Source organism: Marinovum sp. PR37 (assembly GCF_028807375.1).
In the GTDB taxonomy this organism is placed as follows: domain Bacteria; phylum Pseudomonadota; class Alphaproteobacteria; order Rhodobacterales; family Rhodobacteraceae; genus Marinovum; species Marinovum algicola.
This window is the reverse complement of record NZ_JARAML010000004.1, coordinates 167,148-223,284: the sequence shown is the minus strand read 5'-3', so window position 1 is coordinate 223,284 and position 56,137 is coordinate 167,148. Positions and strand designations below refer to the sequence as shown.

The 56,137-nt window shown below is 66.9% G+C and carries 52 protein-coding genes (1 of these 52 running past the window's edge); 31 read left to right on the top strand and 21 right to left on the bottom strand.

Features of this window, described 5'->3' with window-relative positions:
• The 3 genes from PVW49_RS05580 to murD form a co-directional block, all read left to right on the top strand.
• A protein-coding gene (locus PVW49_RS05580) for a UDP-N-acetylmuramoyl-tripeptide--D-alanyl-D-alanine ligase (RefSeq protein ID WP_274590090.1) crosses the window boundary here: on the top strand, window positions 1-1,228 show its 3' portion. It extends 182 nt beyond the left edge of the window; 1,228 of the gene's 1,410 nt are visible here — the last part of the coding sequence; the start codon falls outside the window, past its left edge; it ends in the stop codon at window positions 1,226-1,228.
• Window positions 1,229-1,249: 21 nt separating this feature from the next.
• Window positions 1,250-2,332 carry a phospho-N-acetylmuramoyl-pentapeptide-transferase gene (mraY, locus tag PVW49_RS05575; RefSeq protein WP_048530619.1) on the top strand — a complete coding sequence of 361 codons (1,083 nt, stop codon included), beginning with the start codon at window positions 1,250-1,252 and terminating at the stop codon, window positions 2,330-2,332.
• A 100-nt stretch (window positions 2,333-2,432) separates the two neighbouring features.
• Entirely contained in the window at window positions 2,433-3,839 is a 1,407-nt protein-coding gene (gene murD, locus PVW49_RS05570; RefSeq protein ID WP_274590089.1) for a UDP-N-acetylmuramoyl-L-alanine--D-glutamate ligase, read from the top strand.
• Between the two features lie 186 nt (window positions 3,840-4,025).
• Here the strand turns inward: murD and PVW49_RS05565 are convergent, their stop codons facing one another.
• Complete coding sequence (locus PVW49_RS05565; protein WP_274590088.1) at window positions 4,026-4,718, bottom strand: hypothetical protein; 693 nt, start codon at window positions 4,716-4,718, stop codon at window positions 4,026-4,028.
• Window positions 4,719-4,793: 75 nt separating this feature from the next.
• Complete coding sequence (locus PVW49_RS05560) at window positions 4,794-5,972, bottom strand: NAD(P)/FAD-dependent oxidoreductase (RefSeq protein ID WP_074835329.1); 1,179 nt, start codon at window positions 5,970-5,972, stop codon at window positions 4,794-4,796.
• 169 nt (window positions 5,973-6,141) lie between these two features.
• Between PVW49_RS05560 and PVW49_RS05555 the strand changes: the two genes are divergently transcribed.
• From PVW49_RS05555 to recN, 13 genes are all read left to right on the top strand, one after another.
• Window positions 6,142-7,308 (top strand): peptidoglycan glycosyltransferase FtsW, encoded by a 1,167-nt coding sequence (locus tag PVW49_RS05555; protein WP_048530623.1) that lies wholly within the window; start codon window positions 6,142-6,144, stop codon window positions 7,306-7,308.
• Between the two features lie 31 nt (window positions 7,309-7,339).
• On the top strand, window positions 7,340-8,461 hold the full coding sequence (locus tag PVW49_RS05550; protein WP_274590087.1) for a UDP-N-acetylglucosamine--N-acetylmuramyl-(pentapeptide) pyrophosphoryl-undecaprenol N-acetylglucosamine transferase: 1,122 nt from the start codon (window positions 7,340-7,342) through the stop codon (window positions 8,459-8,461).
• A complete protein-coding gene (gene murC, locus PVW49_RS05545; RefSeq protein ID WP_274590086.1) occupies window positions 8,458-9,861 on the top strand; it encodes a UDP-N-acetylmuramate--L-alanine ligase in 1,404 nt (467 codons plus the stop codon). Before PVW49_RS05550 ends, murC begins: the two co-directional genes overlap by 4 nt.
• Window positions 9,858-10,115, top strand: a complete 258-nt coding sequence (locus PVW49_RS05540; protein WP_074835325.1) for a DUF2484 family protein — start codon at window positions 9,858-9,860, stop codon at window positions 10,113-10,115. Before murC ends, PVW49_RS05540 begins: the two co-directional genes overlap by 4 nt.
• A gap of 81 nt (window positions 10,116-10,196) precedes the next feature.
• Window positions 10,197-10,481: a hypothetical protein gene (locus PVW49_RS05535; protein ID WP_048530633.1), complete on the top strand. Its 285-nt coding sequence runs from the start codon at window positions 10,197-10,199 to the stop codon at window positions 10,479-10,481.
• 60 nt (window positions 10,482-10,541) lie between these two features.
• Window positions 10,542-11,471, top strand: a complete 930-nt coding sequence (murB, locus tag PVW49_RS05530; RefSeq protein ID WP_274590085.1) for a UDP-N-acetylmuramate dehydrogenase — start codon at window positions 10,542-10,544, stop codon at window positions 11,469-11,471.
• 157 nt (window positions 11,472-11,628) lie between these two features.
• Entirely contained in the window at window positions 11,629-12,558 is a 930-nt protein-coding gene (locus PVW49_RS05525; RefSeq protein ID WP_074835321.1) for a D-alanine--D-alanine ligase, read from the top strand.
• Complete coding sequence (locus PVW49_RS05520) at window positions 12,546-13,514, top strand: cell division protein FtsQ/DivIB (protein ID WP_083415957.1); 969 nt, start codon at window positions 12,546-12,548, stop codon at window positions 13,512-13,514. Before PVW49_RS05525 ends, PVW49_RS05520 begins: the two co-directional genes overlap by 13 nt.
• On the top strand, window positions 13,511-14,842 hold the full coding sequence (gene ftsA / locus PVW49_RS05515) for a cell division protein FtsA (protein WP_048530635.1): 1,332 nt from the start codon (window positions 13,511-13,513) through the stop codon (window positions 14,840-14,842). The genes PVW49_RS05520 and ftsA overlap by 4 nt, the downstream gene beginning before the upstream one ends.
• Window positions 14,843-15,105: 263 nt before the next feature.
• Window positions 15,106-16,716, top strand: a complete 1,611-nt coding sequence (ftsZ, locus tag PVW49_RS05510; RefSeq protein ID WP_274590084.1) for a cell division protein FtsZ — start codon at window positions 15,106-15,108, stop codon at window positions 16,714-16,716.
• A gap of 450 nt (window positions 16,717-17,166) precedes the next feature.
• Window positions 17,167-18,087 (top strand): UDP-3-O-acyl-N-acetylglucosamine deacetylase, encoded by a 921-nt coding sequence (gene lpxC, locus PVW49_RS05505; RefSeq protein ID WP_048530640.1) that lies wholly within the window; start codon window positions 17,167-17,169, stop codon window positions 18,085-18,087.
• Between the two features lie 171 nt (window positions 18,088-18,258).
• On the top strand, window positions 18,259-19,140 hold the full coding sequence (locus PVW49_RS05500; RefSeq protein WP_074835318.1) for an outer membrane protein assembly factor BamD: 882 nt from the start codon (window positions 18,259-18,261) through the stop codon (window positions 19,138-19,140).
• Between the two features lie 39 nt (window positions 19,141-19,179).
• The gene (gene recN, locus PVW49_RS05495) at window positions 19,180-20,829 is read left to right on the top strand and encodes a DNA repair protein RecN (protein WP_274562701.1); all 1,650 of its coding nucleotides are present in this window, start codon (window positions 19,180-19,182) and stop codon (window positions 20,827-20,829) included.
• Window positions 20,830-20,854: 25 nt separating this feature from the next.
• Here recN and PVW49_RS05490 read toward each other — a convergent pair whose 3' ends face one another.
• Complete coding sequence (locus PVW49_RS05490) at window positions 20,855-22,246, bottom strand: FAD-binding oxidoreductase (RefSeq protein ID WP_274590083.1); 1,392 nt, start codon at window positions 22,244-22,246, stop codon at window positions 20,855-20,857.
• A 75-nt stretch (window positions 22,247-22,321) separates the two neighbouring features.
• Between PVW49_RS05490 and PVW49_RS05485 the strand changes: the two genes are divergently transcribed.
• Window positions 22,322-24,010, top strand: coding sequence for a chloride channel protein (locus PVW49_RS05485; RefSeq protein ID WP_371398784.1), 1,689 nt, complete (start codon window positions 22,322-22,324; stop codon window positions 24,008-24,010).
• Window positions 24,011-24,017: 7 nt separating this feature from the next.
• On the opposite strand, the gene PVW49_RS05480 is transcribed toward PVW49_RS05485, so the two are convergent.
• The 6 genes from PVW49_RS05480 to cobS all read right to left on the bottom strand — a co-directional run bounded on the left by PVW49_RS05480 (window position 24,018) and on the right by cobS (window position 30,340).
• Window positions 24,018-24,356 (bottom strand): DUF427 domain-containing protein, encoded by a 339-nt coding sequence (locus tag PVW49_RS05480; protein WP_048530650.1) that lies wholly within the window; start codon window positions 24,354-24,356, stop codon window positions 24,018-24,020.
• A gap of 70 nt (window positions 24,357-24,426) precedes the next feature.
• Window positions 24,427-26,205: an aminopeptidase P family protein gene (locus PVW49_RS05475; RefSeq protein ID WP_274590082.1), complete on the bottom strand. Its 1,779-nt coding sequence runs from the start codon at window positions 26,203-26,205 to the stop codon at window positions 24,427-24,429.
• Window positions 26,206-26,311: 106 nt separating this feature from the next.
• Window positions 26,312-28,186: a cobaltochelatase subunit CobT gene (gene cobT / locus PVW49_RS05470; RefSeq protein WP_074835310.1), complete on the bottom strand. Its 1,875-nt coding sequence runs from the start codon at window positions 28,184-28,186 to the stop codon at window positions 26,312-26,314.
• A 101-nt stretch (window positions 28,187-28,287) separates the two neighbouring features.
• The gene (locus tag PVW49_RS05465; RefSeq protein ID WP_048530655.1) at window positions 28,288-28,689 is read right to left on the bottom strand and encodes a hypothetical protein; all 402 of its coding nucleotides are present in this window, start codon (window positions 28,687-28,689) and stop codon (window positions 28,288-28,290) included.
• 108 nt (window positions 28,690-28,797) lie between these two features.
• On the bottom strand, window positions 28,798-29,184 hold the full coding sequence (locus PVW49_RS05460) for a hypothetical protein (protein ID WP_274590081.1): 387 nt from the start codon (window positions 29,182-29,184) through the stop codon (window positions 28,798-28,800).
• Window positions 29,185-29,353: 169 nt separating this feature from the next.
• Window positions 29,354-30,340 (bottom strand): cobaltochelatase subunit CobS, encoded by a 987-nt coding sequence (gene cobS / locus PVW49_RS05455; protein WP_048530658.1) that lies wholly within the window; start codon window positions 30,338-30,340, stop codon window positions 29,354-29,356.
• A gap of 171 nt (window positions 30,341-30,511) precedes the next feature.
• On the opposite strand from cobS, the gene PVW49_RS05450 reads away from it, so the two are divergent.
• From PVW49_RS05450 to msrB, 3 genes are all read left to right on the top strand, one after another.
• Window positions 30,512-31,066, top strand: a complete 555-nt coding sequence (locus tag PVW49_RS05450; RefSeq protein WP_048530659.1) for a sigma-70 family RNA polymerase sigma factor — start codon at window positions 30,512-30,514, stop codon at window positions 31,064-31,066.
• Complete coding sequence (locus PVW49_RS05445) at window positions 31,063-31,743, top strand: anti-sigma factor (protein ID WP_074835304.1); 681 nt, start codon at window positions 31,063-31,065, stop codon at window positions 31,741-31,743. The genes PVW49_RS05450 and PVW49_RS05445 overlap by 4 nt, the downstream gene beginning before the upstream one ends.
• Before the next feature lie 132 nt (window positions 31,744-31,875).
• A complete protein-coding gene (gene msrB, locus PVW49_RS05440) occupies window positions 31,876-32,349 on the top strand; it encodes a peptide-methionine (R)-S-oxide reductase MsrB (RefSeq protein ID WP_048530660.1) in 474 nt (157 codons plus the stop codon).
• A gap of 111 nt (window positions 32,350-32,460) precedes the next feature.
• Here the strand turns inward: msrB and PVW49_RS05435 are convergent, their stop codons facing one another.
• On the bottom strand, window positions 32,461-33,093 hold the full coding sequence (locus PVW49_RS05435) for a DnaJ domain-containing protein (protein ID WP_048530661.1): 633 nt from the start codon (window positions 33,091-33,093) through the stop codon (window positions 32,461-32,463).
• A 75-nt stretch (window positions 33,094-33,168) separates the two neighbouring features.
• Here PVW49_RS05435 and PVW49_RS05430 point away from each other — a divergent pair, with 75 nt between their 5' ends.
• Complete coding sequence (locus PVW49_RS05430) at window positions 33,169-33,429, top strand: BolA family protein (protein WP_074835302.1); 261 nt, start codon at window positions 33,169-33,171, stop codon at window positions 33,427-33,429.
• Between the two features lie 54 nt (window positions 33,430-33,483).
• On the opposite strand, the gene PVW49_RS05425 is transcribed toward PVW49_RS05430, so the two are convergent.
• The 4 genes from PVW49_RS05425 to PVW49_RS05410 all read right to left on the bottom strand — a co-directional run bounded on the left by PVW49_RS05425 (window position 33,484) and on the right by PVW49_RS05410 (window position 37,304).
• Entirely contained in the window at window positions 33,484-33,933 is a 450-nt protein-coding gene (locus PVW49_RS05425; protein ID WP_274590080.1) for a DUF4177 domain-containing protein, read from the bottom strand.
• Between the two features lie 154 nt (window positions 33,934-34,087).
• A complete protein-coding gene (locus PVW49_RS05420) occupies window positions 34,088-34,210 on the bottom strand; it encodes a hypothetical protein (protein WP_274590079.1) in 123 nt (40 codons plus the stop codon).
• Between the two features lie 183 nt (window positions 34,211-34,393).
• Complete coding sequence (gatB, locus tag PVW49_RS05415; protein WP_074835299.1) at window positions 34,394-35,905, bottom strand: Asp-tRNA(Asn)/Glu-tRNA(Gln) amidotransferase subunit GatB; 1,512 nt, start codon at window positions 35,903-35,905, stop codon at window positions 34,394-34,396.
• Between the two features lie 112 nt (window positions 35,906-36,017).
• Window positions 36,018-37,304, bottom strand: a complete 1,287-nt coding sequence (locus PVW49_RS05410; RefSeq protein WP_274590078.1) for a hypothetical protein — start codon at window positions 37,302-37,304, stop codon at window positions 36,018-36,020.
• 160 nt (window positions 37,305-37,464) lie between these two features.
• Here PVW49_RS05410 and PVW49_RS05405 point away from each other — a divergent pair, with 160 nt between their 5' ends.
• Complete coding sequence (locus PVW49_RS05405; protein WP_053083338.1) at window positions 37,465-38,187, top strand: hypothetical protein; 723 nt, start codon at window positions 37,465-37,467, stop codon at window positions 38,185-38,187.
• A gap of 7 nt (window positions 38,188-38,194) precedes the next feature.
• Here the strand turns inward: PVW49_RS05405 and PVW49_RS05400 are convergent, their stop codons facing one another.
• The 3 genes from PVW49_RS05400 to PVW49_RS05390 all read right to left on the bottom strand — a co-directional run bounded on the left by PVW49_RS05400 (window position 38,195) and on the right by PVW49_RS05390 (window position 42,200).
• Complete coding sequence (locus tag PVW49_RS05400) at window positions 38,195-38,956, bottom strand: HpcH/HpaI aldolase family protein (protein WP_274590077.1); 762 nt, start codon at window positions 38,954-38,956, stop codon at window positions 38,195-38,197.
• A 30-nt stretch (window positions 38,957-38,986) separates the two neighbouring features.
• Window positions 38,987-39,760, bottom strand: a complete 774-nt coding sequence (locus tag PVW49_RS05395) for a gamma-glutamyl-gamma-aminobutyrate hydrolase family protein (RefSeq protein WP_048530669.1) — start codon at window positions 39,758-39,760, stop codon at window positions 38,987-38,989.
• A gap of 295 nt (window positions 39,761-40,055) precedes the next feature.
• Complete coding sequence (locus PVW49_RS05390) at window positions 40,056-42,200, bottom strand: malate synthase G (protein ID WP_274590076.1); 2,145 nt, start codon at window positions 42,198-42,200, stop codon at window positions 40,056-40,058.
• Window positions 42,201-42,438: 238 nt separating this feature from the next.
• Here PVW49_RS05390 and PVW49_RS05385 point away from each other — a divergent pair, with 238 nt between their 5' ends.
• Window positions 42,439-42,912, top strand: a complete 474-nt coding sequence (locus PVW49_RS05385; protein WP_274590075.1) for an SRPBCC family protein — start codon at window positions 42,439-42,441, stop codon at window positions 42,910-42,912.
• Here PVW49_RS05385 and purD read toward each other — a convergent pair.
• Window positions 42,909-44,171, bottom strand: a complete 1,263-nt coding sequence (gene purD, locus PVW49_RS05380) for a phosphoribosylamine--glycine ligase (protein WP_274590074.1) — start codon at window positions 44,169-44,171, stop codon at window positions 42,909-42,911. The two genes, PVW49_RS05385 and purD, sit on opposite strands and share 4 nt — an antisense overlap.
• A gap of 71 nt (window positions 44,172-44,242) precedes the next feature.
• Between purD and xseA the strand changes: the two genes are divergently transcribed.
• The 4 genes from xseA to PVW49_RS05360 all read left to right on the top strand — a co-directional run bounded on the left by xseA (window position 44,243) and on the right by PVW49_RS05360 (window position 48,173).
• Window positions 44,243-45,784 (top strand): exodeoxyribonuclease VII large subunit, encoded by a 1,542-nt coding sequence (xseA, locus tag PVW49_RS05375; RefSeq protein WP_274590073.1) that lies wholly within the window; start codon window positions 44,243-44,245, stop codon window positions 45,782-45,784.
• 58 nt (window positions 45,785-45,842) lie between these two features.
• The gene (locus tag PVW49_RS05370; RefSeq protein ID WP_274590072.1) at window positions 45,843-46,271 is read left to right on the top strand and encodes a VOC family protein; all 429 of its coding nucleotides are present in this window, start codon (window positions 45,843-45,845) and stop codon (window positions 46,269-46,271) included.
• Window positions 46,272-46,587: 316 nt separating this feature from the next.
• Complete coding sequence (locus PVW49_RS05365; RefSeq protein WP_274590097.1) at window positions 46,588-47,208, top strand: hypothetical protein; 621 nt, start codon at window positions 46,588-46,590, stop codon at window positions 47,206-47,208.
• A 254-nt stretch (window positions 47,209-47,462) separates the two neighbouring features.
• A complete protein-coding gene (locus tag PVW49_RS05360) occupies window positions 47,463-48,173 on the top strand; it encodes an alpha/beta fold hydrolase (RefSeq protein WP_048530676.1) in 711 nt (236 codons plus the stop codon).
• A gap of 120 nt (window positions 48,174-48,293) precedes the next feature.
• Here PVW49_RS05360 and PVW49_RS05355 read toward each other — a convergent pair whose 3' ends face one another.
• From PVW49_RS05355 to PVW49_RS05345, 3 genes are all read right to left on the bottom strand, one after another.
• Window positions 48,294-50,114, bottom strand: coding sequence for a M3 family oligoendopeptidase (locus tag PVW49_RS05355; protein WP_274590071.1), 1,821 nt, complete (start codon window positions 50,112-50,114; stop codon window positions 48,294-48,296).
• A 65-nt stretch (window positions 50,115-50,179) separates the two neighbouring features.
• Window positions 50,180-51,151, bottom strand: coding sequence for an alpha/beta fold hydrolase (locus PVW49_RS05350; protein WP_274590070.1), 972 nt, complete (start codon window positions 51,149-51,151; stop codon window positions 50,180-50,182).
• Window positions 51,151-51,438: an SCP2 sterol-binding domain-containing protein gene (locus PVW49_RS05345; RefSeq protein ID WP_048530679.1), complete on the bottom strand. Its 288-nt coding sequence runs from the start codon at window positions 51,436-51,438 to the stop codon at window positions 51,151-51,153. The genes PVW49_RS05350 and PVW49_RS05345 overlap by 1 nt, the downstream gene beginning before the upstream one ends.
• A 169-nt stretch (window positions 51,439-51,607) precedes the next feature.
• Between PVW49_RS05345 and PVW49_RS05340 the strand changes: the two genes are divergently transcribed.
• The 4 genes from PVW49_RS05340 to fdxA are packed head-to-tail and all read left to right on the top strand — an operon-like array spanning window position 51,608 to window position 55,872.
• A complete protein-coding gene (locus PVW49_RS05340; RefSeq protein WP_244526428.1) occupies window positions 51,608-52,063 on the top strand; it encodes a tetratricopeptide repeat protein in 456 nt (151 codons plus the stop codon).
• Window positions 52,064-52,092: 29 nt separating this feature from the next.
• Complete coding sequence (locus PVW49_RS05335; RefSeq protein ID WP_274590069.1) at window positions 52,093-55,098, top strand: helicase-related protein; 3,006 nt, start codon at window positions 52,093-52,095, stop codon at window positions 55,096-55,098.
• A gap of 3 nt (window positions 55,099-55,101) precedes the next feature.
• Complete coding sequence (locus PVW49_RS05330) at window positions 55,102-55,482, top strand: RNA-binding S4 domain-containing protein (protein ID WP_274562757.1); 381 nt, start codon at window positions 55,102-55,104, stop codon at window positions 55,480-55,482.
• 51 nt (window positions 55,483-55,533) lie between these two features.
• Window positions 55,534-55,872, top strand: a complete 339-nt coding sequence (fdxA, locus tag PVW49_RS05325) for a ferredoxin FdxA (protein ID WP_048530683.1) — start codon at window positions 55,534-55,536, stop codon at window positions 55,870-55,872.
• Window positions 55,873-56,137: the final 265 nt, after the last annotated feature.

Here is a 56,137-nt window from a genome sequence, read left to right as displayed (position 1 = left end):
AGCCGCGGTTGTCACCCATGTGCCGGAGGGGGTGAGCGAAGCTGCGCCGCTGCTCATCGTCGAGGCCATCATGCCGGCGCTCGAAGCGCTCGGCCGCGCCGGCCGCGACCGGACAGAGGCGCAGGTCGTCGCCGTAACCGGCTCGGTCGGCAAGACCTCGACCAAGGAAATGCTGCGCCAGACGCTCGCGGCCTTCGGCCCCACCCATGCCTCGGTGGCCAGCTACAACAACCATTGGGGCGTGCCGCTGACCCTGGCCCGGATGCCGCGCGACAGCGCCTTCTCGGTGATCGAGATCGGCATGAACCACCCCGGCGAAATCGCCCCACTGGCGGGCATCGCGCGGCCGCATGTGGCGATGATCACCACCGTCGCACCGGCGCATCTCGAGGCCTTTGGTGCCATCGAGGGCATCGCCGAGGAAAAGGCCAGCATCCTGGCGGGCCTCGTCGCGGGCGGCACCGCGGTGTTCAACGCCGAGATCGAGACCGCCGCGATCTTGCGCGCGGCCGCGCGTGCGACCGGCGCGCGCTACATCGGCTTTGGCGAAACGCCGCGCGCGCAGTATCGGCTGGCGCATGTCGAGATGGCGCATGGCGTCACCGTCGCCCGGGCCCGGGTGCGCCACGAGGATCTGCATTTCAAGATCGCCGCCACGGGGCGGCATTTCGCGATGAACGGGCTGGGCGTGCTCGCCGTAGGAGATGCGCTGGGCCTCGACCCGGCGCTGGCCGCCGCCGCCCTGTCCCGCTGGGCGCCGGTCACCGGCCGGGGCGCGCGCCAGACCATCGCCCTCGATCCCGTCGATCCTTCCAGGGCGCTGGAAGTGATCGACGACAGCTACAATGCCAACCCGGCCTCGATGGAGGCCGCCCTGGCGGTGCTGGCCGCGACACCGGCCGGCGAACGCGGCCGCCGCATCGCCTGTCTCGGCGATATGGCCGAATTGGGCGACACCGCGCCCGAACTGCATGCGGCGCTGGCCGGTCTGCCGGCGATGGACGAGATCGACCGGGTGTTCTGCGTCGGCCCGCTGAGCAAAAACCTCTGGCAGGCGCTGCCGGTCGAGAAACGCGGCAAGTGGCAACCGACGGTCGCCGATATCCTGTCCGACGTCCGCCGGGATCTGCGCGCGGGCGATGTCTTGCTCGTCAAGGGATCGAAAGCCACCGGCCTGTCGGCGCTGGTTGACGCGATCCGCAAAATGGGCCATGGCGCCCCACAATAAGTGGTAGGGAAGGGGCATGAGATGCTCTACTGGTTGACAGCTTTGTCCGATGGCGGGGATTTTTTCAATCTTTTCCGCTACATCACCTTTCGGGCAGGCGGGGCCTTCATGACGGCGCTGATCTTCGGCTTCATCTTCGGCAAGCCGCTGATCAACGTGCTGCGGCGCAGCCAGGGCAAGGGCCAGCCGATCCGCGACGACGGCCCAGAAGGTCATGTCGCCAAGGCCGGCACGCCGACCATGGGCGGGCTGCTGATCCTCAGCGCGCTGCTGACCGCAACGCTGCTCTGGGCGCGGCTCGACAATCCTTACGTGCTGATGGTGCTCTTCGTGACCCTGGCCTTCGGCCTGATCGGCTTTGCCGATGATTACGCCAAGGTCTCGAAACAGAACACCAAGGGGGTGCCGGGCCGGGTGCGGCTGTTGCTCGGCTTCGTGATCGCCGGCATCGCCGCCTATTGGGCGGCGATCTATCACCCCGACGAGCTGCAATTCCGTCTCGCGCTGCCAGTGCTCAAGGACACGCTGCTCAACCTCGGCTGGCTGTTCCTGCCCTTTGCCATGTTCGTCATCGTCGGCGCCGCCAATGCGGTGAACCTGACCGACGGGCTCGACGGGCTGGCGATCATGCCGGTGATGATCGCCGCCGGCACCCTCGGCGTCATTGCCTATGCGGTGGGCCGGGTCGACTTCACCGAATATCTTGACGTGCACTACGTGCCCGGCACCGGCGAGATCCTGATCTTCACCGCCGGGCTCTTCGGCGGCGGCCTGGGCTTCCTGTGGTACAATGCCCCGCCGGCGGCGGTCTTCATGGGTGACACCGGCAGCCTCGCGCTCGGCGGCGCGCTCGGGGCCATCGCGGTGGCCACCAAACACGAGATCGTGCTCGGCGTGGTCGGCGGGCTCTTCGTGGTCGAGGCGCTCTCGGTCATCATCCAGGTGCTCTATTTCAAGCGCACCGGCAAACGGGTCTTCCTGATGGCGCCGATCCATCACCATTACGAAAAGAAGGGCTGGGCTGAACCGACCATCGTGATCCGCTTCTGGATCATCTCGCTGATCCTCGCGATCATCGGCCTGGCCACGCTCAAGGTGCGCTGACGGCGCCCCTCGGCGCGTCTCGTCCCTTCCTCTTGCTGCAAATACCGCAGGGGTCCGGGGGCTGGCCCCCGGTCCGCCCGATGTCGAAGGAACCACCGCAATGATCCCAGTACCCGGTTTCGAAAACGCCCGCGTCGCAATTCTCGGCCTCGGCCGCTCCGGCCTCTCCGCCGCCCGCGCCCTGCGCCAGGGCGGCGCGATCCCGGTCTGCTGGGATGACAACCCGGAGGCCCGCGACCGGGCCGCGGACCAGGGCTTCGAGGTCGTCGACCTGAGGGAAGGAGGCGCCTTCGACGACATCGCAAGGTTGATCGTCTCGCCGGGCATCCCGCATCTCTACCCGGCGCCCAACCCGGTGGTGGTGGCAGCGCAGGCGGCCGGTGTGCCGGTCGACAATGACATCGGGTTGTTCTTTCGCGCGCTGGCCCATGCCGGCTGGGAGGCGCATGACACCCTGCCGCGGGTGGTGGCGGTGACCGGCTCGAACGGCAAATCCACCACATCGGCGCTGATCCACCACGTTCTCGAGGCCTCGGGCCGCGCCGCGCAGCTGGCCGGCAATATCGGCCGTGGCGTGCTCGATATCGATCCGCCGGGGGATGGCGGCGTGGTGGTGCTGGAGCTGTCGAGCTATCAGACCGAGCTCGCAAGGGCGTTGACACCGGATGTCGCGGTCTTCACCAATCTCAGTCCCGACCATCTCGACCGGCACGGCGGCATGGGCGGATATTTCGCCGCCAAGCGCCGGCTCTTTGCCGAGGGCGGGCCGGATCGCGCGGTGGTGGGGGTGGACGAACCCGAGGGACGGTTCCTCGCCGGTCAGCTCAGCGAGGGGCCGGGCGATGACCGGGTGATCCGGGTCTCGGTGGCCGGCAAGCTTGGCGGTCCGGGCTGGCATGTCTTTGCCCGCAAGGGGTTTCTCTCGGAATATCGCAAGGGGCGCCAGGCCGGGTCGATCGACCTGCGCGAGATCAAGGGGCTGCCGGGGGCGCACAACCATCAGAACGCCTGCGCCGCCTATGCGGTCTGCCGCACATTGGGGCTGGCGCCGCGGGTGATCGAACAGGCCTTTCACAGTTTCGCCGGCCTGCCGCACCGGTCGCAGCTGATCGCCGAGGCCGGCGGCGTGGCCTATGTCAACGACAGCAAGGCCACCAATGTCGACAGCGCGGCCAAGGCGCTCAGCGCCTTCCGCAACATCCGCTGGATCTGCGGCGGCTTGCAGAAGGACGGCGGGCTCGAGGGGCTGGCGCCGGGGCTGGCCAATGTGGCCAAGGCCTATGTCATCGGCCGCGAGGCGGCGGGCTTTGCCCTCGGGTTGCCCGGGATCGACGCCGAGGTCTGCACCGAGATGTCGACCGCGGTGGAACGCGCCATGGCCGAGGCGCAGCCCGGCGAGACGGTGCTCCTGGCGCCGGCGGCGGCGAGTTTCGACCAATACGACAATTTCGAGCAGCGCGGGGTGGATTTCACCCAGAACGTGCTGGCGCGGTTGCCGCAGGCATAGGGTGCAGGGGGCGCTGCCCGGCCGTTGATTGCAGCGTCTACCGGCGGGGTTTCGAACCTAAGGGGCGCGGTCTCAGAGACGGCACCGTGTAGGTTCGAAGGGGGCAGGGGGCGCTGCCCCCGTCGCCTTGCGGCGACTCCCCCGCGGTACTTTCGGCAAAAGGAAAGCTGCGGGAAGATCCCCGGCTCAATCGTGGATCGACTGCCGCAGCCGGTCGAGATGGCCGTGCCGCAGGGCGTCGATATGGATCACGCCGGGCTGCACCGGGATTTCCGGCAGGTCGAGGATGCGGGCGATGGCGTAGCGGTGTTCGCCGCCGCCGCGGCGCAGGGCGCGGCCGTTGCGATCGATATGGACGAAGATGCCGCCGTGCTCGCGGCGGAAATATCCCGGCACTTCCGAGCGCGGCCGCAACCGGCCGCTGCGGCTGACCTCTTCGTACAGCCGGTCGATGCCGGCGTAGCGCCGCTTGAGGTCCTCGAGCGTGCGGCAGCCGTCGGATTCGCCGCGTTTGGCGATGTTTTGCAGGTGGCGCTCGTAGACGCCGGTGTCTTCCCAGGGTTTGCCCTCGAGGAAATGCAGCCGGCAGGCGATGTGTTTGAAGGAGTCTTCCAGCGGTTTGATCGACAGGTCCCAATCGCCGCCGCGGACCAGCCCGCTGTGGCGGCGGCGGAACTCGGGCGCGCCCTTGCCGGGGTCGGGGGCATAGGCGGCATGCACGTCTTGCAGCGGCACGAAGAGCGCCGCGTCCGAGAGCGGCGCCTGGTCGCGGAAGCGCAGGCGGTTGAGGATGTCGCGGACGAATTTCTGCGGCACCTTGGCTTCGAGCGCGCGAAGGAAATTGCCGGGCTTCAGGGGCGGATATTCGATAGGGGCCATCCGGCGCTCCGTTCAGGGTGGCGGCTGTGTAACGGATATGTGGCGGCGGTGTAAATATTCCAGCCCCGCGCGGGGTCAGCCCTGAGCCGCGATCGCCGTGCCCGCCGCATGGCCCGAGGCCCAGGCCCATTGGAAATTGTAGCCGCCGAGCCAGCCGGTCACATCCACCGCCTCGCCGATGGCATAGAGGCCCGGCAGGGCCTTGGCCTGCATGTCGCGCGAATTGAGCCCGTCTGTGTCGATGCCGCCCAGGGTGACCTCGGCGGTGCGATAGCCTTCGGAGCCGGTGGGCCTTTGGCGCCAGTCCGCGAGCGTGGCGCAGAGCGCGCGCAGGCGGCTGTCGGATTGATCGGCGAGGTTGCCGGCGAGGCCCAGCGGGGCGGCGAGGTGATCGACCAGCCGCGCCGGCAGGTGGCGCGCCAGGGCGGTGGTGAGGTTGACCCGGCCGGCCGCTTGCCGGGCGGCGCGCAGATCCTCGTAGAGCCCGGGCGGGGCGAGGCGCAGGGAAATCTCGTCGCCTTCGCGCCAGAAGGAGGAGGCTTGCAGGATCGCCGGCCCGGAGAGGCCGCGGTGGGTAAAGAGCAGCGCCTCGTCGAATCCGGTGCCATTGGCGGTGGCCGTGACCGGCAGCGAGACACCGGAGAGCGGCGCGAAGCGCTGGTCGGAGAAGGTCAGCGGCACCAGGGCGGGGCGGGTCTCGGTCACCGCTAGCCCGAATTGCCGGGCGAGGTCATAGGCCAGCCCGGTGGCGCCCATCTTGGGGATCGACTTGCCGCCGCTGGCCAGCACCAGGTTGCGGGCGGTGACCGCTGTGCGCTGCCCGTCCCGCTCGAGCACGACCGAGAAGCGGCTGCCGTCGTGGCGGACCCCGATGACGCTGGTGCCGAGCCAGAGCTCGGCCCCGGCGGCGCGCATCTCGGCCAGCAGCATCTCGACGATCTGGGTAGATTTGCCGTCGCAGAACAGCTGGCCCAGGGTCTTTTCATGCCAGGCGATGCCGTGGCGGTCGACCAGCTCGATGAAATCCCACTGGCTGTAGCGTTTCAGCGCGGATTTGCAGAAATGCGGGTTCTGCGACAGAAAGTTCTCGGGCCCGGTGTGCAGATTGGTGAAATTGCAGCGGCCGCCGCCGGAGATGCGGATCTTTTCGCCCGGCGCGCGGGCGTGATCGATGAGCAGCGTGCCGGGGCCGGCCCGGGCCGCGCACATCAGCCCGGCGGCGCCGGCGCCAAGTATGAGGGTGGTGACATCCATCCGCCAGCGGTGCCCCGAAACGCCGGCAAGCGCAAGGGCCGGCGCCGCGGCGTCACCCTGGGGGCTGGCGGGCGGGCCTTTTTCCTAGCCTTGTCCAAGGGTTTGCGGTAAACTTCGGCGCAGACCCCGATCAACGGGGCGTCCGAGGCAGATTGAGTGGCAGATTCCCATGACTGAGATGGTCTATGGCGCGGCTCCCGTGAGGGACGTCGAGCCTGTGCTCCCCAAGTGGTGGCGCACGATCGACAAGATGTCGATGTCCTTTATCCTGATCCTGTTCACCATCGGCATCCTGCTGGGCCTCGCGGCCTCGCCGCCGCTGGCGGCCAAGAACGGCTTCGAGCCGTTTCACTACGTCACCCGGCAGGCGGTGTTCGGCGGCGCGGCGCTGATGGCGATGCTGCTGACCTCGATGATGACGCCGGTCCTGGTGCGCCGGCTGGCGGTGGTGGGCTTTGCGCTGGCCTTTGTCGCGCTGGCCCTGCTGCCGGTGTTCGGCACCGATTTCGGCAAGGGGGCGGTGCGCTGGTACAGCCTGGGCTTTGCGGCGGTGCAGCCGTCGGAATTCCTCAAGCCCGGGTTCGTGGTTGCCGCCGCCTGGATGCTGGCCGCCAATCAGGAGATCAACGGCCCGCCGGGGCGGCTCTGGTCCTTCGGGCTCTGCCTGACCATCGTGCTGATGCTGGCGCTGCAACCCGACTTCGGCCAGGCCTGCCTGGTGCTGTTCGGCTGGGGGGTGATGTATTTCGTCGCCGGCGCGCCAATGCTCTTGCTGGTGGGCATCGCGCTCCTGGTGGTGCTGGCCGGCACCGTGGCCTATTCGAATTCCGAACATTTCGCCCGCCGTATCGACGGTTTCCTGACCGCCGATGTCGATCCGAACACCCAGCTGGGCTATGCCACAAATGCGATCCGCGAAGGCGGGTTTGTCGGCGTCGGCGTCGGCGAGGGCCAGGTCAAATGGTCGCTGCCCGACGCGCATACCGATTTCATCATCGCCGTGGCGGCCGAGGAATACGGGCTCGTCCTTGTGCTGGCGATCATCACACTCTATGCGGGTATCGTGCTTTCGTCGCTGCTGCGGTTGATGCGCGAGCGCGATCCCTTTATCCGGCTGGCCGGCACGGGGCTTGCCTGCATGTTCGGAGTTCAGGCCATGATCAACATGGGTGTCGCGGTGCGGCTTCTCCCGGCCAAGGGCATGACCCTGCCGTTTGTCAGCTACGGCGGCTCGTCGCTGATTGCCACCGGCATTGCGGTGGGCATGTTGCTGTCGTTCACCCGGACCCGGCCGCAGGGCGAAATCGGTGACATCCTGCGGAGCCGCGTCAGGTGAGCTTCGCCGCATGGCATAGGGGTTCGGAGTGATGGAGCGGCAGAGGCTACTCGTGATCGCGGCCGGCGGCACTGGCGGGCATATGTTCCCGGCGCAGTCGCTGGCGGAAGAGATGCTGTCTCGCGGCTGGCGGGTCAAGCTCTCGACCGATGCGCGCGGGGCACGTTATACCCAAGGCTTTCCCCATACGGTCGAGATCGATCAGATCAGCTCGGCCACCTTTGCCCGGGGCGGTCCTGCGGCCAAGGCGCTGGCGCCGCTGCGTATTCTGGGCGGGGTCTGTTCCGCCGTATTCGGCATGCTGCGCGACCGGCCCGACGTGGTGGTGGGCTTTGGCGGCTATCCGTCGATCCCGGCGCTCTCGGCGGCTTTCCTGCTGCGCCGGCCGCGGATGATCCACGAGCAGAACGGCATCCTCGGCAAGGTCAACACGCTGTTTGCCAAGCGCGTCGATGCCATGGCCTGCGGCACCTGGCCCACCGACCTGCCCGAGGGCGTCGAGGGCCATCACAGCGGAAACCCGGTGCGCGCCGCCATCCTCGAGCGCGCGGGGGCGAGCTATATCGCGCCCGGCGACTATCCGATGTCGATCCTGGTGATGGGCGGAAGCCAGGGCGCGCGCATCCTGTCGGACGTGGTGCCGCCGGCGATTGCCGGCCTGCCGATGAACGTGCTGGAAAACGTCCGCGTCAGCCATCAGGCGCGCGGCGAAGACCATGAGCGCGTTGCGAAATTCTACGAAGACCACAATATCGACGCCGATGTGCAGCCGTTCTTTCAGGACGTGTCGCGGCGGATGTCGGAGGCGCAGCTGGTGATCAGCCGCGCCGGCGCCTCGTCGATCGCCGATCTCACGGTGATCGGCCGGCCGGCGATTCTGGTGCCCTATGCCCATGCCACCGGCGACCACCAGAGCGCCAATGCGCGCGGCATGGCCGAGGCCGGCGCGGCGGTGGTGGTGTCCGAGGGCGAGCTGCACGTCGAGCCGCTGACCGCCACCATCCATGACATTCTGCGCCAGCCGGAAGAGGCCCGCCGCATGGCGATGGCCGCCCTGGCGCTTGGCAAACCCGATGCGGCCCGCGAATTGGCCGCGATGGTCGAGACGCTGGCCGGCGGCCAGAGTCCACAGCCCGGAAAGGACCCCGTATGAACGCTGCCGCCGCCACCAAACTGCCTACCGATGTCGGGCCGATCCATTTTGTCGGCATCGGCGGCATCGGCATGTCGGGCATCGCCGAAGTATTGCTCAATCTGGGCTACCGGGTGCAGGGCAGCGACCTCAAAGGCTCGAAGATCACCGAACGGCTCGCGGGCCTCGGCGCGCGCATCTTCATGGGGCAGGCGGCCGAGAACCTGGCCGAAGCCGAGGTCGTGGTGATCTCAACCGCGATCAAGCCGGGCAACCCCGAGCTCGACGAGGCCCGCGCCCAGGGCCTGCCGGTGGTGCGCCGGGCCGAGATGCTGGCCGAGCTGATGCGGCTCAGGTCGAACATCGCCATTGCCGGCACCCACGGCAAGACCACCACCACCACGATGATGGCCGAGCTGATGGTCGCCGGCGGTTTCGATCCGACGGTGGTCAACGGCGGAATCATTCATGCCTATGGCTCGAACGCGCGGATGGGGCAGGGCGAATGGATGGTGGTCGAGGCCGACGAAAGCGACGGCACCTTCAACCGCCTGCCGGCCACCATCGGCGTGGTCACCAATATCGACCCCGAGCACATGGAGCATTGGGGCGATTTCGACCGGTTGCGGCAGGGCTTTCTCGATTTCGTGTCGAACATTCCGTTTTACGGCCTCGCCGTCTGTTGCACCGATCACGAAGAAGTCCAGCGGCTGGTGGGCAAGGTCACCGACCGGCGGGTGGTGACCTATGGCTTCAACTCCCAGGCCGATGTCCGCGCGGTGAACCTGCATTACACGGGCGGGGTGGCACATTTCGACATCGCGCTTCAGGCCGAGGGGCTGATGATCGAGGGCTGCGCCTTGCCGATGCCGGGCGATCACAACGTCTCTAATGCGCTGAGCGCGGTTGCCGTCTGCCGGCACCTGGGCATGAAGACCGAAGAGATCCGCGCGGCGCTGGCAAATTTCGGTGGCGTCAACCGCCGGTTCACGAAAGTGGGCGAAGTCGACGGCGTGACGATCATCGACGACTACGGCCACCACCCGGTGGAAATCGCCGCCGTGCTGCGCGCGGCACGGCAGGCCAGCGACGGCCGGGTGATTGCCGTGCACCAGCCGCACCGCTATTCCCGGCTGTCCGATCTGTTCGAGGATTTCTGCGGCTGCTTCAACGAGGCCGATGTTGTGGCGATCGCCGATGTCTTTGCCGCCGGAGAAGATCCGATCCCCGGCGCCTCGCGCGATGACCTGGTGGCCGGGCTGCGCCGCCATGGCCACCGCCACGCCGCCGCGCTGGTCGGAGAAGAGGCGCTGGTCGATTTCGTGCGCGCGAATGCCGGGCCGGGCGACATCGTGGTCTGCCTCGGCGCCGGCACGATCACCGCCTGGGCCAATGCGCTGCCGAAGCAACTGGCGTCATGACGACCTCGTTGATCCTGGCCTGTCTCTGGGCGCTGGCGGCCAATCTTCTGGCGGCAATGCCCTCGCGCGACAATCACTGGCGCCGCGCCTATGGGCTGATTGCCGTTGGCGTGCCGCTGCTGGGCTATGTGACCTATCAGAACGGCCCCTGGGTCGGGCTCCTGGTGCTGATGGCCGGCATGAGCGTGCTGCGCTGGCCATTGGTCTACGTCACCCGCTGGATGCGGGGGCGGGTGCGGCGCGGCGCGTCGTAACACCAGCCCGGGTTTGCCGCGGCGGACCGGCGTTGCTAGGCTGGGGCCTGTCCTGCCAAGCCCCCGCAGAAAGGCGCGCCCATGGAGCCGGCACAGATCAGGATCATCCTCTTCGTGGCCGGGGTCGCCCTGGTGTCGGCGCTGCTCGGCTATCTTCTGATCCGAAAGCGGGTGTTCGTTGCCTTTTTCGGGCTGATCGTGGCGGCGCTGGCGGCCGGGGTGTATTTCATGCTGCTCGCCCGCGCCGGCCAGGGCTGGGATGCGCTGGGCTATTTTCTCATCGTCCTGCTGCTGGTGGCGCCGGCGATGGCGGGCCTGGGGATCGGCGGCGGGATCGCCTGGTGGCGCGGGCGCATGGCCCGGTGATCGCCCCTTTTCGTGGCGCGTGTTCCGTCTTATGACGGGGAAAACCCAAAGGGGCAGGCAATGGATGACCATTTTCACATGCCGCAGGTGCGCGGGCGGCTGACCGAAGGCCGGATGCTGGCCGATCTCACCTGGCTGCGCGTGGGCGGGCCGGCGGACTGGTTGTTCCAGCCGGCCGATGTCGCCGATCTGGCCGATTTCCTGCGTGATCTCCCGGAGGGGCTGCCGGTGTTTCCGATGGGCGTCGGGTCGAACCTGATTGTCCGCGACGGCGGCTTGCGCGCAGTGGTGATCCGCATGGGGCGCGGCTTCAACGGCATTTCCGTCGCGGGCAACCGGGTCACCGCCGGCGCTGCGGCGCTTGATGCCCATGTGGCGAAAAAGGCGGCCGAGGCCGGCGTCGATCTGACCTTCCTGCGCACCATTCCGGGCGCCATCGGGGGCGCAGTCCGGATGAACGCCGGCTGCTACGGCTCTTATATTGCGGATCATTTTGTCGAGGCCCAGGCGGTGACGCGGCAGGGCGAGCAGGTCACTCTCACTGCCCGCGACCTGGATTTCCGCTACCGTCAGACCGATCTGCCCGACGGCTGGGTGATCACCGGCGCCACATTCGAGGGCCCGCCGGGCGAACCCGGGGCGCTTGCGCAGAAAATGGCCGATCAACTGGCCAAACGCGACGCCTCGCAACCCACCAAGGATCGCACGGCGGGCTCGACCTTTCGCAATCCGGCCGGGTTTTCCAGCACCGGCAAGGCGGACGACACCCATGATCTCAAGGCCTGGAAGCTGATCGACGACGCCGGGCTGCGCGGTTTCAGCATCGGCGGGGCGCAGATGAGCGAAAAACATTCCAACTTTCTGATCAATACCGGGGCGGCCACGGCGCAGGATCTGGAAACGCTGGGCGAGGAAGTGCGAAAAAGGGTTTTTCAAACCAGTGGAATAGAGCTACACTGGGAAATCATGCGGGTCGGCGAAAAAGCCTGATCCGCCAAGGCCGAAACGGCCCGCCCAGAGTACCGAATCCCGACAGGGGTCGGGGCGGCTGAGGCAAGAACCGGCAGGTTCATCATAAAAACGCGCCGAAACGGCGCAAAACAAACGAGGACCGGGCAGGTCCAGACAAGTTGAGGCACGAGTGGGCATGTCGAGCAGGGCAGGCTCCCGAGTAGCGGTGTTGATGGGTGGCCCTTCTGCCGAGCGCGAAGTGTCACTGTCTTCCGGGCGCGAATGCGCCAAGGCGCTCAGGAGCGAAGGCTTTGAAGTCGTTGAAATAGATGCCGGGCCGGATCTGGCCGCGCGGCTCGCCGAGGCGCAGCCCGACGTTGTCTTCAACGCGCTGCACGGCCGTTGGGGCGAAGATGGCTGCGTGCAGGGCCTGCTGGAGTGGCTGCATCTGCCCTATACCCATTCCGGCGTGCTGGCCTCGGCGCTGGCGATGGACAAGCAGCGTTCGAAAGAGGTCTATCGCGCCGCCGGGCTGCCGGTGGTCGACAGCGTGATCGCCACCGCCGCCGAGGTGCGCCAGCGTCACGTTCTGCCCCCGCCCTACGTGGTCAAACCCAACAACGAAGGCTCTTCGGTGGGCGTCTACCTGATCGACGCGGAAAACAACGGCCCGCCGCAGCTCTCTGACGACATGCCGGAAGAGGTGATGGTCGAGGCCTTTGCGCCGGGCCGTGAGCTGACCACCACGGTTATGGGCGCCGGAGAGAACGATCCTGGGGCGCTGGCGGTGACCGATATCCTGACCACCGGCTGGTATGACTACGACGCCAAGTACAAGGAAGGCGGATCGCGCCACGTGGTGCCTGCCGACATCCCGCAGGAGATCGCCGACGCCTGTCTCGACTACGCCCTGCGCGCCCATGTGGCGCTGGGCTGTCGCGGGGTGAGCCGCACCGATTTCCGCTGGGACGAGGGCAGGGGGCTTGCCGGGCTGATCCTGCTCGAGACCAACACCCAGCCCGGCATGACACCGACCTCGCTGGTCCCCGAACAGGCGGCGCATCAGGGGATCGATTTCGGCAGGCTCTGCGCCTGGATGGTGGAGGATGCGTCATGCCACCGCTGAACGAGCCCCCCCGCAGCCGCATCCACCGCGCCTATCACCCGGCCCATGGCGGCCCCGAGCCGAAGCCCTTGCCGCACCCCGCGCCGCGCCCCAAGGCCGATCCGGCGCCCTCGCGCTGGGCCTACCGGATGCAGCGGCTGATGCTGACGCCGCTGTTTCGCCAGGGGCTGCGCCTCGGTCTGCCGTTGGCGGCGGCCTTTCTGATCGGCAGTATCTATTTCGCCAGCGACACCCGCCGCGAGGCCTTCAACCAGACCCTGAGCGACATGCGCGACGCCATCGAGCAGCGCGAGGAATTCATGGTCAAGCTGATGCAGGTCGACGGTGCCGGCGAAGAGGTGGCGCAGGACATCCGGGAAATCCTGCCGGTGGAATTCCCGGTTTCCTCCTTCCATCTCGAGCTCGACCACATGCGCGACACCATTGCCGGTCTCGACGCGGTGGAGCGGGTCAGCCTCAGGATCAAACCCGGCGGCGTTCTTCAGGTCGACGTGACCGAGCGCATTCCGGCGGTGGTCTGGCGCTCGGCGCAGGGGCTCGAGCTTCTGGACGACGGCGGGTTTCGCGTGGCGCAGCTGAAAAGCCGCTACGACCGGCTCGACCTGCCGGTGATCGCCGGCGCCGACGCCGACAAACACGTGGACGAGGCGCTGCGCCTGATCTCGGCGGCGGCGCCGGTCTCGGGGCGGCTGCGCGGGCTCGAGCGGATCGGCCAGCGGCGCTGGGATGTGGTGCTGGATCGCGGTCAGCGCATCCTCTTGCCCGAAGACAAGCCGGTGCAGACGCTCGAGCGGGTTCTGGCGCTCGATTCCATCACGCCGAACGGCATGCTGGAGCGCGACCTCGCGGTTGTCGACATGCGGCTGGCGCGCCGGCCCACCATTAGACTGAATACCAACGCGGTCGAAGAACTGCGGAAAATCAAGGCAGACGAGCTTGGAGTGACGTCACGATGATCGAGCTGTACGAATCCCAACGCGCGATGCGCAACATGCGCAAGGCGGCCATGCAACGTGGCGTGATTGCCATCCTCGACGTCGGCAGCGCCAAGATCGCCTGCCTCGTCCTGCGCTTTGACGGCACCGAAAAGGTCTCGGACGCCGGTGTCGGATCGCTCGCGGGGCAAAGCGGGTTCCGCGTGATCGGTGCCGCCACCACCCGTTCGCGCGGCGTGCGCTTCGGCGAGATCGCGGCGATGGGCGAGACCGAGCGGGCGATCCGCACCGCGCTGCAATCGGCGCAGAAAATGGCCGGCATCCGGGTGGATCACGTGATCGCCTGTTTCTCGGGCGCCGAGCCGCGCTCTTACGGGCTGGCCGGCCAGGTCGAGGTGCATGGCCAGACCGTGGATGAGCAGGACGTGGCCCGGGTGCTGTCGGCCTGCGACGTGCCCGATTTCGGCCACGGCCGCGAGGTGCTGCACGCCCAGCCGGTGAATTTCGCGCTCGATCACCGCTCGGGCCTCTCCGATCCGCGCGGTCAGATCGGCCATACGCTCTCGACCGACATGCACATGCTGACCGTCGACGGCCAGGCGATCCAGAACCTGGCGCATTGCGTCAAACGCTGCGATCTGGAACTCGCCGGCCTGGCCTCTTCGGCGTATGTCGGCGGCATCGCCGCGCTGGTCGAGGACGAACAGCAGCTTGGCGCGGCCTGCATCGACATGGGCGGCGGGTCGACCGGCATATCGATCTTCATGAAGAAACACATGATCTACACCGATGCGGTGCGCATGGGCGGCGATCACGTCACCTCGGACATTTCGATGGGCTTGCAGGTGCCGATGGCCATGGCCGAACGCATCAAGACCGTGCATGGCGGGCTGGTCGCCACCGGTATGGACGACCGCGAGATGATCGGCATCGGCGGCGAGACCGGCGATTGGGAACATGATCGCCGCACGGCCAGCCGGGCCGAGCTGATCGGCATCATGCGGCCGCGGGTCGAGGAGATCCTCGAAGAAGTGCGGGTGCGGCTCGATGCGGCGGGTTTCGAACATCTGCCCAGCCAGCAGATCGTGCTCACCGGCGGCGCCAGCCAGATCCCCGGGCTCGATGCCCTGGCCAGCCGCATTCTGGGCCACCAGGTCCGCCTGGGGCGGCCTCTGCGGGTCCACGGGCTGCCGCAGGCGGTCACAGGGCCGGGCTTTTCCGCGGCGGTGGGGCTCAGCCTCTTTGCGGCCCATCCGCAAGACGAATGGTGGGATTTCGACCTGCCGGTCGATCGCTATCCGGCGCGGTCGCTCAAACGCGCGGTGAAGTGGTTCCGCGACAACTGGTAGGCGCCGAAGCGGCGCAGATTTGTGGACGATTCTACGGAGAAGGTGGCCCGTATCGGGGCCGCCTAGTGGGCGTTGCACGGCAATTCCGCCATATCTGGCGCACTCTCCGAGATCGGGGCGGATGTGGCAATTTTTTGCCCACATTTTGCGGCGTTTCCGGGTTTTTTACGTGACGCCCGGGTATCGCTCCGTCATAATGGGGGGTAATAGGCAGCAAAATGCCCGGGCAGGGCATGACAAGCAGGCGGACAAGGCGGACAGTTATGACATTGAATCTTTCGGTACCCGGACACGATGAACTGCGGCCCCGCATCACGGTCTTCGGCGTGGGCGGTGCAGGCGGTAACGCGGTCAACAACATGATCGAGAAGCAGCTCGAAGGCGTCGAATTCGTGGTTGCCAACACCGATGCGCAGGCATTGCAGCAATCCAACGCCGAGGCCCGCGTCCAGCTGGGCGTGAAGGTCACCGAGGGGCTGGGCGCCGGCGCCAAGGCGACCATCGGCGCCGCCGCGGCCGAGGAAAGCATCGAACAGATCGTCGATCACCTGGCCGGCGCGCATATGTGTTTCATCACCGCCGGCATGGGCGGCGGCACCGGCACCGGCGCCGCGCCGATCATCGCACAGGCGGCGCGCGAACTGGGTGTTCTGACCGTCGGCGTGGTCACCAAGCCGTTCCAGTTCGAGGGCTCGAAGCGGATGCGCCAGGCCGAGGACGGCGTCGAGGCGCTGCAAAAGGTCGTCGATACGCTGATCATCATTCCCAACCAGAACCTGTTCCGGCTGGCGAATGAAAAGACCACCTTCACCGATGCCTTCTCGATGGCCGACGATGTGCTCTATCAGGGCGTCAAGGGCGTGACCGACCTGATGGTGCGCCCGGGCCTGATCAACCTCGACTTTGCCGACGTTCGTGCGGTGATGGACGAGATGGGCAAGGCGATGATGGGCACCGGCGAGGCCGATGGCGAGGATCGGGCGATCCAGGCCGCCGAGAAGGCGATCGCCAACCCGCTGCTCGACGAAATCTCGCTGCGCGGCGCCAAGGGCGTGCTGATCAACATCACCGGCGGCACCGACCTGACGCTGTTCGAGCTGGACGAGGCGGCCAACCGCATCCGCGAGGAAGTGGACGCGGACGCCAACATCATCGTCGGCTCGACCCTCGACGACGCGATGCAGGGCCAGATGCGCGTGAGCGTTGTCGCCACCGGCATCGACGCCTCGGGTGTGCAGCATGACATCCCCGTGCCGCGCCGGTCGCTGGCCGAGCCGCTCAAGCAGGTTCCGGCCGCCGAAGAGCAGACCGAGGAGCAGGCGGTTGCCGCCCGCGCCGAAGAACCGCAGCAGCCGGTCTACCAGGAGGCCGAGCCGCAGGTCGCCGCCGCCGAAGAGCCCTCGCTCTTCGAAAGCTTCGAGCCGCGCGTCGAAGAGACCGCAGAAGACGACCTGCCGCCGCCGGCTTATCAGCCCGAGGTCCAGCAGTTCGAACCGCGCGCCCAGCACAGCCCGCAATACGAGGACGACGAGGCCGAGAGCTTCGTGGCGCCCAAGGCCCCCGCGGCCGGCACCCCATCGCCCGAAGCCATGGCCCGCCTTCAGGCCGCCGCCGCCCGCGCCGGGGGAGGCTTCCCCAAGGAGCAGCAGGCCGCCCCGCAAGAGCCGGCCGAGGTCGAGCGCCCGCGCTTCGGCATCAACTCGCTGATCGGCCGGATGACCGGCAACAGCCAGGACGGGCAGGGGCAGCAACCCGCACGTCGCCAGCAGCCGCCGGTGCAATCGCCCGCGACGAATTACGCGCCCGAGCCGCAGGCCGACCCCGAGCAGGAGCGGATCGAAATTCCCGCCTTCCTGCGCCGTCAGGCCAACTGATCACCGCCCTCGCAAGAGGCCGGCCAAGGGCTCCCGCAAGGGGGCCCTTTTGCGATTCCAGCCGCCGTCAGGGAGCTGGATCACGAGGCATTTTGCCGGTTGAAGTGTTAACATTCCGCTACGGAAAGGCGTTTCGGATCACCGGAATTTATGTCACGGCCGCTGAAATAAGGCCCGTTTCCGGTCACGTTCGACCCTGAAATGGCCTGTGGATGGCTTGATTTATAGTCCTTTATTCAATCACTTACATGGCAAACGCGGGTTTCCGCCTGCTGTGTGACGGATATGTTTCATAGCGTTGCAATACGTTATTTGAGCATCTCCGTCCGAGATCCTAATTCCCTTTCATCGCCGGCTCGCAGTGGGGAACCGCCGGCTCACGCACACCAGACTCTCCACTGCACGCTCGGGCACAGCGCCCGCCGCGACGATGAAGCCGAAAGGAAGACCATGCAGGCCACGATCAAGAATACAGTCCGTTTCGACGGTGTCGGCCTGCACTCGGGCCGTCCGGTCCGCATGGTGATCTCTCCGGCCTCTGCCGGCTATGGCATTTGGTTCAAACGCACCGACATCCGGTTTGGCGATGCCATGGTTCCGGCCCGCTGGGACGCGGTCGACCGGTCGCCGCTCTGCACCCGCATCCGCAATGCCGCTGGCGTCGAGGTCAGCACCATCGAACATGTGATGGCCGCGCTTGCCGGCTGTGGCATTCACAACGCCCTGATCGAGATCGACGGCCCCGAAGTGCCGATCCTCGACGGCTCGGCCGCGCCCTTTGTTGATGCAATTCTGGGCCGTGGCATCCGCCGCCTCGACACGCCGGTGATGGCGATCAAGGTCGACAAGACGGTGACCGTGGAAACCGACAGTGGCTGGGCCCGCCTGTCGCCCGCCGACACATTCACCATGTCGTTCCACATCGATTTCACCGATGCCGCAATCGGCAGCCAGGACAAGCGCCTGGTGCTGTCCAACGGCACCTTCGTGCGCGAGCTTTGTGACAGCCGCACCTTCTGCCGCCAGGCCGACGTCGATGCCATGCGCGCCAATGGCCTGGCCCTCGGCGGCACGCTGGAAAACGCGGTGGTGGTCGATGGCGACAAGGTGCTCAGCCCCGGCGGGCTGCGTCACAGCGACGAGCCGGTGCGCCACAAGATGCTGGACGCCCTGGGCGATCTGGCCCTCGCCGGGGCGCCGATCCTTGGCCATTACACCGGCCACCGCGCCGGCCACTCGATGACCAACATGCTGCTGCATGCGCTGTTCAACACCCCCGGCGCCCTGCGTCTGGTCGAGGTTGACGGCGCCGATGCGGCGCGTCTGCCCGGTGTCGGCGTGGTTCCGCAGGACATGCCCGCCGTGGCGTGAAATCCGCGATCGCCGGTTTTTGCGCCCGCCTCGTCTTGGCGGGCGTTTCCATCTCAGACGATGTGTCGTATGCCCTTTCAGAGACTTAACGCTTCGTGTTAGGACGTGACGCAACCCGGGCCGCGCAACAGGCGGGATCGATCCGGGATCTTGGGTGAGGAAGTGACAGGCATGACGGGCGACAGACCGCTGAAAGGCAGGACATCGCGGGCCATCGCTATTGCGCTGGTGGCTGGTCTCACGCTGGCAAGCTGCTCCGGCGGCACGTTCCGCAACGCCCGTGGCAACATCGGTTTCGGCGACACGCCGATCGAGGCCTATACCGCCGAACAGATCTATGAGCGCGGCGAATACGAGCTCGAGCGCAATGCCTATGGCGAGGCGGCAGAGTTCTTTTCCGAGATCGAGCGGCTCTATCCCTATTCCGAATGGGCCAAGCGGGCGCTGATCATGCAGGCCTTTGCCCATCACAAGGACAAGGAATACGAAGAGGCGCGCGCGGTGGCGCAGCGCTATGTCGATTTCTATCCGGCCGATGACGATGCAGCTTATGCCCAGTACCTTCTGGCGCTGTCCTACTACGATCAGATCGACGAGGTCGGCCGCGACCAGGGCCTGACCTTCCAGGCGCTGCAAGCGCTGCGCACGGTAATCGAACGGTATCCCGACAGCGGCTATGCCCGCTCGGCAATCCTGAAATTCGACCTCGCCTTCGATCATCTTGCGGGCAAGGAGATGGAAATCGGGCGCTATTATCTCAAGCGCAAGCATTACACTTCGGCGATCAACCGCTTCCGCGTGGTGGTCGAGGATTTCCAGACCACCACCCACACCGCCGAGGCGCTGCACCGTCTGGTCGAGAGCTATCTCTCGCTGGGTCTCACCCGCGAGGCCCAGACCGCCGGCGCGATTCTCGGCTACAACTACCAGTCCACCGAATGGTACGAAGACAGCTATCGTCTGCTGACCGGGCAGGGGCTGGAACCCGAGGTCTTTGACGGCACCTGGCTGGGGGCCATCTATCGGCAGATGGTCAAAGGTGAATGGCTGTAAGTCATCGGTGGGAACACGTCTCGCGCCACGGAGCATCTGATGCTGCGCACGCTTGATATCCGCGATATGCTGATCATCGATCACCTCGAGCTGGCCTTTCAGCCGGGGTTGAACGTACTCACCGGTGAAACCGGTGCCGGCAAGTCGATCCTGCTGGATTCGCTGGGCTTCGTGCTGGGCTGGCGCGGCCGGGCCGAGCTGGTGCGCGCCGGGGCCAAACAGGGCGAGGTGGTGGCCGAATTCGACCTGCCGCCGGGCCATGCCGCCTTTGCGGTGCTGGAAGAGGCCGGCCTGCCGGTCACGGACGAACTGATCCTGCGCCGGGTCAACACCGCCGAGGGCCGCAAGACTGCCTGGGTCAACGACCGCCGCTGTTCGGGCGAGGTGCTGCGGCAGCTCTCGGAGACGCTGGTGGAACTGCACGGCCAGCACGATGACAGGGGGCTGCTCAACCCGCGTGGCCACCGCCGCATCCTCGATGCCTTTGCCGGGGTCGAGGCCGAGCTGGCGGCCACCCGCGGCGCCTGGAAAGCACTTTCGCAGGCCCGCAAGGCGCTGACCGGGGCCGAAACCGCGCTGGCCGCTATGCGCGAGGAAGAGGATTTCCTGCGCCATGCGGTGGGCGAGCTGGACGCGCTGTCGCCGCAGCCCGGCGAGGATGCCGAACTGGATGCCAAGCGCCGGATGATGCAGCAATCCGAGCGCATCCGCGAAGACATCCAGCGGGCCGGGCAGGCGCTGGGCAATGACGGGGCCGAGGGGGCGATGGGCGACGCCATGCGCTGGCTCGACGGGGTGGCCGACCGCGCCGAAGGCCGGCTCGACGCGCCGCTGGCGGCTCTGGGCCGGGCGATGGAAGAACTCGACCAGGCCGCGCGCGGCGTCGAAGAGACCCTTGAGGCGCTGGCCTTCAACCCGCATGAGCTGGAAGAGGCCGAAGAGCGGCTTTTTGCCATCCGGGGCCTCGCGCGCAAGCATCAGGTGACCTCCGAGGAACTGCCCGATCTGGCCGAGACCCTATCGGCCAAGCTCGCCCGACTCGATGCCGGCGATGCCGGCATTGCCGATCTGCGCAAGGCGGCGACCGAGGCAGAAGCCAGCTATGACGCCGCCGCCGACGCGCTGTCCCGGGCCCGGCAGACCGCCGCACTGCGGCTCGACGCGGCGGTCACCGCCGAGCTGGCGCCGCTCAAGATGGAGCGCGCGGTCTTTGCCACCCGGATTACCGAAGACCCGGCCGGCCCGGAGGGCCGCGATGCCGTGGCCTTTACCGTCGCGACCAACCCGGGCGCCCCGGCCGGACCAATCGGCAAGATCGCCTCGGGCGGCGAATTGAGCCGGTTCCTGCTGGCGCTCAAGGTCTGCCTGGCCGAGGGCAATTCCGGTGTCACGCTGATTTTCGACGAGATCGACCGCGGCGTCGGCGGCGCCACCGCCGATGCGGTGGGCCGTCGGCTGGCGGCGCTGGCCGCCGAGGGGCAGGTGCTGGTCGTCACCCATTCGCCGCAGGTCGCGGCGCTTGGTGCGCATCACTGGCGGGTCGAGAAACGCGTGGCGGCGGAACAGACCCTCTCCAGCGTCGTGCCGCTCGATGCCGGCGACCGGGTTGACGAGATCGCCCGCATGGTTGCCGGCGACACGGTGACCGACGAGGCGCGCGCCGCCGCCCGGGCGCTGCTCGCGGGATAACCAATCCGGCCCTGCGGGTGCTGCCTCAATCGCCCTGCGGCACCAGCTTGCCCGGGTTGAGGATGTTCTTCGGATCGAGTGCCCGCTTGATATCGCCCATCACCTGCCAGCCGTCGCCATGTTCGGCCGGCATGAAGCCCAGCTTGCCCATGCCGACCCCATGTTCCCCCGTCGAGGTGCCGCCCAGGGCGAGCGCCCGCCGCACCATCCGGTCCGAGAGCGCGCGCGCCTCTTCGAGTTCTTCGGGGCGGCTCTCGTCGATCAGCAGCACCGCATGGAAATTGCCATCGCCCACATGGCCGAGGATCGGCCCGGGGATCGTGCCCGCGGCGATATCCGCCTGGGTCGCCTCCACCGCCTCGGCCAGCCGCGAGATCGGCACGCAGATGTCGGTGACCAGCGCCCGCGCGCCCCGGCGCGTGGCGAGAATGGCGTAAAAGGCGTTGTGCCGCATCGCCCAGAGCGCCTTGCGCTCCTCGGGCTTTACCGACCAGTCGAAACCCAGCGCGCCATGGTCGGCCGCGATTTCGCCGAAAAGGCGCGATTGCTCGGCCACCGCCGCCTCGGAGCCGTGGAATTCCAGCAGCAGATGCGGCAGCAGCGGCAAGTCCATCCCGGCATAGGCATTCACCGCCGCCGCGCTGGCGGCATCGAGAAACTCGATCCGCGCCATCGGCAGGCCGAGCTGGATGGTGTCGGTCACCGCCGCCACTGCCGCGCCCATGTCGGGAAAGGCGCAGACCCCGGCGCCGATCGCCTCGGGCTGGCCGTGCAGCCGCAGCGTCAGCTCGGTGATCAGCCCCAGCGTGCCCTCGCTGCCCACCATCAGCCCGGTCAGATCGAAGCCGGCCGCGGATTTGCGCGCCCGCGTGCCGGTGCGGATCACCCGGCCGTCGGCCAGCACCACCTCGAGCGCCAGCACATTGTCGCGCATCGTGCCATAGCGCACCGCCGTGGTGCCGCTGGCGCGGGTCGCCGCCATGCCGCCAAGCGCCGCATTGGCGCCGGGATCGACCGGAAAGAACAGCCCCGTGGCGCGCAGCTCCTCGTTCAGCGCCTCGCGGGTCAGCCCGGGCTGGACGGTGACGTCCATGTCCTCCGGCCGCAGCGCGACAAGCCGCGCCATGCGCGAGAAATCCACCACCACGCCGCCCCGCACGGCGAGCGAATGCCCCTCGAGCGAGGTGCCGGTGCCCCAGGCCACCACCGGCAGCTCATGCGCGGCGCAGATCGCCACCAGTTTCGAGACTTCTTCGGTGCTTTGCGGATAGGCCACCGCATCGGGCAGCATCGGGGCAAAATAGCTCTCCGAGCGGCCATGCAGGGCCAGATCCGACTTGGACAGAGACAATCTCTGGCCTAACAAGGACTTGAGTGCCGTAATGGCCTTGTCGTCCTGCGCCCTTTGTCTGGTCATGGTTTCGCCCCTGATCTCGGAAATCGCGCATATCTACCGCAGCGGCTCAGGCGCGCAAAGACGTGATCGAACGATATGGCAAATACCGATAGAAATCCCGCCATTCGCCAGCTGCGCGAGATGCGCGCGGTGTTCGATCGCGGCTGGCAGCTGCTGCGCCATCGCGGGCCCAGCCAGATCCAGTTCTGGTTCATCGCCCTGATGATCGGCATCGCCGCCGGTTTCGCGGCGCTGTTGTTCCGCCGGGCGATCGAATGGCTACAGGCCACGCTCTACGGCACCGACGACATCACCCAGCTGCACACCTTCGCCAATTCGCTCGACTGGTTCTGGGTGCTGATCATCCCCATGGGCGGCGGCGTGACCGTGGGGCTGATCCTGTATTTCTTTACCGATGACGGCCGGGTCCGCGCGGTGGCCGACGTGATCGAGGGCGCGGCGCTGAATGACGGGCGGGTCGAGAAAAAGGCCGGCCTCGCCTCGGCCGCCTCGTCGCTGATCACCCTGTCGACCGGCGGCTCGACGGGGCGCGAAGGTCCCGTGGTGCATATCGCCGCGATGATCTCGTCCTGGGTGTCCAACGTATTGCATGCCGATGGCATCACCGGCCGCGATCTGCTGGGCTGCGCCGTGGCGGCGGCGGTTTCCGCCAGTTTCAACGCCCCCATCGCCGGCGCGCTCTTTGCGCTCGAGGTGGTGCTGCGCCATTTCGCCCTGCACAGTTTCGCCCCCATTGTCGTGGCCTCGGCCGCCGGCACGGTGATCAACCGGCTGGCCTTTGGCGATGTCACCGAATTCACGCTGCCCGGCACCACCGCGCTCGAGTTCTACCTCGAACTGCCGGCCTTCCTGATCCTCGGGCTGGTCTGCGGGCTGGTCTCGGTGATCATGATCCGCGGCATCTTCTGGGCCGACGATCTGGAAAGTCGGATCCAGAGCCGCATCGGCCTGCCGTACTGGATACGCCCGATGCTGGCCGGGGCGATCCTCGGCGGCATGGCGATCTTCTTTCCGCATATCATCGGCGTCGGCTACGAGACCACCTCGCTGGCGCTGACCGGCCAGCTCCTGCTCTGGCAGGCGGTGGTCTATGCGGTGATCAAGGTTCTGGCCGTCGCGGTCACCATGGCCGGCCGCATGGGCGGCGGCATGTTCTCGCCCTCGCTGATGGTGGGGGCGCTAACCGGGCTGGCCTTCGGGCTGATCGCCACCTCGCTTTTTCCCGAGCAATCCGGCGCCTTCACCCTCTATGCGCTGGCCGGCATGGGGGCGGTGGCGGCGGCGGTGCTGGGCGCGCCGATCTCGACCACGCTGATCGTCTTCGAGCTGACCGGCGACTGGCAGACCGGGCTGGCGGTGATGGTTTCGGTCTCGATGTCCACCGCGCTGGCCTCACGGCTGGTCGACCGGTCGTTCTTCCTGACCCAGCTGGAACGCCGCGGGGTGCATCTGGCGGCGGGCCCGCAAGCCTATCTGTTGGCGATGTTCCGGGTGGCCCAGGTGATGCGGCCGATGGACGACCCCCAGGCTCCCTCGGAAGCCACCTGCTGGGAGATGGTGGAAACCGGCGTCTATCTCAACGCCAGTGCCACGCTGGAAACCGCCCTTCCCATGTTCGAGACCTCGGGCGTCGCATTCCTGCCGGTGGTGGCGATCCGTGGCGAAGGCCAGCCGCCCGAATTGCGCGGCGCGCTGTTCCACGTCGACGCGCTCAAGGCCTACAACCAAGCGCTCGCCGCCACGGCGGAAGAGGAACACAGCTAGCCGGCGCTCAGAGCTCTTCGATCTGAAGGTAATCGCCGGGCTGAAAGGCCAGATATCCCTTGATCGCCGCCGCGGCCTCCTTGGGATCCTCATAAGACCAGACCACATCGGTCAGGGTCCGGTTCTTGGCCTCGATCGAATAATAGCTGGCGGTGCCCTTGTGCGGGCAGGTGGTGACGGTCTCGGAGGGTTCAAGAAAGGCCATGGCGATGTCGCTGCGCGGGAAATAGATCACCGGCTTGTGGCCGTCTTCGAGCAGTTCCAGCGCATTGCTGCTTTCGCCCAGCACGGCGCCGCTGGCACGCACCACCCATTTGCCTTCGGCCTTCACGATCCTGATCGTCATCTCACTCTCCCCAATACGGCGTCCACATAAGATCGCCCGAACATGGCCCGGGCGGTGTAACAGCCTTGTGTCAGATTTCTGCGGTTGCGGCATCCAACCACATCGCCGCCCGCTTGCCCAGCCTTGGCCGCAACATGTGTCGGCAGGTCGCATGATACTGGTTCAACCAGTCCCGTTCCTCCGCCGTCAGGCGCTCGGCCAGGATCAGCCGCCGGTCGATCGGCACCCAGGTCAGCGTTTCCCAATCCAGCATCTCCTTGACCGTGCCCTCGGGCAGGGGGGCGGCCTTGCGGACGGCCATCAGGTTCTCGATCCGGATGCCGAAAGCGCCCTCCTTGTAGAACCCGGGCTCGTTCGACAGGATCATGCCCTCGCGCAGCTTTTCCATTCCGGTGCGTGCCAGCCTCTGCGGCCCTTCGTGCACACAGAGATAGGCGCCGACCCCGTGGCCGGTGCCATGGCCGTAATCCTGCCCGGCCATCCACAGCGGCATCCGCGCCAGCGCATCCAGATCGCGCCCCGACAGCCCCTCGGGCCAGCGCGCCCGGCTCATGGCGATCATGCCTTGCAGCACCCGGGTAAAGGCCGCCTGCGCCGCCTCCGGTGCGGCGCCGATCGCCAGGGTCCGGGTGATATCCGTCGTACCGTCCAGATACTGCCCGCCGCTGTCGACCAGCAAAAGCTCGCCATCGGCCAGCTTGCGATTGCTTTCCTCGCTGACCCGGTAATGCACGATGGCGCCGTTCGGACCCGATCCGCTGATCGTCTCGAACGAGATATCGAGCAGCGCCCCGGTGTCCCGGCGAAACCCTTCCAGCGCCGTCACCACGTCGATCTCGGTCAGGTCGCCCGGTGCGGTCTCTTCCAGCCAGGCGAGAAACTCGCACATCGCCACCGCGTCGCGCTCATGCGCGGCCCGCATCCCGGCCAGCTCCTTGTCGGTCTTGCAGGCCTTGGGCAGCACGCAGGGGTCGCGGCCCTCGATCACCTCGGCGCGGATCGCATCGACCACCGCCAGCGGCACCGACTCCGGATCGATCAGCACCGGCCCCTCCAGCGCCTCAAGCGCCGCGGCAAAGCCCTCGGGTGCATGACAACGCACCTCGGGGCCGAGATCGACCTCGGAGAGCTTCCCCGCGGCCATGAAGAGATCGACAGTGCCATCATCGAACAGCAGCGCGAAGCCATGCGCCACCGGGTTGCGCGGAATGTCGCCGCCGCGAATGTTCAGCAGCCAGCAGAGCGAATCCGGCAGGGTGATCACGGCCACACCGGCCCCCAGACCGCGCACGTCCTCGGCCAGCGCCGCCCGCTTGTCGGCCGAGCTGCGCCCGGCCAGCGCATCGGGATGCGTCCTCACCGGCGCCATCGGCGGCCCCGGCTGATCCGGCCAGATCCGGTCCACCAGGTTCCCGACCCGGGCCAGCGCCACGCCGGAGCCTTTCAGCCCCGCCTCCAGCGCCCGCTGCTGTTTCAGCGTGTGCAGCCAGGGATCGATGCCCAGCGCGCCCTCGGGCAGATGCTCCCGGACCCAGGCCGCCGGCTGCACCTCGGGCCAGTCCACCGGGGTGAACTCCGCCGCCAATTGCTGGCGCGCCTGCACCCGGTAGCGGCCGTCGACAAAGACGCCGGCCGCCTCCGCCAGCACCACCGCGGCGCCGGCCGAGCCGGTGAAACCGGTGAGCCAGGCCAGCCGGTCATCGCGCGGCGCCACATACTCGCCCTGATGCGCATCCGCCTTGGGCACGACAAATCCGGCCAGCCCCTGATCCGCCATCACCTTGCGCAGCGCCGCCAGCCGCGGCGGGCCCTGTTCGGGCCGGGCCGTTACCTCGAAGGATTGAAACATCGTGCTTCCCAGTTCTTCCTCTTGCCGAAAATACCCTCGGGGGAGTCGCCAAAGGCGACGGGGGCAGAGCCCCCAGGCGCCCCATGCCGGCCCGCGCGGCGCGCCGTCAGCTGGCCTTGCGAATTCCCATCACCCGGGCGCGGGCCCGCGGATCGGTGTCGAAGAGCGCCGCCAGCTGCTCGGTCATCGCACCGGCCAGCTGCTCGACATCGGTGATCGTCACCGCCCGGTCGTAATAGCGCGTCACGTCGTGACCGATACCGATCGCCAGAAGCTCGACGGCGCGGCGCCGCTCGACCATGGCGATCACGTCGCGCAGGTGTTTCTCGAGGAAATTCGCCGGGTTCACCGAGAGCGTCGAATCGTCGACCGGCGCGCCATCGGAGATCACCATGAGGATCTTGCGCGCCTCGGGCCGGTGGATCATCCGGCGATGCGCCCATTCCAGCGCCTCGCCGTCGATGTTCTCCTTCAACAGCCCTTCCTTCATCATCAGCCCGAGGTTGGGCCGCGCCCTGCGCCAGGGCGCATCGGCGCCCTTGTAGACGATGTGGCGCAGGTCGTTGAGCCGTCCGGGCTGCTGCGCCCGGCCTTCGCCCAGCCATTTCTCGCGACTCAGACCGCCTTTCCAGGCCCGGGTGGTAAAGCCGAGGATCTCGACCTTGACCGAACAGCGCTCCAGCGTGCGGGCCAGCACATCGGCGCAGATCGCGGCGATCGAAATCGGCCGGCCGCGCATCGAGCCGGAATTGTCCAGCAGCAGCGTCACCACCGTGTCGCGGAACTCGGTGTCCTTTTCCACCTTGAACGACAGCGGCGTCGTCGGATTGGCCACCACCCGCGCCAGCCGCCCGGCGTCGAGGATGCCTTCCTCGAGGTCGAATTCCCAGGACCGGCTCTGCTGCGCCTGAAGCCGGCGTTGCAGCTTGTTGGCGAGGCGGCTGACCGCGCCTTTCAGCGGCTCGAGCTGCTGGTCGAGATAGGCGCGCAGCCGTTCCAGCTCGGCCGGATCGGCAAGCTCCTCGGCGTGGATTTCCTCGTCGAACTCGGTCGCGAAGACGGTGTAATCCGGGTCGGCCTCCGAGACCGGTGCCGGGGTCGGCGGCTCCAGCGGCGCCTCGCCCTCGGGCAGTTCGGTCTCTTCGCCGGCTTCGGTGTCGGACATGTCGTCCATCGTCACCTGCGCCTGGCTCGGATCCTGCTGGTCTTCCTGGCTCTGTTCCGGGCTGGCCTCGGTCTGATCGTCCTGGTCGTCGTCCTGCCCGGTGCTGTCGGGATCGCGGTCGTCGTCCTGGCTGTCCTCGGCCTGATCCTCCGACTCGTCCTCGAGATCGTCGGGATCCTCGCCCAGCTGATCGCCGTAGCCCAGATCCTGGATCACCCGCCGGGCCAGCTTGGCGAACTGGCTCTGATCGGCCAGCGTCTCCTGAAGATCGCCGAGCTGACCGCCGGCCTGATCCTCGATGAACCCGCGCCAGAGCTCCATCACATTGGCCGCGCCTTTCGGCATCTCGCGCCCGGTGGCGAGATGGCGGATCAGATAGCCCGCCGCCACCGAAAGCGGCGCATCCGAGGCCTGGGTGATCTGGTCATAGCCGCGTTTGTCGGCCTCGGCGCCGATCTTGGCGTCGATATTGCCGGCGGTGCCGGGCATGTCGCGCGCGCCCATCGCCTCGCAGCGGGCGGTTTCCATCGCCTCGTAGAGCTCGCGTGCCATGTCGCCCGGCGGCGCATAGCGATTGTGGGTCGCGGCGTCGTGGTACTTGTGCTTGAGCGCCAGCGCATCCGCCGTGCCGCGCGCCAGAAGCACCTCGTCCCGGGTCATCCGTCGGCTGACCTGCGGCAGCCGCATGGCATCGCCCGACACGCCCGAGGGGTCGACGGAATAAGATACCGTGAGCTCGGGATCGTCGGCCATCACCTTGGTGGCCTCGGCCAGCGCCTTCTTGAACGGATCTGCGGGATTGTCGGTCTGCGCCATGGGGTGCCTGCGGTCGGGATTGAAACAGCGTCAACGTAATCGCTCACGCAGGCAATGGCCAGAGACCAGGGCCGGGGATTTGCCGGCCAGGGGCGCAGGCCTCATCGCCGGAGGATCATCCGCCGGCAGGTGTCGATCCGCGAGGCCATGCGGGTGGCGGCCAGGTCGCGCCGTCGCGGGGTGGCACCGTATTGATTGCGGGCCAGCAGATGCGCGATCTGTACCCAGCCATCCACCCGCCAGCGCTGCGCCTGCCGGTCGCTTGCGGCATCGGGCAGCACCGCGCCGAGCAACATGTCGAAATCCTCGCGCATCTGCCCGGTGGCCTGTGACGAAGGGTCGCCCACCGCCGCCTGGCGCACCGACAGCGCCCAGAGCCGGCCGGCGCAGATCGCAAAAGCCTCGGCCCGGTCCCCGGGAGGCGGGGGCGCGGCAGGGGCGGCAGACCAGAACGACAGCACCAGAAAAGCCGCCGCCACAAGGGGGCGAAACACGGGGGTCATGTAACAATGCTATGATGGCGCCGCCGTTCCGGTCAACGAAAAGTATATACAAGGTCTATAAGATTTGAGCCATTGTCGCGGCATCCCCGGCACCTTCGATACCCCGGGTCAGCCTAGCAACAGCCCGGTGCATTCCGCCACGCGCATTTCGGCCAGCATGAGCGCGCGGCGGGCCTCTTCGGCATCCGGGTTGAAGGTGGCCCGGGTCAGCAGCGCTGCCTGCGCCATCTTGGCCTCGATCCGCAGATGCAGCACCTGGCGGCCGGCATCCGTGGGGCGCACCGCCTCCAGCAGACCGATCATCGCCGCGCGCTGCGCCTCGGTCCGCTCCGATCCGGCGCCGTCGAACATCCACTGATGCTCCATCTTCGCCGAAAGCCGGCCGGCGCAGGTGGCAAATAAGACAACCGGATTGTCCGGCGCCAGGGGCAGGGCCCGCGCTGGCGGCAGGGAGGAGAACACCGCCAGCACGAGACACAAGGCAAAAGTTTTCATACCGCTCATGATTTCAGCATAACACCAAAATTTCGTGTCACGTATTGAGCAGAATGAAAACTCTGGCCGGGTGTCGTGCCAGGGTAACGCTTGCAGATGCAGAAACGGCGCCCGAAGGCGCCGCAATTCCGGTTCGCAATGTCACGGCCCCAAAGAGGCGGAGCCGGGTTTATCCGAGGCTCAGGCTCGCCGCGCTCTCGGGCAGTTCCTCGTCGAAACAGCGCTGATAGAACTCGGCCACGGTCTGCCGCTCGAGCTCGTCGCACTTGTTGAGGAAGGACACCCGGAAGGCATAGCCCACATTGCGGAAGATCTCGGCGTTCTGGGCCCAGGCGATCACCGTCCGCGGGCTCATCACCGTCGAGAGGTCGCCGTTCATGAAGGCGGTCCGCGTCAGATCGGCAACGGTGACCATCTGCTTGACCTTCTTGCGGCCCTTCTCGGTGTTGTAATGCGGGCATTTCGCCAGAACGATGGCACATTCGGCATCAATCGAGAGATAGTTCAGCGTCGCCACCAGCGACCAGCGGTCCATCTGGCCCTGGTTGATCTGCTGGGTGCCGTGATAAAGGCCGGTGGTATCGCCCAGCCCCACGGTGTTGGCGGTGGCGAAGATGCGGAAATAGGGATGCGGGTGGATCACCTGGTTCTGGTCGAGCAGCGTCAGCTTGCCGTCAACCTCGAGCACCCGCTGGATCACGAACATCACGTCGGCGCGGCCGGCGTCATATTCGTCGAACACGATGGCGGTCGGGTTGCGCAGCGCCCAGGGCAGGATGCCCTCCTGGAACTCGGTGACCTGCTTGCCATCCTTGAGCTTGATCGCATCCTTGCCGATCAGGTCGATGCGCGAGATATGGCTGTCGAGGTTGACCCGCACCGCCGGCCAGTTCAGCCGCGCCGCCACCTGTTCGATATGGGTCGATTTCCCGGTGCCGTGGTAGCCTTGGATCATCACCCGGCGATTGTGGGAAAAGCCGGCCAGGATGGCCAGCGTGGTGTCGGGGTCGAACTTGTAGGTGCTGTCGACGTCCGGCACCCGTTCGCTGCGGTCGGCAAAGCCCTTGACCACCATGTCGGTATCGATGCCAAAGACATCGCGGACCGAGATTTCCTCGGAAGGTCTGGTATTGGGGTCCATCTGCCCGTCCGCCATGAGTGCGTCCTTTCCGGTGCCTGATCGCTGAATATGCGCTCCGGTTGGTGCACCATATTCACCGCAGTGGCAAGGGGAGGGGGCGGCGTTTTCGATCGGCTCTTGCTTCGGCCAAGTCGTGGCCTATCCTGTGGACCGAGCGCAGCGCGAACGACTTAAGGAACGACAGACGTGACGGCCCAGGACCTTGATGCATTGTTGACCCGGGTCTCGATGGCCGACCGCAAGGCCTTTGCCGCGCTCTATTCCGCCACCTCGGCGAAACTTTTCGGGATCTGCCTGCGTATCCTCAAGGACAGGGCAATGGCCGAGGATGCGCTTCAGGACATCTATGTCAAGATTTGGAAGCGCGCCGACGCCTATCAGCCCGGCCGGGTTCAGCCGATGACGTGGCTGATCACGGTTGCCCGCAACCACGCCATTGACCTGCTGCGCAAGCGACGCACAGCCGCCACCGACAACGCCGAAGGAGACGAGACCCGCATCGACCGTCTCGAAACCCATGAGCCCGGCCCGGCCGAGCAGCTGCTGCAAAAGGACACCCGGGCGCAGATCTCCGCCTGCCTCGACGAACTGGCCGATGAAAAGGCCGAGGCGGTGCGCCAGGCCTATCTCTACGGGGCCACCTATGCCGAACTGGCGGCGCATTTCGCGGTGCCTCTGAACACCATGAGAACCTGGCTGCGCCGCAGCCTGCAAGCCTTGAGGACCTGCCTGAGCCGATGAGCGACCCGACCGACACCCCTGACGACGATTCCGTGCTGGCCGCGGAATACGTGCTCGGGCTTCTGTCCGAGGCCGAAGAGGATGCCTTTGCCCGGCGGCTGTTCCTCGAGGCCGAGCTGCGCTGGCTCTGCGACGGCTGGAGCGAGTATTTCGCCGCGCTCGCCGACGAGGCGGCGCCGGTGACGCCCCCCGCCGCGCTCTGGCCGGCGATCGAGAAGCGCGTCTATGGCCCGCCGATGCCGGTCTGGCGGCGGCTCAACCTCGGCACGGCGGTGATCGGCACGGCGCTGGCGGCGGGGCTGGCCTTTGCAGCCCTGCGTTTCGGCTGGCTGCTGCCCGAGCCGCTGCCGCTGACCGCCGAGCTCACCAGCGAAACCGCCGGCGAAGTGGCGCGCATCGCGCTCGACCCCGAAAGCGGTTCGGTCACGGCCGAGCTTGTGGGGCTGTTCCCCGAACCCGGCCGCGCCCGCGAGCTCTGGCTGATCCAGGGCGACAACCCGCCGGTCTCGCTTGGCCTGCTGGCGCCGGGCACCGTGGTGGCCTTCGAACTGCCCGAAACGCTGCGCGCGGCGCTCGAGGGCGCGGTGCTGGCGATCTCGGACGAACCGGCCGGCGGCTCGCCCACCGGTCAGCCCACCGGCGCGGTTCTGGCGGCGGGGTCGGTCACCGCATCGTGACCGTCCCGTGACCGCCGGGGCGAAACTTTCCCGGCTTTGGAACGTCTTATCTCCTGAACCCCGGCGCACCGCAGCAGGCCGGCCACGCCCCGCGCGCGGCCCCCGCGGCGCGCCTCCGCAAAGGAGACGACCATGCCCCTCCATCGACGCCAGTTTCTTGCCACCAGCGCCGCCGCGGCGCTCTTGCCCGCCGCCACCCGCGCCCAGGACGACAGTTTCGAAGTCACCCGCAGCGAAGAGGAATGGCGCGCCATGCTGACCGATCTGCAATACGAGGTGATGCGCGAGGAGGGCACCGAACCGGCCTTCTCCTCGCCGCTGCACGACAGCAAGGCCAAAGGCATCTACCATTGCCGCGGCTGTGACCTGGCGGTCTATTCCTCCGAGCACAAATACGACAGCGGCACCGGCTGGCCGAGCTACTGGCAGAGCCTGCCGGATGCGATCCGCACCAAGGAGGACCGCAAGCTCCTGTTCATCGTCCGCACCGAATGCCACTGCCGCCGCTGCGGCTCGCACCTCGGTCATATCTTCGACGACGGCCCCGAGCCCACCGGAAAACGCCATTGCCTCAATGGCGTCGCCCTGACCTTCCAGGCCGCCTGACGGCCCTTGTCAACAGAAGAAGGACCGGCCCGCATGACGCAGGGCCGGTCCTTCTTCTGCTCCCAAATACCGCCGGGGGCAGAGCCCCCGGAACGCCAGCCGCGGGCGGGCCTATTTGTCCGGGAAACTCCGGCTGTCCTTGATCTGGTCCCAGGCCCACATGACCTCGCCCAGCTGCTCTTCCTGGCTGCGGTCGCCGCCGTTCATGTCCGGGTGCAGCACCTTGATCAGCGCCTTGTAGGCCTTGCGGATCTCGACCTTGGTCATGCTCTCCTTGGCCTCGAGAATCTCGATTGCCCGGCGCTCGGTGGGCGGCAGCCTGCGGCCGCCGCTGGCCGCGCCGCGTCCGGGGTTGCGGGTGGCATTCTGGCCCAGCACCTGATGCGGATCCTCGATGCCCAGCCGCGCCCAGGCCTTGGCCTCGGGATCGCGCCAGCCCTTGGTCTTTCGCTCCCAGACCTTGTCGGCGCTTTCCTGGGCATTCATCTCGGCCTCGGTCTTGCCGTCGAAGAAGCTCCATTTCGCATTGTATTCGCGCACGTGGTCCTTGCAGAACCAGAAGAAATCATCGAGCACATCGGGCGCCTTGGGCGCGCGATACAGGCCCTTCTCCTGGCATCCTTCATGGTCGCAGACCCGGGTCGAGGTCTCGGACGCACCGGACATGCCACGCCGGCCGCGCGGATTTTTCTTCTTGGCTGAGGACACGGACATATCAAATCCGAAGGGGTCTGATTTACTCATGGTTCGCACCTTTTCGACTCGGACGTGGCAGTTTAGACCATCGGCAACCAGAGGGAAGGGGCCGAGGGGAAAATCATGTCGAGATCAGAAGAAATTCGCCAACGGCTCATGGCCGCATTTGCACCGGCCGAGCTGCATGTGGAAGATGACAGCGAGGCCCATCGCGGCCACGCCGGATATCAGGAGGGCGGCGAGAGCCATTTCCGCGTGCGCCTGCGCGCAGAGGCCTTTGCCGGCCAGTCCCGCATCGCCCGCCACCGCGCCGTTCACGCCGCGCTGGGCCCCGATCTGATGGCCGCGATCCACGCCCTGGCGCTCGATCTCGACACGCCCTGAGGCCCGCCGCCGGTCATCTGCTCCCGCAGGGGGGCACCCCGTTGCCGGGGCCGCTCACGCCTTCGGCGGTTGCTCACGGCCGTCGTCGGGGGCTTCGCCATCCGTCTCGGTCGCATCGTCGCGCCCGGCCTCCACAGCCGCCGCCACGTCGCCTTCCTCAAAGCGGGCATCCTGCGCCGGTGGTGTCTCCTGCACCGCCCGCGCCGCATCGAGCACCGGGATCTCCTTGGGCGGATCGAGCAGTCGCGGCTCGAAGGCCGCGACCTCGTCCTCGCGGGCCCGCCGGAACACCAGCAGATTGCGGAAAACCGAGGTCTTGCCCGACAGCCCTTGGCGCTCTTCGCTGGGCAGGGTCTCGGCGCGGACATATTCCCAGCCGTCCTCGGCCAGATCGTTCAGCACGGATTCCAGCGCAAAGGCGAACCGGCCTTCGGCGCCCTTCACACCCCGGGCCTTGCGCCCCTGGGCGGGGGCGGGAACCACCTTGTAATCATATCTCGTCATGGGCGCCCAAGAGCATACTTCGGCGTCAAGCGCAATCGCTCTCGCCGGACCGGGGCACCCCATGGCGCCAGAGTGGCCGGTCGCGGCGCGACGTCAGCCAAGGTTCGGTGTCAGGGCGCAATCGGTGTGGCGCGCCGCAAAGGCGCGGATCACGTCATTTGGCAGGGTGGCGAAGGCAGGCGGGTTCGAGCCGGCGGGTGTCCCGCTTGCGGATGAGAAAATCCACGCCCAGAACCGCCAGCGCCATCAGGGGGACTGCGATCTCAAAGCTGGTCATCGGGCTCCTCCTTGCGAAGCATACCCGGAATATAGTGCGAAAGGCCGTAAAATGCCAGTCCGATGCCGCCCCAGCGCGCGCAGGATGGCACCGCCGATCGCCCCGGCGCACTGGCATGGGGGAAGCCGGCCAGCGGCTTCCCACGTTTGTTCTGGATCAGCAGCGCGTCGCCAGACGCAGGGCTCAGAGCCCCAGCTTGGCGCTCACGATCTCGTTCACCGCCTTGGGGTTGGCCTTGCCACCGGTGGCCTTCATCACCTGGCCGACAAACCAGCCGGCGAGCTTGGGGTTGGCCTTGGCCTTCTCGACCTGCGCCGGGTTGGCGGCGATCACCTCGTCCACCGCCGTTTCGATGGCGCCGGTGTCGGTGACCTGCTTCATGCCGCGCGCTTCGACGATCTGCGCCGGATCGCCGCCCTCGGTATAGACGATCTCGAACAGATCCTTGGCGATCTTGCCCGAGATGTCGCCCTTCTGGATCAGCGCGATGATGCCGCCGAGCTGTTCCGGCGAGACCGGGCTGTCGGCCAGCGCGTGGTCTTCCTTTTTCAGCCGGCCAAAGAGCTCGTTGATCACCCAGTTGGCCGCCATCTTGCCGTCACGGCCTTCCGCCACCTTCTCGAAGTAATTGGCCGAGGCGGTCTCGGAGGTCAGCACCGAGGCGTCGTAATCCGACAGGCCGTAATCGGCGATGAACCGCGCCTTCTTTTCGTCCGGCAGCTCGGGCAGGGTGTTCCGGATGTCGTCCACCCAGCCCTGTTCGATCTCCAGCGGCAGCAGGTCGGGGTCGGGGAAGTAGCGATAATCATGCGCCTCCTCCTTCGACCGCATCGACCGGGTCTCGCCCTTGTCGGGATCGTAGAGCCGGGTTTCCTGATCGATCGATCCGCCGGCCTCCAGGATGGCGATCTGGCGCTTGGCCTCGTAATCGATCGCCTGCTGGATGAAACGCATCGAGTTCATGTTCTTGATCTCGCAGCGGGTGCCGAGATGGCTGAAATCCTGCGTCGCCTGGTATTTCTCGTACTGGCCCGGCAGACAGACCGAGACGTTGACATCGGCCCGCAGGTTGCCGTTTTGCATGTTGCCGTCGCAGGTGCCGAGATATTGCAGGATCTGGCGCAGCTTGACCACATAGGCCGCCGCTTCCTCGGGGCCGCGGATGTCGGGACGGCTGACAATCTCCATCAGCGCCACGCCGGTGCGGTTGAGATCGACGAAGGACATGTTGGGATCCATGTCGTGGATCGATTTGCCGGCGTCCTGCTCGACGTGGATGCGCTCGATCCGCACCTTGCGCGCGGTGCCGTCGCCCATCTCGACCAGCACTTCGCCTTCGCCCACCAGCGGCTCGTAAAGCTGGCTGATCTGATAGCCCTGCGGCAGGTCGGGATAGAAATAGTTCTTGCGGTCGAAGGCGCTCTTCAGGTTGATCTGCGCCTTGAGGCCCAGCCCGGTGCGCACCGCCTGTTCGATGCAATATTCGTTGATCACCGGCAACATGCCGGGCATCGCCGCATCGACAAAGGCGACATTGGCATTGGGCTCGGCGCCGAATTGCGTCGAGGCGCCGGAAAACAGCTTGGCCTGAGAGGACACCTGGGCATGGACCTCCATGCCGATCACCAGCTCCCAATCGTGTTTCGCCCCGGCGATCATCTTGGGTTTGGGGGTCTCATATGTCAGGTCCAGCATGGCCGTCTCCTTCGCGCTCGGAACGAAACGGGTTCTAGGGCAGGGGCGGGAGGGGGGCAAGAGGCAGTTCCCGGTTCCGCCCCGGTGCCGGCCGCCCAGCCCGGCCCCCGGCTCAGGGCGCCGGGCTGGGCTGGCCCTGGATGCGGCGAAGCTCGCGGGCCAGCACCGTGCTCAGCGCCTCCCAGGCCTGGCGGGCGCCGATCTCGGCGCCGCCCACATGGGCGCTGCCGGGGGTGGCATAGCCGATGTCGGTCAGCGACCAGACCCAGCCATGGGTCTCGCGCATGTCGCTGCGGATCAGACGGGTGCGCATCTTGTCCAGCAGCCGCCGCTGGCTGCGGTCGGGGCCGGTCTCGCGCGTCAGAAGCTGGCTCAGGCAGGCGGCAAAGAGGTTGACCATGTGCTGGCCGGGGTGACGGCGCAGGATATCGTCGATGGCTTCAACGAAATAGCCCGCGTCCAGCGCCGTGAAGGCCGCCGGGTCCTGCAACAGCGCATCAAACCAGACCCAGGCATATCCGCCGCTGCCCCAGGTCTCGCCGGTCACCGCCGCCATCCGGCGCGCAGCCAGGTCAAGCGCCTCGTAGCTGCCGAACCAGCAGGGCAGGAGGTGCAGGCCGAAGGCGCGCATATGGCCCGGCATGCCCGGCGCCAGGCCGATCAGCGTTTCGTAACGGTCCACCACCTGGCGTTCGGCCCCCGGCTGGCCGGCCAGAAGCGCGCAATGCGTCGAGGCCAGCAGCGGCGAGCCGGCGGCGGCGTCGGTATATGGCGCGAGGATCGCCTCGGCGCGGGCAAAGGCGCTGCGGAAGGCGGCGACATGCTGTTCCGGGCGACCGCGCCGCCAGCCCTGCTTGTACCAGGCCCAGCCGGCATCCATGTGGCTCAGCGCCACCACGGCGGCGCAGCCCGGGTCGGGCGCCAGATCGGCGGCGATATCGTCCAGCGCCTGAAGCCCGGCAAACATCCGGTGGCCGCGCGACAGGGCGCCGGCGGAAGAGGCGCTTTCGAAGGCGCGGGCCAGGTCAGACCGCGCGCCGGCGGCCAGAAGTTCGGCCTCGGGCGTGCCGGCGACGGTGGCGCCCCGGCGGGCATCGGCGGCGGCGACCTCGGCGCACAGAGCTTCCCATCGCTCCTGGCGGGCCAGATCGCGACCGCGGTCGAGCAGCGCCTGGCAATCGGCAAGCTCGCGGGTCTGGTCGCGCAGGGGGCGGCCGAGCTGGGCGAGACGCGCAGCGGAAAAGCCCGCCGGATCACCCTCGCACCCCGGTGCAAGAGCCGATCCCGGCTCCGATTTGCGGCCCGATCCCCGGCCGGCGCGGCGGGCGGGCGCGCGGGCGGCGGCCTGGCGCAGCGCGGATCGGGTTTTGTCTGTAATCGAAGTGAGGGTCTCGAACATCTGTACAACCAGTCGGCAATATTTCGCTGCGAACACACTGGCCGGCGTTTGGGGCGTGGTCATGGCAGGAGAAAGATAGACAATGGCAGCAACCCGACAGAGAGCGCCGCTTTGCGGCAATGATCTGTCTTTTGTATCGCTTTTTGTTGAGGTTACCTCGATGCACCGCGGATTGTTGCTGATTCTGCTGATCGTGCTGCCAGTCACCCTGGCCGCCGAAGAAACCGTTCTGGCCAGCGTCGAGTCGACTCGCCTGGCCCCGGCCTCGACGCGCCTGGCGCCGGATCAGAGCCCGCGGCCCGCCCCGCGCAGCCTGCGCGACCCGCGGATGCGCTGGCCTGCCGGCACCCGCGAGGCGGCGCTCTGGACGCAGGTGATGCTCAGCGCGCTGGAAAAAGGCCACGCCCGGCCGTTGATCGAAACGGTGCCGCGCGACATCGCCCAATGGTGCCCGGCCTATCCCGACAACCCGGCGCCGGCGCGGGCGGCCTTCTGGGCCGGCTTCGCCTCGACCCTGGCGAAATACGAGAGCACCTATCGCCCGCAGGCCGTCGGCGGCGGCGGGCTCTGGCACGGGCTGCTGCAAATCCTGCCGGGCACCGCGCATTTCAACAAATGCACCGCCACCACCGGCCCGGCGCTGCGGGACGGCGCCGCCAACCTCTCTTGCGCGCTGCGGATCATGGCGCGCACGGTGCCGCGCGACCAGGCGATTTCGCTCAAGGACAGCCGCTGGCGCGGGGTGGCGGCGGATTGGGGGCCGATGCGGTCGGAACCCAAGCGCCGCGACATGGCGCGCTGGCTGAGCCAGCAGAGCTATTGCCAGCCGATCCAAAGCACCCGCCCGCGCCTGCGCCCGGCAAGCTGGCCGCCGACGGTCTAGGCCGGGCTCAGTCCCAGCTTTGCCGCAGCGCGACCGCCGCGCGCCGCATCAGCACCGAATCGATGCCGACGGCCAGAAAGCTCCCTCCGGCTTCGGCCACTTCCGCCACAAAGGTCTGATTCGCCGAAAGAAATCCCGCCGGCTTGCCCGCCGCCACGATCCGGCGCACCGCGTCGCAGACCGCGGCGCGCACTTCCGGGCGGCCGGTCTCGCCGGGAAACCCCATCGAAGCGGCAAGGTCGGCGGGGCCGACGAAGATGCCGTCGACCCCGTCGATGGCCGCGATCTCTTCGATGTTGCGGGCGGCGGCTTCGGTCTCGACCTGAACTAGCAGGCAGATCTCGTCATTGGCCTGCTGGGTGTAACCTTCGATCGCGCCCCATTGGCTGGCCCGGGTGGTGCCGGCCACACCGCGGATGCCCAGCGGCGGATAGCGCACCGCCGCCACCGCCGCGCGGGCCTCTTCGGCGGTCTGCACATAAGGCACCAGAACCGTTTGCGCGCCGGCATCCAGCAGCCGCTTGATCTCGACCGGGTCGTTCCAGCCGGGACGCACCACCACAGAAGTCGGGTAGGGGGCCGCCGCCTGCATGAGCGGCAGCATGGCGCGGGGATCGACCGGCGCATGTTCGCTGTCGATCAGCAGCCAGTCGTAGCCGCAGCCGGCCAGCAGTTCGACCAGCCCGCCGTCGGGCAGGGTGCTCCAGAAACCGATCTGGCGTTGGCCGGCTTTCAGGGCGGCCTTGAAGGCATTGCGTGGCAGGTCCATCGGGGGCGTCCTTGTGTTTTCCGGGAAGTCTCAGGCGCTGGCGCGCAGCGGCCGGCGCGCCTCGGACCAGGCGCGCACCGCGTCGCCAAAGGCGGAGAACAGCGGCCGCGACACCGGATCGTTGGCCGCATCCCATTCCGGATGCCATTGCACCGAGAGGGTGAAGCCCGGCGCATCCTGGATATAGGCGGCCTCGGGCGTGTCGTCGGGCGCCCAGCCATCGATGACAAAGCGTTTGCCGGCCTGCATCACCCCCTGGCCATGCAGGGTGTTGGTCATCACTTCCGGCGCGCCCATCAGCCGGTGAAAGACGCCACCTTCCGTAAAGCGCACCTTGTGGCGCAGGGCGAATTTCTCTTCGATGGTGCCGTCGGGCGGCATCCGGTGGTTCATCCGCCCCGGCAGATCGCGGATTTCGGGGTGCAGGGTCGAGCCCATGGCCACCGCCACCTCCTGATAGCCGCGGCAGATGCCAAGGAACGGCTGGCCGCGCTCGACACAGGCGCGCACCAGCGGCAGGGCAATGGCATCGCGGGCCCGGTCAAAGGCACCATGCGCCTCGGTCGCGGCCTCGCCATATTCCTCGGGGTGGACATTGGGCCGCCCGCCGGTGAGCAGGAAGCCATCGCAGGTTTCCAGGAGTTCGGCCACCGTCAGAAAGCGGGGATCGGCCGGGATCAGCAGCGGCATGCAGCCTGAGACCAGCGAGATCGCCTCGGAATTCATCGTGCCACCCGCGTGCGCCGGATATTGATCGTTGATCAGGTACTGGTTGCCGATGATGCCGACAATGGGGCGGGCCATGCGGATCCTCACTCAAAGGGGTTCGGCCCAATATAAGGCGGCGGCGCATGGCTTTACAACGGCCAAGGCCTGTGCGCTTCCGCAGCGTTCCTGTGCAGGAAGGGCCCGGCCGCCCGGCGGCACCGCCGTGCACGGAAAACCTTGCGAAAGGCTTGATGCGCCGCGCGGAAAGGTCCTAATTTTTCGTTAAATAGTAAGTGGTTATGCCCTTATCTCCGGGTAAGCGTTCCCACCCGTCGGGCGGGCATCCCTGCCCACCCTGCCACTCGCGCCCGGGCCGCGCCCGACCCGGGGGTCAGCCCTGCGCTGCCTTCAGCTCCAGCCGCCGGGCGTGTAGCACCGGCTCGGTATAGCCGCTCGGTTGCTCGCGCCCCTTGAACACCAGATCGCAGGCCGCCTGAAAGGCGATGCTGTCGAACCGCGGCGCCATCGGCCGATAACCGGGCTCGCCTTGGTTCTGGCTGTCGACCACGGCGGCCATTTTTTCCATGGCGGCACGCACCTGCGCCTCGCTCACCACGCCATGGTGCAGCCAGTTGGCGATGTGCTGCGCCGAGATCCGGCAGGTCGCCCGGTCCTCCATCAGCGCCACGTCGTTGATGTCGGGCACCTTGGAGCAGCCGACGCCCTGATCGATCCAACGCACCACGTAGCCAAGAATGCCCTGGGCGTTGTTCTCGACCTCGCGGCTGATCTGATCGGCGGTCCAGGCACGATAGGAGGCCAGCGGAATGTCGAGGATGGTTTCCACATGCGCCCGCCGTCCGGCTTTCTTCAGCTTGTCCTGCACCGCGAAGACATCGATCTTGTGGTAATGCAGCGCGTGCAGCGTGGCCGCGGTGGGCGAGGGCACCCAGGCGCAATTGGCGCCGGATTTGGGGTGCTCGATCTTGGCCTCCAGCATGGCCGCCATGGCATCGGGCATCGCCCACATGCCCTTGCCGATCTGCGCCTTGCCCTGAAGCCCGCATTCCAGCCCGATATCGACATTGCGGTTTTCATAGCCGGTGATCCAGGCCTTGCGCTTGATGAAATCCTTGCGGCTGAAGGGCCCGGCCTCCATCGAGGTGTGGATCTCGTCGCCGGTGCGGTCGAGGAAGCCGGTGTTGATAAAGGCCACCCGGTGTTTCGCGGCGCGGATGCATTCCTTGAGATTGACCGTGGTGCGGCGCTCTTCGTCCATGATGCCGATCTTGACGGTGTGCCTGGGCAGGTCCAGCGCCTGCTCGACATGGTCAAAGATCGCATCGGCAAAGGCCACTTCCTCGGGCCCGTGCATCTTGGGCTTGACCACATAGACAGAGCCATGGGTGGAATTGCCGCCGTCGCGGTTCAGGTCATGCCTGGCGATCAGCACCGTCACCATGGCATCCATCAGACCCTCGAAGATCTCTTCGCCATCGCGGGTCAGGATCGCCGGATTGGTCATCAGATGGCCGACATTGCGCACCCAGAGCAGGGCGCGGCCCTTGACCGTCACCTCTTTGCCCTCGGGGCCGACGTAGCTGCGGTCGGGGTTGAGCTGGCGGGTCAGGGTCTTGCCGCCTTTCTGGAAGCTGGCCTCCAGATCGCCTTTCATCAGTCCGAGCCAGTTGCCATAGGCCAGCACCTTGTCCTCGGCATCGACGCAGGCCACCGAATCCTCGCAATCCATGATCGCCGAAACCGCGCTCTCGATCACCACATCGGCCAGACCGGCCTGATCGCGGGCGCCGATCATGTGGGTGCGGTCGAACACCAGCTCGACATGCAGGCCATGATTGCGCAACAGAACCGCCTCGGGCGCCTTGGGATGGCCGCGATAGCCGGCGAACTTGTAGGGTTCGGCCAGCGGCATGTCGTCGATCAGCAGCGCGCCGTCCTGAACGTGATAGCGCCGCGCGTCGGCATGGCTGCCGCCGGCGATCGGAAAGGCCTCGTCGAGGAACACCCGGGCGCGGGCCACAACCCGCGCGCCACGGCCGCGATCGTAGCCCCCCTTGGGCGGCAGCGCGCCCATGGCGTCAGTGCCATAGAGCGCGTCGTACAGCGATCCCCAGCGGGCATTGGCGGCATTGAGCGCAAAGCGCGCATTGGTCACCGGCACCACCAGCTGCGGGCCGGGCACCAGCGCGATTTCGGGGTCCACATGCGTCGTCTCGATATGGAAATCCGCGCCCTCGGGCAGCAGATAGCCGATCTGTTCGAGGAACGCCTTGTAGGCCTTGGCATCATGCGGCTGGTTGGCGCGGCCCTTGTGCCAATTGTCGATCTGGCTCTGGATCTCCTCGCGCTTGTCCAGCAGGGCGCGGTTCTTCGGCCCCATCTCATGCGCGAGATCGGAGAGACCCTGCCAGAAATCCTCGGCTGAGACCCCGGACCCCGGCAACGCCTTATCCTCGATGAACGCGGCCAGAACCTCGTCTACCGCCAGTCCGGCCCGGTCAACACGTGTGCTCATGGTCTTGGTCTCCGCTTTGGTGCGCAATGGTATACCACATCCCTTAAGGCATGTGGCGCGGGGCGGGCAAGCTCTGTACCACGCCGGATGACGAATGGACCTTTCGGCTTTCCCGAAGAATGCCCCTGTCGATCCGCCCGCTCGGGCCGAGCTCTTGCCTGTGACGGGAAATGCTGACTAGTCTCGCCTCATTCACCACCGACTCTCTTGTTCACCCTAACATAACAGGACACCGGTCATGCAGCTCGATCCCGACACCGACCTGACCTTTACCCGCACCCTGCCTGTGCCGCCGGCGCTGGTCTGGGCGTGCTGGACCTCGGCCGACCATATCCCGCATTTCTTTGTACCCAAGCCGCACAAGGTGGTGGCCTGCGACATCGATCTTCGGGTCGGCGGGCGTTTCAACACCACCTTCGAGGTTGACGGCAACCGGATGGAAAACCACGGCGTCTATCTCGAGATCGTGCCGGAACGCCGCCTGGTCTTTACCGATGGCTACACCGAAGGCTGGAAGCCGACCGAGGATCCTTTCATGACCGCGATTCTCGACCTCGCGCCAACCAAGGAGGGCGGCACCAGCTATACCGCCACCGCCCGCCACCGCACGGCGGAAAAGGCCAAGGCCCACAAGGATATGGGCTTTTACGAAGGCTGGGGCGTGGTGGCCGATCAGCTGGTCGACTACGCCCGGACGCTGGAGCGCGTCTAGAGCGCGCGCCAGCCGATGTCGCTGCGGTAGAAGCCGCCGGGCCAGTCGATGGCCTCGACCATCTCATAGGCCCGGGCGCGGGCCTCGGCCAGTGTCGCGCCGCGCGCGGTGACATTCAGCACGCGGCCGCCGGTCGCGGTGATCTGACCGTCCCTGGCCGTGGTGCCGGCGTGAAACACCATGTGGCTGCTGTCTACCGGGAGGGCGTCCAGTCCCTTGATCACGCTGCCCTTTTCGTAGGAACCGGGATAGCCCTTGGCGGCCATCACCACGGTCATCGCATGATCTTCGGCCCAGTTGACCTGGGCGGCGTCAAGCCGTTCTTCGGCCGCCGCATGCATCAGGTCGAGCGCCTGCGCGCCCAGCCGCAGCATCAGCACCTGGCATTCGGGGTCGCCGAAGCGGACATTGTATTCCACCAGCCGCGCGCGGCCGTCCTTGATCATCAGCCCGGCATAGAGCACGCCCTGATAGGGCATGCCGCGTTCGGCCATCACCCGGAGCGTCGGCTTGACGATCTCTTCCAGCGCCTGCGTGGCGATTTCCTCGGTCAGCACCGGGGCGGGCGAATAGGCGCCCATGCCGCCGGTGTTGAGCCCGGTGTCGCCTTCGCCGACCCGCTTGTGATCCTGCGCCGTGCCGACGGGCAATGCGGTGGTGCCGTCGCAGAGCACGAAGAAACTGGCCTCTTCGCCCGCCATGAATTCCTCGATCACCACTTCCGCTCCGGCTGCGCCAAAGGCGCCGCCGAACATGTCATCGATGGCATCCAGCGCGGTCCGGACATCCGTTGCCACGATCACGCCTTTGCCGGCGGCCAGGCCGTCGGCCTTGACGACAATCGGTGCGCCCTGCTGGCGGATGTAATCCTTGGCTTTCTCGGCATCGGTGAAATGCGCGTAGCCGGCGGTCGGCGCCTCTGCCGCGTCGCAGATTTCCTTGGTAAAGCTCTTCGAGGCCTCGAGCCGCGCCGCCTCTTTCGAGGGGCCGAAGACCAGCATCCCGGCGTCGCGCAGCCGGTCGGCCACCCCTTTGGCCAGCGGCGCCTCGGGGCCGACGATGACGAAATCGATGGTTTCGGCCTCGGCCAGCGCCAGCACCGCGCCGGCGTCTTCGATATCGATTGCGGCGCAGGTGGCAATCTGGGCAATGCCGGCATTGCCAGGTGCCACGATCAGCTTGTCGCATTTCGGGTTTTGCAGCGCCGCCCAGGCCAGGGCGTGCTCGCGCCCGCCGCTTCCGAGAATGAGGATGTTCATGGGCGCTCTCCGCTTGGCCTTTGTTGCGTGGCGTTTTAGGGTCCGGGCCGAGCAGATACAAGCGAGCCAAGATGTCCGACCTGATCGACGACGCGCCAGAGGGCCTGAACGCACCGGAATTCAGCGTTTCCGAAATATCGGGGGCGATCAAACGGGTGATCGAGGGCGAGTTCGGCCATGTCCGCATTCGCGGCGAGGTGGGCCGGGTATCGCGGCCCCGATCGGGCCATATCTACCTCGATCTCAAGGACGACCGTGCGGTGATCTCGGGGGTCGTCTGGAAAGGCGTGGCGGCGCGGCTGACCACCTTGCCCGAGGAGGGCATGGAGGTGGTGGCGACCGGACGGGTGACGACATTTGCAGGCCAGTCGAAATACCAGATGGTGATCGACGACATCAAGCCGGCTGGCGTCGGCGCGCTGATGGCGATGCTGGAAAAGCGCAAGGCGCTGCTCGAGGCGGAGGGGCTCTTTGCCGCGGATCGCAAGAAGAAACTGCCGTATCTGCCTGAGATCATTGGTGTTGTCACTTCTCCCAGCGGGGCGGTGATCCGCGATATCCTGCACCGTCTGCGCGACCGGTTTCCGCGCAAGGTGCTGATCTGGCCGGTCGCCGTGCAGGGCGCCAAATGCGCCCCCGAAGTGGCCCGCGCGATTGCCGGCTTCAACGCGCTGAGCCCCGGCGGCGCGCTGCCCCGGCCCGATCTTCTGATCGTGGCGCGTGGCGGCGGTTCGATCGAGGATCTCTGGGGCTTCAACGAGGAAGTGGTGGCGCGGGCGGCGGCGGCCTCGGAGATCCCGCTGATCTCGGCGGTGGGGCACGAAACCGACACCACGCTGATCGATCACGTGGCCGACCGCCGCGCACCGACGCCCTCGGCGGCGGCGGAAATGGCGGTGCCGGTGCGGCTCGAGCTGCTGGCCTGGCTTGAGGGTCAGGGCGGGCGGCTGGCGCAGGGACTGACCGGTGCCCTGGCGCAGCGCGGCCAGCGGCTTCGCGATCTGTCACGTGCCCTGCCACGGGCGGAAACGCTGGTCGAAGGGCCGCGCCAGAGGCTCGACACCTGGGGCGACCGGCTGCCGGTGGCGCTCGAACGCGGGGTGGCGCGGCGGCGGGTGACGCTTTCGGAATGCGCCGGCGCCTTGCAGGTTTCGGCGTTGCGGCGCATGCTGACGAACGAGCAGCGGCGGCTGGATCACCTGGCGGCGCGGCTGGCGCCCGCGCTCGAGCGCGGGGTGGCGCGCAAATCCGAGCAACTGGCCGGATTGCGGATTTCCACACGGGCCGTGGAAAAGGATATTTTCCATCAGAAAGAACGGCTTGAAAGGGCCTTTTCACGTATTACGGACGCCGGCGCGCGGCAGGTCGGCGAGCTGCGGACCCGGCTGGAGGCCACCGACCGATTGCGCGAAACGCTGGGGTACAGGGCGACCCTGGCGCGCGGCTATGCGGTGGTGCGCGGCGACGCCGGGCTGGTGACCTCCAAGGCGGCGGCGGAACAGGCCACCGGCCTCGAGATCGAATTTGCCGATGGCCGGCTCAAGCTCGGCTCGGGCAAACCGGCGCGCGGCAAGCCCCCGCGGAAACCGTCGGAGCAAGGCTCGCTTTTTTGACCGGACATTTGCAGGTGTTCATGTTATGTTCACGCCATGTAAACCTTTGGAGGTCACGATGGAACAGCGCGTATCCCTGATTACCCTCGGCGTGCAGGACATGGCGAATACGGCGGCGTTTTACGAGCGGCTGGGCTGGGCGCGGGTCGAATCGCCTGATGGCGTGGTGGCCTTCGACCTGATCGGCCAGACGCTGGGGCTGTATCCGCTGGACGCCCTGGCCGAGGATATCGGCGTCGCGGCCGGCACCCTGGGGCGCGGCGCGGTGACGCTGGCGCACAACCTGCGCAGCAAGGAGGAGGTGGACGAACTGATGCAACGGGTCGAGGCGGCGGGCGCCACGGTTCTGAAAGCGCCGCAAGAGGCGTTCTGGGGCGGCTACCACGGCTATTTCGCCGATCCCGAGGGCGCGATCTGGGAAGTGGCGTTCAATCCGTTCGCGTCGCTGGCCGAGGACGGGGCGTTCTGTTGGAACGGCTATGGCTGAGCGGGCCTTGACGTGGTGCCCGGGGCCGGAACGGGTGCCTGGCATGAGCCGGCTGTCCGGTTTCGAACGGGGGCGGTGCCCTGAGCGCGGGCGCGCTTCGAAAACCTGCCGTCGCCTTTGGTGCCGGGTCGTGAACGGGGGCCAGGAGCAGAGGCGCCGGGACCAGAGTGAATGCCGGTCCATTGGCCGGCGCGGGTTTTGAGAGCCTGTCGGGCGTTGGCACCCTGTCGGTCCTTGAAATCCGTCAGGCCGGAAGCGGAGGGGTGACGGCAATGGAACATCGCGCGGTGGCAGGCTGATGCGCAAACCGGCCAGCATGTGGAGCCTCGAGACGCTGGGGCGCGTGCGGCTGAGCCGGTATTTCTACATGCGGGAGTTTCTCTATTCCGAGATCGGCAACATTCACCGCATCCCCAATATTCCCGAGCGCCCCGATCTGGCGCTGGAACGGGGGCGGGCCTTTTGCACCGAGTTGCTCGATCCGCTGGAGGAAACCTTCGGCCGGGTGGCGGTGCGGTCGGGTTATCGCGCGCCGGGGCTGAACCGGTTCGGCAATGAAAACCGGCTCAACTGCGCCCGCAACACATATCCTCAGGAATGCCACATCTGGGATATCGAAGCGGTTCCGGTTGCCGGCGCGAGCATCGTCCTTCCCTGGTTTGCCGATCAGTTCGAGGCCGGCCGCGACTGGCGCGACCTGGCCTGGTGGCTGCACGATCACATCGATTATTCCGAAATCTGGTTCTTTCCAAAACTCTGCGCCTTCAACCTGTCGTGGCGGCCCGCGCCCTGGAAGGTGATATCCAGCTATATTGCGCCGCGCGGCACGCTTTTGCGCCGCGGCGCGGCGCCGGCGGAAAGCCGGGCCCAACGGCAGGCGCGCTATGCCGATTTCCCGAAGTTCCGCGCCCTCCGCCTGCCGGGCAGCGGGGAATAGCCGGGTCGCACATAATGTTTGCGCGGCGCGGGAGGGGCGCTCAGATGCAGGATATTCGTCACGCGGCCCAGGGCTTTACAGCTCCCCGCCGGGCCGGTGGCTGACGGTTGACGTTACGGCATCGGCGAAAGGCCACCGGCCCCCGTGTGGGCGAGCGATTTCCCGCTGTCATCCGGCATCGCCTGCGTTAGTCTCCGCCCGGACCCTGCGGCCAACGCGGGGCGGGCGAAATGAGAGAGAGCAGGGCCCTAGCGATGCGCGAACCGCTGGTATTGTTGCCGGGATTCATGTGTGATGCGCGGGTCTTCGGGCCCCAGGTCGCGGCGCTCAGCCGCGACACGCCGGTGATGGTGGCACCGGTCACCGAGGGCGACCGCATCGAAGAGATCGCCTCGTCGATCCTGACGGCGGCGCCGGCCAAGTTCGGCGTCGCGGGCATGGGGTTTGGCGGCGCGGTGGCGATGGAGCTGGTCCGCCGCGCGCCGGAGCGGGTGACGCGGATCGCTCTGATCGACGCCTCGCCACTGGCCGAGACGCCGCAGGATGCCTCGGCCCGCGAGGCGCGGATCATCCGGGCGCGCACCGGCCGGCTGCGCGAGGTGCTGGAAGAGGACATCGTCACGGCCGGGCTTGCGGTGTCGCCCTACCGCGGCGACGTGCTGGCGCTGGCGCTCGACATGGGGCTGCATCTGGGCGCCGATGTCTACACCCGGCAGAGCCGCACGCTGATGCGGCGCAAGGACCAGCAGGCGGTGATGCGCAAGTGCAAGGCGCCGGCGCTGGTTGTCTGCGGCGCCGAAAACGCGGTGTTGCCGGTGAAGCGGCACGACTTCCTCGCCACGCTTATCCCGAATGCCCGGCTCGAGGTGATCGCGGGCGCCGGCCATATGGCGGCGCTGGAGCAGCCCGAGGCGGTGATCAACGTGCTCCGCGCCTGGCAGCGCCAGCCGCAGACGGTGTCATAGCGCCCGGCCCACCGGGCGCGGGCGTGATGCCCGCCCGCTTCCGTTTCAGCCCGGCGCAGGGCCTGCATGGTCCGGGCACTCGGAAGGCGGGCGGGCTTGTGCCATTTGAAAGACCGGGCGTCAGTCTTCCATCGCTTCGAGCTCGTCGATGAAGCCTTCGATCATCGAAAGCCCCTTGTCCCAGAATGCCGGGTCCGAGGCGTCGAGGCCGAAGGGCGCCAGAAGCTCCTTGTGGTGCTTGGAGCCGCCGGCCTTGAGCATGTCGAAATACTTCTCCTGAAAGCCCTCGGGCGCGGCCTCGTAGGCGGCATAAAGTGCGTTCACCAGCCCGTCGCCGAAGGCATAGGCATAGACGTAGAAGGGCGAATGCACGAAATGCGGGATATAGGCCCAGAAGGTCTCGTAGCCCTCCATGAAGTCGAAGACCGGCCCGAGGCTTTCGGCCTGCACCGACATCCAGAGCGCGTTGATGTCCTCGGGCGTCAGCTCGCCGCCGCGGCGGGCGTCATGCAGCTTGCATTCGAAATCGTAGAAGGCGATCTGCCGGACCACGGTGTTGATCATGTCCTCGACCTTGCCGGCGAGCAGGATCTTGCGGGCCTCCTTGGTCTCGGCTTTCTCCAGCATCTTGCGGAAGGTCAGCATCTCGCCGAAGACCGAGGCGGTTTCGGCCAGGGTCAGCGGCGTCGACGACAGCATTTCGCCCTGATCGGCGGCCAGCCGCTGGTGCACGCCATGGCCCAGTTCATGCGCAAGCGTCATCACGTCGCGTGGTTTGCCGAGGTAGTTGAGCATCACATAGGGGTGGACGTCGGTCACCGTGGGATGGGCAAAGGCGCCGGGCGCCTTGCCGGGTTTTACCCCGGCGTCGATCCAGCCGTCGTTGAAGAAAGGTTCGGACAGCTCGGCCATGCGCGGATCAAAGCCGGCATAGGCCTCCTGCACAATCTCGCGTGCCTCGTCCCAGCCGACGATTTTTGTCTCTTCCATCGGCAAAGGCGCGTTGCGGTCCCAGACCTGCATGCGGTCGAGGCCCAGCCACTTGGCCTTGAGCGCGTAATAGCGGTGCGAGAGGCGCGGATAGGCGGCGACCACGGCATTGCGCAGCGCCTCGACCACTTCGGGCTCGACGTCGTTCGACAGGTGCCGTCCGGCCTGGGCCGAGGGCATCTTGCGCCAGCGGTCGATGACCTCCTTTTCCTTGGCCTGGGTGTTGTGGACGCGGGCAAAGGTCTTGATGTTGTCCTGGAACACCCGGGCCAGCTCGCGGCTGGCGGCCTCGCGCTTGGCGCGGTCCTGTTCGGTGAGCAGGTTGAGCGTCGCCTCGATGCCCATTTCCTCGCCGTCGACCTCGAAGTGAAGCCCGGCGATGGTCTCGTCGAAAAGCCGCTCCCAGGCGTCGCCGACGACGCCGAGATCATGCAGGAACTTTTCCAACTCGTCCGAGAGCTGGTGATCCTTCATCGCGCGGATGCGGCGGAACACCGGGGCATAGCGGGCGAGATCGCGGTTCTGCTCCAGCAGCCCGGCGAGGTGATCATCCTCGAGCCGGTTGAGCTCGAGCGTGAAGAACACCAGCGGGGTGGTGTAATTGGTGATCTTTTCCTGGCAATCCGACATGAACTTGGCGCGGGCGCCGTCGGTGGTCTGCTGGTAATAGCGCAGGCCGGCAAAGGACATGATGCGCCCGGCGATGGCGCTGATCTTTTCGTTGCGCTGGACGCAGGTCAGGAAGGCTTCGGCCGAGAGCGTGGCAAGCTTGCCTTCGTAGTCACCGGCAAAAGCGGCGCATTCCTGCTCCAGCCAGTCGAGATCGCGGGCCAGCTCGGGCGCGTCCTCGGAGGCATAGAGATCGGTCAGGTCCCATTCGGGCAGATTGCCGAGGTCGCGCGCGCCGCCGCCTGCATTGGCGTCACGGACGGGAAAGGGGAGGTGCAGCATGAAATTGGCCTTCTGTTCTGGTTGGACACAGATAAGCCCGCCATGGTGCAAGGTTCAAGGGAGGGTCAGGCCGAGGCGGCCTGCGGCTTGCCCAGCAGGGTGTCCTCGAAATAATGGCAGGTGGTCTCGAAGATATGGCGCCGGGTTTTGGCATCCTCCATCAGCACCTCATGTTCGCCGTCCTCGATCACCTCGAGCCGTCCCTGCGGCCAGGCCGCCATGCGGCTGCGGATCTCGGGCACGCTGACGATGCGTTCGTTGCTGCCGAGGAAGGTGATGCAGGGCAGGTCCGGCGCCGGCAGGGCGGCCAGGGCGCGGCATTCGCGCAGGGCCTCGTGCAGCCAGTGCAGCGAGGGGCCGCCAAGCTGCAATTCGGGGTGGTCGAGCACCTGCTGGCGCATATAGGCAAACATCTCGCGGTCGCGGGTCAGCACGTTGTCCTCGAACGGGGCGGTGGCGACATAGCTCGCGGCGCCGGTCGAGGGGGCATAGAGGTGGCTGAAGCCGAGCTTGCGGCTGGTCCAGCCCATGGCCCAGGCGGCGGGGCGCACGGGCCCGGCAATACGAATGCCCCACATCGGCCCGGTAAAGACCGCGCCGACCACCGGCAGATGATTGTAGAGCGCCCGGAGGCCGATGCAGCCGCCCATGGAATGGCCGAGCAGAAACAGCGGCTGGGGCAGGTCAAGCTCGGGCAGCGCGGCGCGCAGGGCGCGCACGTCACGCTGATAATCGTCGAAGATGTCGACATGGCCGACGCGGGCATCGGGCAACAACCGGTCGGCCAGGCCCTGGCCGCGCCAGTCGACGGCCAGCACCGCATAGCCCCGCGCCGTGAGGTCGGCGGCCAGCATGCCGTATTTCTCGACATATTCGGTGCGGCCGGGAAAGATCAGAATGGTTCCCCTGGCCTCGGCTTCGGTCGGCCAATGGCCGATCCGAATGCGTTTGCCGTCTTCGGTGGTGAGCCAATGGCACCGGCCGCCCCGGGGCGCGCGCGCCATGTCTTCGAAATAGGGGGCCGGCGTCAGGGTCATCAGGAGAGCGCCTGTCCCAGCTTCATCGCGGTGCCCATGTCGCCATCGACGGCGAGCTTGCCCGACATGAAGGCCGACGTGGGGTCGAGATCGCCGGCGAGGATCGATTCAAAGGTCTCGGCATCGGCGGTCATGGTGACCTCGGCCTCGTCATCGCCGGCGCGGGCGCCGTCCCCGTCGACCATGATGGCGCCTTCGTCCTCGATGACGAACTTGGCGGTGCCGTCAAAGCCGCCGTCGATCTTTGCGTTCAAGGCCTTTACCGCCTCGGCCACAACATCACTCATTTGCACGCTCCTTTGTCTGATCGCGGGTGGTATTTCGAACCCGCTGCGCTACATTGAGGGCACTATGGTCATGATCAGACAGCACATCAAATGTAGCGTTGCGGCATTTCTCGTCCTAGTCACGTATTCCCTACCGTCGGGTGTGCGGGCGCAGGACACGGAGGCTCTCTTGCAGCAGCTGCGCGAGGCCGAGCCGGCCGAAGCGGGGCGGCTGGTGGCCGATATCAGCCGCGAATGGTCCAAAAGCGGATCGGCGGCGATGGATCTGCTGCTGAAACGCGGCCGGGATGCGATGGATGTCGGCGATCTCGCGGCCGCGGCCGAACATTTCACCGCCCTTGTCGATCATGCGCCGGAATTTGCCGAAGGCTATCACATGCGCGCCATGGCTTATTACAACGCCGGCCGGATCGGTCCGGCGCTGGGCGATCTGGAAATGGCGCTGCGGTACAATCCCGACCATTTCGGCGCGCTGCGCGGGCTGGCGGTGATTTTCGAGACGCTTGGCGATGCCGATCGGGCGCTGCGCGGCTATGAAATGGTGCTGGCCTTGCATCCCAACGACGAAGAGGCGCAAAACGGCGTCGAACGTCTGTTGATCACGGCACGCGGCCGCGACATCTAGAATTCTGAACAAGCCCGGGGAGACACCGGATGGCGATGGAACAGCGGACCGTGGCGGTCCTTGGGCCCACCAACACGGGCAAGACCCATTACGCCATCGAGCGCATGCTGGGCTATCGCTCGGGCATCATCGGGCTGCCGCTGCGGCTGCTCGCGCGCGAGGTCTATGACAAGATCGTCGCCATCCGCGGCCCCGGCGTGGTGGCGCTGGTCACCGGCGAAGAGCGCATCGTGCCGTCGCGGGCGCAATATTGGGTCTGCACCGTCGAGGCGATGCCCGAGGGCATGGGCACCGATTTCGTCGCCATCGACGAGATCCAGCTCTGCGCCGATCCCGAGCGCGGCCATGTCTTTACCGACCGTCTGCTGAGGATGCGCGGCACCCATGAGACGCTGTTTCTGGGCGCCGACACCATGCGCGGGCCGATTGCCGCGCTGGTGCGGGGCGTCGAGTTCATGCGCCGCGAGCGGATGAGCCAGTTGAGCTACACAGGTTCGAAAAAGATAAGCCGACTGCAATCCCGAAGCGCGGTCGTGGGGTTTTCGATTGAGAATGTCTATGCCATTGCCGAGCTGCTGCGCCGTCAGAAGGGCGGGGCGGCGGTGGTCATGGGCGCGCTCAGCCCGCGCACCCGCAATGCGCAGGTCGATCTTTACCAGAACGGCGACGTCGATTTCCTGGTGGCGACCGATGCCATCGGCATGGGGCTGAACCTCGATGTGAACCACGTCGCCTTTTCCGGCCTGTCCAAGTTCGACGGCCGCCGGATGCGGCCGCTGGCACCAAACGAGCTGGGGCAGATCGCCGGCCGGGCGGGGCGGGGAATGCGCGACGGCACCTTTGGCGTGACCGGCGAGGCGCCGCCGCTGGACGAGGGGGTCGCCGAGGCGATCTGCAACCATCAGTTCACCCCGCTCAAGAAACTTCAATGGCGCAATGCGGCGCTGGAGTTCGGCACCATCGACCGGCTGATCGCCGCGCTGGAAAAGCCGCCCGAGGATCCGATGCTGCTTAAGGCGCGCGAGGCCGACGATCTGCGCGTTCTGCGAACGCTGGCGCAGGACGACATGGTCTTTGCCCGCGCCTCGAGCCCGCAGTCGGTGCGGCTGCTCTGGGATGTCTGCCGCATCCCGGATTTTCGCGGCATATCGCATGCGGAACATGCCGGCCTGCTGGGCGTTATCTTTGGCTACCTGCACGAAAGCGGAAAGGTGCCGGATGACTGGCTGGCGCGGCAGGTGCGGCGGATCGATCGGACCGACGGTGATATCGACACATTGTCGAAACGATTGGCATATATCCGCACATGGACCTATGTGGCCCAACGAAAGCGCTGGGTCACGGACGAAAGCCATTGGCGCGGGGTGACGCGCGCTGTAGAAGACAGGCTGTCGGATGCGCTGCACGACCGTCTGACCCAGAGATTTGTTGATCGCCGCACATCCGTGCTCTTGCGGCGGTTGAAGCAGAAGGAGGCCCTCTTGGCCGAAGTGAACGAGAATGGTGAAGTAACGGTCGAGGGCGAGTTCGTCGGCCGACTTGAGGGATTCCGCTTCCGGCAGGACAAGGATGCGACCGGGCAGGAGGCCAAGACGCTGAAGGCGGCGTCACTCCAGGCCCTGGCCCCGCATTTCCACCTGCGGGCCGACCGGTTCTACAATGCGCCCGATACCGAGATCGACTTTACCGAGCAGGGTGGCCTCATGTGGGGCGATCAGGCGGTGGGCAAGCTGGTCAAGGGGGCCGATCCGCTGAAGCCCGAGGTCCGGGCCTTTGTCGATGACGAGGCCGGGCCCGACGTGGCGCAAAAGGTGCAGCGCCGGTTGCAGCATTTCATCGACCGCAAGGTCGCGACCCAGTTCGAACCGCTGGTGGCTCTGGGCCGGGACGAGGCATTGAGCGGCTTGGCCAAGGGCTTTGCCTTTCAGATGGTCGAGAGCTTTGGCGTGCTGCCGCGCGTCAGGGTGGCCGATGACGTCAAGGCGCTGGATCAGGAGGCCCGTGGCGCACTGCGCAAGCACGGCGTGCGCTTCGGCCAGTTCACCATTTTCATGCCGCTTTTGCTGAAACCGGCGCCGACGCGGCTGCGGCTGGTGCTCTGGTCGCTCTGGCAGGGGCTGGATGTCTTCCCCGAGGCGCCGCCGCCGGGGCTGGTGACCGTGCCGTCCGATCAGGCCGCACCCGAGGGCGCCGACACCATGTCGGGCTATCGCAAGGCCGGGGCGCGGGCGATCCGCATCGACATGCTGGAGCGGCTGGCGGACATGCTGCGCGCCGAGGACACCCGCGGCGGTTTCGAGGCCAAGGCGGACATGTTGTCGATCACCGGCATGACGCTGGAGCAATTCGCCGATCTGATGCAGGGCCTGGGCTATCGCGCCGAAAAAGGCGAGCGTGCCAAGGTCAAGCCGGCCGATGCCGTGGTGGTGGAAGAGGCCAAGGACGCGGCCGTTTCCCCCGACACCCCGGTGATGGATGTGGCCCAGCCCGAGCCGGCCCCCGGCACCGAGGCTGCGCCGCAGGTCGAGGCCGAAGCCGAGACAGAGGCCGAGGCGGTGGCACCGACCGAGACGCCCGACATCCCCGAAGCGGCCGATGCGGTTCCTGACGTCCAGGCTTCGGACAGCTCCGATGCGGCGGCCACGGTGTCGCCTTCGGAACTCGAGGCCAACGCCGACCCGATCCCGCCGGTCGACAGCGCCGCCGGCGAACTGCGCCCCGGCGAAACCCCGGACAAGGCCGATGCCGGTCCCGAGATGGAGGTGTTTTACACCTTCACCTGGGGGCGCGGAGCGCGCGGCGACCGCAAGCCGCGCGGCGGCCACCGGGGCGACCGCGACGGGGGCAAGCCGCAGGGCAAGGGGCGCCGCGGCGACCGTGGCGACAAGGGCAGGGGGCCGAAAGGTGCCAAGGGCAAGGGCCCGCGCCAGGACAAGGGCGCCAAGACCTATCAGTCGCGCCCGGAAAAGAAGGACCGGATCGACCCGGACAATCCTTTTGCCGCCGCTCTGATGGGGCTCAAGGACAAGGGCTGACCCTTGTCGACCGCGAAACTCCGGCTGGACAAATGGCTCTGGCAGGCGCGGTTCTTCAAGACCCGCACATTGGCCGCCCGCACCATCTCGACCGAGGGGGTGCGGGTTGACGGGACGCGGGTGTCGAAACCCGGCCGCACCATAAGCCCCGGCAATGTCTTGACCTTCGTGCAGGCGAAACGGGTGCGCATCGTGCGCATCCTCGAGCTGGGCACACGGCGGGGCCCGGCGAGCGAGGCGCAGGCGCTGTACGAAGACCTGTCACCGCCCGAGCCGCCAAAGGAGGACAGGCCGCCCGCGAATCCGGCCTATGAGGGAAAAGGTCGCCCGACCAAGCAGGATCGGCGCAACCTTGATCTTAACCGGCGTCGCACGCTTGAATGATCCGGCCGGCTGGATTAGCAAACACCCGCGTCAGCAAGAAAGACTCGTCCCATGACCTATATCGTCAACGATGCCTGCATCGCCTGCAAATACACCGACTGTGTCGAGGTCTGCCCCGTGGATTGTTTCTACGAGGGCGAGAACATGCTGGTGATCCACCCCGACGAATGCATCGACTGCGGCGTCTGCGAGCCGGAATGCCCGGCCGATGCGATCCGCCCGGATACCGAGCCGGACATGGAGAAATGGGTGGAGTTCAACCGCAAGTACTCGGAAATGTGGCCGGTGATCATCACCAAAAAAGACCCGCTGCCCAAGGCCGAGGAACACGACGGGGAAGAGGGCAAGCTCGAGAAGTACTTCTCGGAAGCGCCCGGCGAAGGCGGTTGACGCTGGGTTAGCGATTCGGCGCTGGCCGGCCAAAGCGGTTGGAAAGCACTTCAACTGCGCGATATAACCACTTGAGATCAGGGGTGTACTCTCTCTGGTCACGGAAATATGCTGGAAATAGCATCCTTTTTGTGCTATATTCCTGTCATATGATTTATTCTTCTCACTCAGGACAGGATCGTCAGCACCTGTTCGGCTGAAGGCGGCATATTGGAAAACCGGGAACGGAGATGAAAATCCCCGTCCGGTTCTTTTGTCGCTTGAG

Coding starts and splice junctions, on each gene's coding strand:
- fdxA (WP_048530683.1), top strand. CDS start 55,534: ATGACCTATATCGTCAACGATGCCTGCATCGCCTGCAAATACACCGAC.
- PVW49_RS05490 (WP_274590083.1), bottom strand. CDS start 22,246: ATGACCAGACAAAGGGCGCAGGACGACAAGGCCATTACGGCACTCAAG.
- murC (WP_274590086.1), top strand. CDS start 8,458: ATGAACGCTGCCGCCGCCACCAAACTGCCTACCGATGTCGGGCCGATC.
- PVW49_RS05500 (WP_074835318.1), top strand. CDS start 18,259: ATGACGGGCGACAGACCGCTGAAAGGCAGGACATCGCGGGCCATCGCT.
- PVW49_RS05540 (WP_074835325.1), top strand. CDS start 9,858: ATGACGACCTCGTTGATCCTGGCCTGTCTCTGGGCGCTGGCGGCCAAT.
- PVW49_RS05460 (WP_274590081.1), bottom strand. CDS start 29,184: ATGAAAACTTTTGCCTTGTGTCTCGTGCTGGCGGTGTTCTCCTCCCTG.
- cobS (WP_048530658.1), bottom strand. CDS start 30,340: ATGGCGGACGGGCAGATGGACCCCAATACCAGACCTTCCGAGGAAATC.
- lpxC (WP_048530640.1), top strand. CDS start 17,167: ATGCAGGCCACGATCAAGAATACAGTCCGTTTCGACGGTGTCGGCCTG.
- PVW49_RS05430 (WP_074835302.1), top strand. CDS start 33,169: ATGTCGAGATCAGAAGAAATTCGCCAACGGCTCATGGCCGCATTTGCA.
- murB (WP_274590085.1), top strand. CDS start 10,542: ATGGATGACCATTTTCACATGCCGCAGGTGCGCGGGCGGCTGACCGAA.
- PVW49_RS05550 (WP_274590087.1), top strand. CDS start 7,340: ATGGAGCGGCAGAGGCTACTCGTGATCGCGGCCGGCGGCACTGGCGGG.
- gatB (WP_074835299.1), bottom strand. CDS start 35,905: ATGCTGGACCTGACATATGAGACCCCCAAACCCAAGATGATCGCCGGG.
- recN (WP_274562701.1), top strand. CDS start 19,180: ATGCTGCGCACGCTTGATATCCGCGATATGCTGATCATCGATCACCTC.
- PVW49_RS05360 (WP_048530676.1), top strand. CDS start 47,463: ATGCGCGAACCGCTGGTATTGTTGCCGGGATTCATGTGTGATGCGCGG.
- PVW49_RS05480 (WP_048530650.1), bottom strand. CDS start 24,356: ATGACGATCAGGATCGTGAAGGCCGAAGGCAAATGGGTGGTGCGTGCC.
- PVW49_RS05370 (WP_274590072.1), top strand. CDS start 45,843: ATGGAACAGCGCGTATCCCTGATTACCCTCGGCGTGCAGGACATGGCG.
- purD (WP_274590074.1), bottom strand. CDS start 44,171: ATGAACATCCTCATTCTCGGAAGCGGCGGGCGCGAGCACGCCCTGGCC.
- PVW49_RS05445 (WP_074835304.1), top strand. CDS start 31,063: ATGAGCGACCCGACCGACACCCCTGACGACGATTCCGTGCTGGCCGCG.
- PVW49_RS05365 (WP_274590097.1), top strand. CDS start 46,588: ATGTGGAGCCTCGAGACGCTGGGGCGCGTGCGGCTGAGCCGGTATTTC.
- PVW49_RS05425 (WP_274590080.1), bottom strand. CDS start 33,933: ATGACGAGATATGATTACAAGGTGGTTCCCGCCCCCGCCCAGGGGCGC.
- PVW49_RS05395 (WP_048530669.1), bottom strand. CDS start 39,760: ATGGCCCGCCCCATTGTCGGCATCATCGGCAACCAGTACCTGATCAAC.
- PVW49_RS05335 (WP_274590069.1), top strand. CDS start 52,093: ATGGCGATGGAACAGCGGACCGTGGCGGTCCTTGGGCCCACCAACACG.
- mraY (WP_048530619.1), top strand. CDS start 1,250: ATGCTCTACTGGTTGACAGCTTTGTCCGATGGCGGGGATTTTTTCAAT.
- PVW49_RS05525 (WP_074835321.1), top strand. CDS start 11,629: ATGTCGAGCAGGGCAGGCTCCCGAGTAGCGGTGTTGATGGGTGGCCCT.
- msrB (WP_048530660.1), top strand. CDS start 31,876: ATGCCCCTCCATCGACGCCAGTTTCTTGCCACCAGCGCCGCCGCGGCG.
- PVW49_RS05355 (WP_274590071.1), bottom strand. CDS start 50,114: ATGCTGCACCTCCCCTTTCCCGTCCGTGACGCCAATGCAGGCGGCGGC.
- PVW49_RS05465 (WP_048530655.1), bottom strand. CDS start 28,689: ATGACCCCCGTGTTTCGCCCCCTTGTGGCGGCGGCTTTTCTGGTGCTG.
- PVW49_RS05520 (WP_083415957.1), top strand. CDS start 12,546: ATGCCACCGCTGAACGAGCCCCCCCGCAGCCGCATCCACCGCGCCTAT.
- ftsZ (WP_274590084.1), top strand. CDS start 15,106: ATGACATTGAATCTTTCGGTACCCGGACACGATGAACTGCGGCCCCGC.
- murD (WP_274590089.1), top strand. CDS start 2,433: ATGATCCCAGTACCCGGTTTCGAAAACGCCCGCGTCGCAATTCTCGGC.
- PVW49_RS05400 (WP_274590077.1), bottom strand. CDS start 38,956: ATGGACCTGCCACGCAATGCCTTCAAGGCCGCCCTGAAAGCCGGCCAA.
- PVW49_RS05405 (WP_053083338.1), top strand. CDS start 37,465: ATGCACCGCGGATTGTTGCTGATTCTGCTGATCGTGCTGCCAGTCACC.
- PVW49_RS05420 (WP_274590079.1), bottom strand. CDS start 34,210: ATGACCAGCTTTGAGATCGCAGTCCCCCTGATGGCGCTGGCGGTTCTG.
- PVW49_RS05555 (WP_048530623.1), top strand. CDS start 6,142: ATGACTGAGATGGTCTATGGCGCGGCTCCCGTGAGGGACGTCGAGCCT.
- PVW49_RS05435 (WP_048530661.1), bottom strand. CDS start 33,093: ATGAGTAAATCAGACCCCTTCGGATTTGATATGTCCGTGTCCTCAGCC.
- PVW49_RS05345 (WP_048530679.1), bottom strand. CDS start 51,438: ATGAGTGATGTTGTGGCCGAGGCGGTAAAGGCCTTGAACGCAAAGATC.
- PVW49_RS05535 (WP_048530633.1), top strand. CDS start 10,197: ATGGAGCCGGCACAGATCAGGATCATCCTCTTCGTGGCCGGGGTCGCC.
- PVW49_RS05385 (WP_274590075.1), top strand. CDS start 42,439: ATGCAGCTCGATCCCGACACCGACCTGACCTTTACCCGCACCCTGCCT.
- PVW49_RS05485 (WP_371398784.1), top strand. CDS start 22,322: ATGGCAAATACCGATAGAAATCCCGCCATTCGCCAGCTGCGCGAGATG.
- PVW49_RS05565 (WP_274590088.1), bottom strand. CDS start 4,718: ATGGCCCCTATCGAATATCCGCCCCTGAAGCCCGGCAATTTCCTTCGC.
- PVW49_RS05560 (WP_074835329.1), bottom strand. CDS start 5,972: ATGGATGTCACCACCCTCATACTTGGCGCCGGCGCCGCCGGGCTGATG.
- PVW49_RS05475 (WP_274590082.1), bottom strand. CDS start 26,205: ATGTTTCAATCCTTCGAGGTAACGGCCCGGCCCGAACAGGGCCCGCCG.
- ftsA (WP_048530635.1), top strand. CDS start 13,511: ATGATCGAGCTGTACGAATCCCAACGCGCGATGCGCAACATGCGCAAG.
- cobT (WP_074835310.1), bottom strand. CDS start 28,186: ATGGCGCAGACCGACAATCCCGCAGATCCGTTCAAGAAGGCGCTGGCC.
- xseA (WP_274590073.1), top strand. CDS start 44,243: ATGTCCGACCTGATCGACGACGCGCCAGAGGGCCTGAACGCACCGGAA.
- PVW49_RS05410 (WP_274590078.1), bottom strand. CDS start 37,304: ATGTTCGAGACCCTCACTTCGATTACAGACAAAACCCGATCCGCGCTG.
- PVW49_RS05350 (WP_274590070.1), bottom strand. CDS start 51,151: ATGACCCTGACGCCGGCCCCCTATTTCGAAGACATGGCGCGCGCGCCC.
- PVW49_RS05390 (WP_274590076.1), bottom strand. CDS start 42,200: ATGAGCACACGTGTTGACCGGGCCGGACTGGCGGTAGACGAGGTTCTG.